The following is a 56211-nucleotide window of genomic DNA, read 5'->3' on the forward strand; positions in this document are numbered from 1 at the left end:
CCCTTCGTCCAGGCGGCCTACGAGATGCTGTGCGCCCTGGAAGGGCCAGTCCCCGGCGACATGCCGGGTGACCGTGTCCGCGAACTCCTGGGCAGAGGGCGAGAAGACCGACCACTGCCGGGCGGCCCAGTCGACCTCCAGTGACGGGATGCGGGCAGGAGTACGACTACTGGTTCCTGTACTCCTGCCACGCGCTGGCCTGGGCCGTCGAGCAGTACGACACCGCGCTCGTGCCCGTCGGCTGACCCCGCGGGGGCCGGTCGCTGCTACAGCCCGGCTCCGGGCTCGTCCACGGCCACGGTCCGCAGGGGCCGGTGACCCTGGTCGTCGAGCTGGGCGAGTTCGCGTTCGTAGTCGACGGTGATGGAGCCGTAGTAGTTGACCGCCGAGCTGCGGGCCGGGGAGATGTGCGCCAGGACCTCGGCGTCCACCTCACGGCCGGCGCCACGCAGCTCGTCCACGGCCAGGCCCAAGTACACCGTGTGCCAGCACACGACCGCGTTCGTCACGATGGTCAGACACCACGCCTGCGCGTTCTGCTGGTCGGGCTGGCGCCGGGTGACTTTGCCCTCGCGGGCGTAGTGGAGCTGGCGACGCAGGGCGTGGAGGGACTCGCCCTTGTTCAGCTGCCGGGCGATCTTGCGGCGGTACACCGGATCAGACAGATATTTCGCGGCGTAGATCGTTCTCCGGATCGCCCCGTACTCCCTGAGCGCGGCCGCCAGGGCGTTCTGCCGGGAGGACGCGGAGAGCTTGCCGACGATCAGGGAGGCGGTGGCGTGCCCGTACTTGAGCGATCCGGCGAGCCGCAGCAGGTCGTCCCAGTGGTCGGCGACCAGGTCGAGGTTGGCCTTCTTCGTCAGCAGCGGCCCCGCGGTGGGGAACTTCTCTTCGTAGTCGGTCTTCGCGCCCATCCGGTGCAGGGTGATCTTGCCGAGGTCGCGGATGCGCGGTGAGAGCTGCTTGCCCACCAGGTCGAACAGGGCGAAGTTGACCAGGGTCACCCCGTGCGTGTCGGTGGCGTGCTCGGTGATCGGCAGGTCGGTGGCGTTGCCAAGGATCTCGTCCAGCACGTAGTGCGCTTCGCGGTGCGTGGCCACGATGACCTTCGTGCCGAACGTGGAGTGCTGGTCGGAGACGTGCGTGTAGGTGGAGATCCCCTCGTTGACGAAGTACTTGTTCAAATGGCGCGCGGTGATCGACTTGCCCCGGGTGGGAAACCGCTGACCGTCCGAGGACGACAGGGTTCCCGAGCCGAACATCGCGGTCATGGGCAGCTTGTGGTGGTAGTTGACCAGGCAGATGTTCGCCTCGCGCAGCGTGTCCTCGCGGATGTACCACTCCGCGGTCCACGCCAGCACGTCGTAGGGAATGCCGCAGGAGGAGGCCATACCGTGCAGCCCCATATTCGTGGACAGCCCGATCAGGCAGGCGATCAGATTCCGTTTCAGCTGCGGCGAGCGGGCCTGCTTGCCGCCGGCGTGGGTGAAGCAGTCCAGGAAGCCGGTGTGCCGGTCCATCTCCACCAGCAGCGAGGCGATCGGCACGTTCGGCAGCATCCGCTCCAGCTCGCCGTGCAGCTCCTCGGCCTCGCTGGGGATGTCCTCCGCGGTGAGCGGCGAGATCACCAGTTCGCCCGCGTCGTTGAGACGGACCGGCCCGTCCCCGCTCGTGAGGGTGTCCTCCAGGTCGGTGAGGGCCTCATCCAGTTCCTCCATCACCAGCGGCAACGCCTCGGAGGCGTCGGGGCTCTTGCCGACCAGACGGCAGAACTCCGCCCGGTGCCCCTCCCACTGGGCGGGCTTGAACAGGTAGGCGGCCGGGTTGTCGTACCGGCGCGAGCCGGGCACGAAGACGTCCCCCGAGCGCAGCCCGTCGCGCAGCGCGAGCAGCACGCACAGCTCCCAGTAGTGCCGGTAGGCCCTCGCGTCCCCCTTCGCCGCCGCCTCATCGAGGTAGCCCTGCCAGCGGGCCGGGACGAACAGTGTCGGCGCCTTGTCCGGGACGTTGCGGGCACCGGTGGCGTTCAGCTCCCGCAGGATCTCCAGCGCCACGACCAGCGGCTGTGCCTCGGTGCCGCCCTTGAACCGCACCGCCTCCAGCACCTTCGGGGCGAACTGGCGGATGTAGGTGTAGGAACCTTCCAGCAGCCGCAGATGCCCGTGGTCGCGCGGGAGCCGCATCGTGGCCCCGGCGTTGGCGGCGATCAGCCGGGACATGCCGATCTTCCCCCGCAGCAGCGTGCCCACCGCCTCGTCCTGGATCCCGGCATCGGCCAGCACGGGCAGGATCTCGTCCAGCAGCGCGAGCCGGTCCTCGGAGAGCTTGGCCCGCTCGGCGAGCTCGTCGCGCAGCTTGATCCGGGCCCGGGACTCCGAGCCCGACAGCGTCTGGTCGAAAAGCTGCACGACGCAGTCCAGGACATCGACTGCGGACTGGGCCACCAGCGTGAGCAGGATCGGGTAGCGCCGGTTCGGCTCGCGCCGCACCAGCGCCTGCGCGGTCAGACGCCGCCCGACCTGGGCCAGGAAACGGCGCCGCTCGGCGGGCAGCGCGGACAGATCCAGGGTGTGCGCCTGAAGGCCGCGCAGGAACAACAGCTTCTCCACCTCGCCGCCCACGCTGTTGGGCGACGCCTGCACCGGCCCGGTACCCAACCAATGCAGCCGCGAGGAACGCAGCTTCGCATCGAAGACCAGCAGCCCGTCCAGAGAGCCGGCGAGCTCGCCGGTCAACAGGTGGGCCACACGGGCGTGGGTCTCCGCTTCGGCGGTGGTACGGGCGGTGGCGACCTTCTCCAGCAGCAAGACCACACCGGGCCGGATCACCTTCGCCGAGCGCAGGTACTCGCAGCCCAGGCGGAACAACAAGCTCGGTGAATCGTGCTCCATGGCGCGGGCCAGCAAGAACTCGTCCAGCTCCTTGTACTCGATGGCCTTCGCCTGCTTCCACCCCAGATACTCTGCGATCTCCCGCAGATGGCCGGTACGGGTCTGCTCCCGCTCGCCGTAGCCCCCCAGATCAGCCACGGCAAGCCCCAGCTGGCGGGCCAGACGGCCGACCGCCGCGGGCGGCCCGGCGGGCACGTCGTCGGGGACGAAGCCAAGCCAGGGCAGAGTGGACAGCTGCACGGCGGCGCCGAGCACGTTCTGAGCGCGGCGGAACTTCCGCAGGAACGCCTCGTCGGCCGGGGTGAGGGTGAAATAGCGGATCAGCTCGTCCTTACCGATCGCCGGGAAGGACCGTAAGCTTTCCAACTCCTCATCCGAGAACACCCGCGTGGCCATCGGCCCCTCCACCCCACTCGATCAACACCGACGGGCACCACCCGTACCCGGTCGGCCGATGCAGGCAGACGAAAACCCCCGAACTTGCCTCGGCAGTACGGGGGTTGGGCTGCTCTGCCACGCCCCTGAGAAGCGCGGGTCTCTAATCCCGGAGGTTCGCCATGGTCGGGTCGGCCTTGATCTGCTTCGCGCCCCGCACCGCGCCAAGCACCCCGGCCGGTAGCTCATCCGGCCACTCCTCGGGCTCGACCATCGTCTGCCGGCCGACCGTGAGCACGTACATCAGCAGCCCCTTGGCGACCTGCTGCTGAAGCGCCTCGCGCATCCCGCCCTCGCGCGGCGCGATGCCCGCGGCCTCCCGTACCGCCCGCTCGCAGTCCCGGGCCAGATACGGATGCGCAGGAGCGGACAGCGCCATCATTAAGTTCATCGCCTCGTGCGCGAGCCCGTCGCAGATCCGGTTCCACGTCTCGCGGTCGTAGCCGCCCTCCTTGTAGTAGTCGATCGCGAGGGTGACCCCCTCCACCAGCTCCTTCACCTTCGGGCCGATCTCGCCCAGGAGCTTCTGGACCTGCTCGTCACTCAGGTCGTTCAACGGCGACTCGTCGTCACTCAGCATGGCCGCGACGCTACCGACCCACCCATGGTCACCACGCCGATTCCCGAAGATCAGCCCAGATCAGAGGCTGCCGCACGGCTTAGCGTTGTCTTTTCGGCGAGAACTACCTCGACCCCAAGTCGGCGGGCATGGACCTCCACTTGATGCCGTTGTCGACCAGATAGCGGATGCCGTCGATGATCTCCCGCCGGGGATGGGCCTCGGGGTGTCCGCCGGTCGGTTTCTGGCATGCCGGAACCGGCAACAGCGGCTCGATCAGGCGCCATTCGGCATCGGTGATATCGGAGGGGTAGCGGGGTTCGCGCATCAGGTGGTGGGGCCCGGCCCGGGTGGAGAGCGTTGCGGACGCGTGGACCGGACCCCGGTCTCCTGATTCTGCGGTGAGCGTCTTGGCCGCGACGACGTCAGCGTGGTGGCCGGGCGGCCATCGCGAGGTTCGACTCGATCGCCTTCATCTGATCGCTGAGGTAGCCGGCCCATGTGCTTTTGGGGAACAGGACCAGGTGCGGGCCGATCGTGCCCGTGATCATCCGGCGGAACTGAGTGAGCTTCTCGCTGAGCCAGGCCCGCTCCCATTCCTCCAGCTCGGCCTCGCTCGCGCAGAAGTGGTAGCCCAGGTCACGCCCCCAGATGACGGGTGGCCAGCCGCGTTCGGCGCACAGGTCGCGCAGCGTGGCCAGTCCCCGTCTGGTCTGCCAGCGGCTGAGTTCGCACGCACCCATCAGCTGGCCCAGGACCATGCCGGCGGGCGCGACCTCGAACAGGGCGGTGCGGATCAGGTCGGCGTGGCGCTCCGCTGCCGGGGAGCGCTTGGCCACGGTTACTCGCCCCGCAGGATGCGGGCGAGTTCCTCGTCCATGTCGACCTCGCCGGTTTCCGCGGCGGTTTCGATCCAGTCCAGGACGGCCGGCAGCGGGCGACGTTCTGCGCCAGTACGGCCCGCTCGTCGCCGCTCAGGTGCCGGTCGCGCAGCTGGGGAACCGTCTTCCCGGAGGCGGAAACGAACCGGTGGCAGGCGCCGACCAGGTCCAGGAACTCCTCGGTCCGCTCAATCTTCCTCACCGCCCGACCCACCGGTGTCTCCCTGCGGAAGGCGTCCGCCTGCTGCTGGGAACGGTCGGTCTGCGCCCGGTTCACCGCGTGCCGGGCGGTGGCATCGGCGACCACCCTGGCCGCGACCTCCGGCCGGCGCAGCACGTCCGAGGCGACCTGCGCCGCGACCTGGTCGTCCTCGATGAGGTCATGGACGACTTCCGTCTTGTGCTGCGTGGCTTCCGCAACACACGGCGGTTGGGAGGCGCCGGAGACCTCGGTGTCGGCGTGGACGTCACCGCGCGTGACCCCGACGGCCGGCTCGTGATCTTGCAATGTAAGCAGTATCAGAACCCGGTCGGCTCAGGGCACGTGCAGAAATTCAACGGGACGGCACGCCTCCACCACGGAGCCGACGTCCCCATCATGATCGGCCTCAACGGCTTCACCCAGCCTGCCATCGACTTCGCCACGCACCACGACCTCATCCTCATGGGCCGCCCCGAACTGAAGAGATGGGCCCACGGCCAACACCTGTACGACGTCCTGGGCATCCCCAGCACGACCCAGTGAGCCCAGCTCGCCCCCACCCCGCTACCGGGCCGGCACTCATGCCTCTCGGCGTGGCGGGTGGGGCTGCTCCCCCTCCAGCGTGGGCAGTACCGCGATGCCCTTGCGGCCAAGCCTCTTCTTCAGGGTGAGGTTCTCGGCGTAGAGGTTCGCCGTCACCGTGGCGAGAGCGTCGAGCTTGCCTTGGGTCTCGGCGGACTGCGCCCTCGCCTCCCGCAGCTTCTTCCTGAGGTCGGCGATGGTCTCGTCGCGCTGAACCTCACCGGGCGTACGCAGGATGGGGCGGGCGACCTGCGCGTCCCACTCGGCGAGGATGTCTTCGGCGCGGTGCACGGTCGCGTGGCTCACCTGGGCCTCGCGGGCGAGATTCTCCTTGGTGAGGGCGCCGTCGGTGTGCACGGGCTCGCCGGCCAGCAGCCGGGCCATGGCCGCCCTCAGCTTGTCGGCGGACGCTGCGGATACCGGCATCAGGCGCGGCCTTCCTCTTCGAGTGCGCGGGTGATGCGCTGGACGTCGGCAAGTCGGACGAAGACCGCCTCTCGCCTCGGCGGTGACAGCCGCGGGTCCTTGGACCGGACGGTCAGGTCGTCCTCCTCGGAGACCCAGTACGGGGCGTGGGCGCGGGTGATGGTCGAGTTGCGGCAGCGGGACGGCTGGCAGGCGCCGAGCAGTGGGGCCAGTCCGCGCTGGTCTTCGGGGAGCTCGTCTTGGCACTCGGCCTGCGGGGCGTCGAACATGCAGTGGTTGATGGTGCCCAGGTGCAGGTTATGGAACTCGTCGGCGAGCAGGGCCTCTTCGACCCGCGCGTCGGCGATCTGCGCCCGGAGCTGGGGGTTGTTGTTGATGGTGTCGATGACCTTGTCGAGGCCGGCGTGGAGGCGGGCGGCGCCGGGGCCGACCGCGACGCGTTCGCCCTGACGGCGCCCGCGGAGCAGGTCCACGAGCTTGCGGGCGGCGGCCTGCTGCAGTTCGGTGTCGAATTCCTTGGCCCAGCTCGCGTCCATCTGTGCGTACGCCTGGGTGGTGCGGTTGGCCAGTGCCCGGCGTGCGGCGTGCTTGAGCTGCAGGCCGAGCGCGACCTCGGAGTCCGGTTCGCGTCCGGCGAGCTGTGACATGGTCTTGCGGAACATGTGCGAGCGGACGTGCGAGGGCGGGATCTTGGCCAGGCCGTGCCGGTGGGCGATGGTGTTGATGCCGTTGATGAAGAAGTCGATCTCGGCGTCGGAAGAGATCCCGGGCTCCGTGTGGGTCTGCTTGCCGGTGGGCGGGCGCAGGGCTGCGAACAGGTGGGTGGGATGCCAGGACAGCTGCTCGAGGACCGCGAGTGCCTCGGCGACCGGTTCGATGATCCACCAGTACAGTTCCGGGCGCGTGGGGTCCAGCTTGGTCTTGCGGGAACGGACGGCCGGGGAGCCGAAGTACGTCCGTACGGCGTCGCGTTGGATCTCTTGAACCTCCGAGTCCCGCATCAGGGTCAAGGCCGCGACGAACACGTAGATCGCGGCTCTGAGCATGTGCAGTTCGAAGGCGACCTCGATGGCGCTGATCTGCGTACGCCACGGCGCTGACGTCCCGTCCGCCCGCAGGATGTGCGCGGCGTCCGGGCGCTGAACAGGGTAGGCGCGCCAGCCGGCCCACAGGTCCGAATCGACGGGAATCCCTCGCCCGTCGGCCACGGCCTGCGAGATCAGGCGGGCTCGTGCCGCCCCTGACCGGTTGCGCCGGTCAAACCGCTTCAAGTTCCGGTGCCGGTTGACGTCCGGCGGGGTGGGCCCCCAGATCATGCGGGCGGCCATCCCCCAGATCGGCTCCCCGGCCTTTCCGTGCTCGTCGGTCGCGTACACCGGCACCACGGTGCCCGGGTCAGCGAGCCACCGTCGTACGTCGTCGTCCAGCTTCTCTTGGGTGACGCCCACACTGGTGCCCGGTGCGATGTAGCGCGGCCCGGCGGGGCCCTTGCCGCGGCCCACGCCCGCCGTGACGGTCATGACGCGCCCCGCGTTGAGCGCGGCCAGAACGGTGGCCCGCCGCGTGCGGGGCCGGTCGCTCTGGTTGTCGGCGAAGATGTTCATGGTTCTGCCGTCGGTGACCATCTTGCTCAGCGCGGTCCACATCGGGGTGCCGGCCGTGACGTTGTTGTAGTCCACCTCATGGACAGGCACCGCGTTGCCCGGCGTCCTGAGCCACTTCTCCAGCAGGGCATCCGTTTCCTCAGGGCGCACCGGCCGGGCCTTGGTGGAGCGCGGCTGGTCGGCGGGGACTTCCCGCTGCTGGGCGAAGTGGTCGCGCCAGCGGAAGATGTCCGGGGCGAAGGTGTGTATGTACGTCCAGGCGCCGCGCAGCAGCGGCCACCAAGTCTCGGGCGGGATCGCGGGAGTGGCGAGAGTGTCGCGGCTGGGTGCCTCCTCGTCGTACGCCTTGGCTGCAACGGTCGAGGCAGGCTCGTCGCCCCAGGGGTCGTCGAAGGCGCTGATTCCGGTGAGGACCGGGGCGAGTTGGCGCAGACGGCGGATGGCCGTTACATGGAACGCGACGGTTTTCACGCCTTCGACCTGGGACGCCTTGTGGGCTATCTCCTCGTGCCAGTCCTCCGGGTCCCACAGCCCAAGATCGTCTGGCAGTCCCTGTTCGCGGCCCCAGTCCATGATCTTTCTGATTTCCATCATCGAGGGGCGGATGGTGGCCACGGATAGCGGGACGACGGACAGGAAGATCAGGGATTGCCGCAGGACGGGGTGGGAGGGGTTGAGGAGGGCGAAGCAGTACTCACGCAGTTGCAGGTTGATCAGCGGGTCGTCCAGCGGGAAGACGAAGCGCCACTCGCCCGGCTTCCTGCTGGCGGGGCGGCCGATGCAGTCGGCCGGCCACCGGTGGCTCTCGCCGAACCGCGGCACCACGATGTCGTCGAGGAGTTGGTAGCCGCCGTAGCTGAAGACCTTCTCGTCGTCGCGGAAGGCCGACGATGCCAGCGCCTGGGGTGCGGGACGGGCCATCATCGGTCGAACTCCGTCCTCATCCCCAGGGGGAGGTCGAGGCGCAGGCCGAGCTCGGCGATCTCGCGGCGGGCCGCGGGGAGGAGGTCGGCGCACTCCTCGAAGACCTCCGCCAGGGCCGCTGCCTGCCGCCCCCACAGCGCCTGCCAGTGGCGCGGGGTGAGGCTGGCGCGCATGTGCTCGATGTGATCGGACAGCAGCAGAAGCCGCGGGATCTGGGAGGTGAACACGACGGCGTTGCGGCACAACATGCTCATCGCGGGTGCGACATGGCAGACCTTGGCGTCGTTGCGGTGTGGCGAGGCCCAGGGGTTACGGCAGTTGACCAGCCCCATGTCCAGCTCTCCCGTCCGTAGGGCTTGGGCCTGCTCGGCATCCAGGCCGAGGTCCTCGGCGACCTCGGGCTCCTCCAGGTGCTGCTCGGCCTCGGCTGTGACGAGCACCGGCCGCGAGGGTGTGGTCATGCGGTCGAAGACCCACTTCTGAGCTCGGTTGATCGACCGGCCGGCCAGAATGTGCGCGGTCGTGCCGTGCGCGTAGTGCAGGCGGTAGACCTCCACGTGGTGGTCATCGCCCGCCAGGTCGCTCACGGTGCCGCCGAGCGCGACTGCGCGAACGACCTTCGTGGTCTTGCGCAGCCGCCTGATCTCATACGGCTCGGAGATCTTCAGCGCCTTCCCGGCAGCATCGCGCTGCTCGGCTATCCAGCCGCCGAAGCGCCGCTCGCGGTCGGTGAAGTCGGCGAACTCGGCGTCCAGGACACCCCGGCGCCGTCGTTCCACCGCGAGGAACAGCCACGGGTCGGCGTCGGGGAAGACCGTCCGGGACAGTTCGGTGGCGGCCAGCAGACGCCGGAGCAGGCCCGGAACGTCCCAGGCACCGTCCCCGGCGAACTCCGGCGCCTCCTCTTCTGGCTCCGGATCCGGGTGCAGGTCGGCACGGACACGGTGGGCACGCATTTTGCGCTGAACCAGGCGAACACCGCCATCGGTCAACCCGATGTCGGGCAGCTGGAGAAAGTGGAGTTCCTCCGGGCTCGTGTCGCTCATGCCCAGCATCAGCAGCACCCGAAAGGCCAGCAGATCCACTTCGGTCGGAAACAGAAGGCGGCCCAACTCTGCGACGAGATAGCGAAATCCGCGCTTGAGGAGAGTGCCGTCCGGCGCGGTCGGGAGCAGGGCCTTCACTGGCTCCGGCCAGCTCAGCACGTTCTGCCGGAATTGCGGCTTGAGGATCTCCACGGTCAGCAGCCAGGGGTGCGTCGCCGCCCACAGCAGGTTCGCCGGCTCGTGCCACCCGCCTTCTCGGGGATCGACCCCGTGCTCCAGCATGTCCCGGCCCCGAGCCAGGCGGGCCTCCAGCGCCCGGACCGCGTCCCGCGCCGCGTCACGCAGAGCGATCCGCTCCGCGTTCGAGAACTCGTCCAGCGGCTCGCCCTGGTACGTCGGATAGGCGGGCGGGGCCTGCGCACGCACCCGCAGCGCCTCCGGCATGCTCGTGTCCTTCAGTGCGCGCTGCTCGATCAACGTCAACAGGGAATTTGTCTTCGCGTACGGGGAGTTCGAGCGGAGCCCATGGTGCTGACGCAGGTCTTCCTCCCACGAGTGGATGACCTCGACCAGATCAACCTTGTGCCCGTCCAGGCGGGCATCCGCCGGGTCCACACCGAACGGGGGCAGATGCTTGTCGACGAACTTCGCGAAGGACCGCACCGCCTGGGCGAGGCCCGCGCCCCCGTCGGACAGAGCCATGGAACGGGTGTAGGTGATCCACTCGTCGGCCAGCTGGGCCGCCAGAGTGCTGCACTGGTATTTCGCCGGGTCCACGAAGTGGCTCGACTTGCCGCCCCCGCGCGTCCAGGTCACGGTCCGGATTCCGACGTACTCCAGGTCCCGGGTGGGCAGCGGCTTCGGGGCGCTGCTGCGTACGCGCTGCTTGCGCTCGCCGCGGCGGGGCATCAGGCGACCCTCTGTTCGGCGATCGCGGCCGCGTAATCGGCGTAGGTGGCGTTCTTGTTGTTCCACTCGGCAATCGCCTTCGCCACCAGCACGTTGGTGTCCCGCATGTACCGGAGGTAACGCAAAGTCGATTGTGGACGGCGATGCCCCAATAGGTCCTGCAGCATTAGCAGGGGGTTCCGCGAGATGTGGTCCGTCAGGTAGCCGGTGTGCCGGCCGGCGAGATACTCCTCGGCTTCCTCCTGGAGGATCAGCTTGGTCAGCAGCCGCAGCATGTACACCGCGAAGGTGTGCCGCGTGTCGTGGATCCGGACCTCGCGCGGCATGACAATGTCGACCTTGTCCTCCTCGCTCAGCCGCACGGCGCGCAGATGCGCGGCGCCGAATATCTGCTCCCAGCGCTGCCGAGTCGGCATCCGTCCGCCGCGGCCGACAAACATCGCCATCGGCTCCAGCCCGTGGTCGCCCTCGAAGACCGCACGACGGCGCTTGTCCGCGTTCATGCTCTCGACCCGGAAAGTGCGGCGCCGACCATCGAGCATCCCACTCACCTTCATCCGCCGCAGGTCGATGTCATCGACGATGAACAGCTCCTCGCGGCGCCTCCACAGAGCCTTCGCCGCCGCCCGCACCTGCGCCGCACGCTCGGTACGCCGGTACATGTCCAGCTCCCGCAGCGTCGGATCCTGGATCACCACCCCGCGAGGCAGACCGTATTTCGCGATCGCCTGAAGCTGAACCTCCGCAGGAGAGGCGTCCCGTCGCGGCGGCCCCACCTCGATATCCAACAGGCAGTTGAACTCCTGCAGCCGCATGCCCGTCGTGATCGACAGTTCGGGTGCTGCGCTATCGCGCAGCGGCGAGCGCCCGCGGAACGTGCGATCGACTCGCCCGTCGGGCAGATAGCCACGCAGTCCGACCTGCTTGAGGAAGTTCCACTGCCGCCAGGTCAGATGCCGCACGTCCAGCTGCGTCGTGGCACCCCAGGACAGCACGTCGCGACCGTTACGACGACGGAAGTAGGGACGCTTGTCGATCAGCTTCTCGTCGTCGGCCCACCCGTAGAAGCCATTGATCATGGCCCGGCGCCGCTTCCAGGTCGCCGGCGCATCCGGCGACTCGCGATGCCCTGTGCAGTCCTCCCGATACGCCAGGAGGTCCTCCTCGATCACCAACAACAGATCGACCGGCGGGTCGAGCTCGTTCTCCAGAAAGTCGGTCAAGTCGAGGGCGTCGTACGTGTAGTCCTGCAACGACTTCGCCTTCAGCGTCTTGGCCATCTCAAGAAAGAACGAAACCAACGGCTCCGCCGGGCGCATCTGCGAGTCGAAGAAGAACGGAGTGCCCTCCTTCAACGCACCCTTCCGCGACACATACGCGAAAGCATCAAGATCCACGCCAGGCGGCGCCTCGTAGAAGCGACGCACCTTGCTGCGTGACACAAAGAAGTAGTCCACCCCGCACCACCATGATCATGAGACATCCAGAAGCGTGGAACCTAACAGCCACACCTGGGGGCTCATGTCACCCGGGGATCACACCTGAGACATCTGAACTTCCTTTGCATAATCGGGGCCGTGGCGGTTGACGGGCTCCCAGTAGGTCATGACGACCGTCGGCCGCAGGCTGGCGGCATGCTCGACCGCGCGGAGGGTGCGGTCGATGACGTTTCGGTTCTGCAGGGCGCGGCGGTACGCGGTCTGGATGACGGGGCCGTCGAGGAAGGCTGTGTGGTGTGCCAGCCCGACCTCGAACAGGCCGCACCCCGCGCGGGCAAGTGCGTCGAGGTGACGGCGTGCTTCGGTTGCCGTATGCAGGCCGGCGGGGACGAACACGCCGAGCGAGCAGCCGGGTTGGGTGAGGAGGGTGTGGAGGGGGTCGGCGGTGGCCAGGGTGGTGCCTTTCCCGGCGGAGGTGCGGTCGCCGGAGGTCAGCGGCGGCGTCCGGCCGGTGGAGTCGGGTGGTTGCGGGGGTAGCGGCGCTCCGGCCGTGGGTGTGTTGCGGTTGCTGGCCGGGCGCGGTGTCCGTGGTGGGCCGGCTGCTGAGGGCGGGAGCGACGCGGTCGAGGGTCTCGGCGACCTGCTGGGCCTGGTCGTGGGCGTGACGGAGCTGTTCAGCGACGTCGTCGGGGAGCCGGTCCCATTGGGCTCGGTACTGGTAGCCCTGGATGATCTCGGTGGCGTTGCGGAGCTGGTCGGCGAGCTGTCGCAGGATCGCGGTCCTCTGCTCTGGGCTGGTCGCGGCGTGTGTGGCCTGCAGGAGCGCATCGAGGGCGGTAGGCAGCGGGCCGGCGTCCGCGGGGAGGCCGAAGAGGTGGGCGTGCAGTGCTTGGGCGAAGACTGTGACTGGTCCGCCTCGGGAGCGGTGGCCGAATTCGGCTGCCGCCTGGGGCCGGACGCGGAAACTGACGATCACGTCGCGGGGCGCGGCGTCGGGGTGGATCTGGTCGGCGAGGGCGCGGGCGACGTCGTGCGCTGTCGGGGTATCGGAAGACGTGGTGGCTCCAAGGAGATCTGGTCAACGGGTCGCGGCGTGTGCGGTGGTCGCGGCCGGGCGGCTCGCCGGGCGGGCTGGAGTGAGCGCGGGCGGTCGAGGCCGGCCGAAGGTGGGGGCCAGGCCATGGCACCCGTCGGCGGTGAGGTGGACCCGCTCGTCGTGGAGCCAGAGTGGGCAGTGTTCGCGGGCCACGAGGCCGCGGGACTCAAGGGAGCGGATGGTGCTGATCGTGACGCGAATGTCGTCGCGGCGGACGTACGGCTTGTCGTCGGTGATCGTCACCTCGCCCCGCGCGACGGCGCGCAGTGCGGCGTCCTGAGCGGGAGAGAGCGCAGGCGGCTGATGCAGGGGACTGACGCCCCGGCGGCGCCGTTCGGTGACGAGCAGTTCGGCGGTGGTCAGTGCATCCTGGGCGCCGAGTGCGGTCAGGTCCCGTACGAGGGTGAGGCGGCTACCGGCTTCTCCCAGGGCTTGCTGGTAGGTCAAGAGCGGGCCCTCGTCCTGGACGGGGATTCCGGCGCGGGTGTCGTCGAGGATGTCCACGGCGTCCAGGAGGTGGTCGGCTGCGTCCGTGGCCGGGTGGGCGAGCTGCCGTACCCGTGCGTACACGGTGCGGATCGCGGGGCTGTGGTACATCGGCTGGGCATTGAGGGTGTCCACGATGTGCAGCGCCGAATTGGCCAGGTGCTGGGTGGAGGCGGTCTGGTGGGTGAGGGCGGTGGCAGGGCTGGAGCCGTTCAGCCGGAGCCGGGTAAGGGCGTCGTTGTGTCGGGTGAAGTCGGCGGCGAGTAGCAGGAGGTGCTCGGCTGGCGCGGTGGGGGTGGTCATCTGGGGCGGATGGTTTCGTTCGGCGGCGGTGTCAGCGGCGGCGTACGGCATGGGCGAGCTGGGCTCCGGCGTGGTGGACATGCGGGTTCACGGCGGCTCTGCGGACGGGCGTGATGAGCGCGTCGTCCAGGTGCTGCACGAGGTAGGGGATGTCGCGGAAGGCGCGCTCCACCGGTGTGGTCGTCGCGAGGTGGGTGAAGAACTGGGCGACGAGTTGCTCGGGGGTGTCCTGCGTGAAGGTGGCGTGCCAGTGGGTGTCGAATCCGTCGTACACGTGGTGCTGGAATCGCCACGGGGTCTCGTCGCCGGGGGTGTGCTGCAGGAGGCAGTGGCCGTCGGGTGTGGTGAAGGTGCCGTCGCCTGCTTGCCAGTGGTTCATGTCGGCGATCTGGGCGAGGGTGCTGGTCGTGAGCGGGATCCGGTCGGCGTGGCGGCGGTCGCCGAGCAGCTGGGGCAGGGCCTGGGTGACGGCTGCGATGGCCTCGATTGGGGTTTGCCGGCTGAACTGCACTTCCCAGTAGGGCTCGTGGTGGGCGATGGTCCACCATCTGCCGGCTGGGTGGCTGGGGCTGAAGGTGAGGAAGAGGCTGCCGTCGGGGCTGTCGATGGCGATGTGTCCGGTCGCGGCGTCGCGCTGTGAGGGCCAGCTGAAGAGGTGGATCAGGGGGCCGAGCGCGTCGGTGAGCCGGTCGAGGCCGGCTCCGGCGAGGTGCCGGGGGGAGACGAGCACGCGGTCCTCGGGCGCGAAGTGCGTCACCGGCGCGCTCGCTGCACCGCGGGAGGCTTGGCGGCGGCTACCGCAGTGGTTGCCGGAGCGGCTGCGGGGCGTGGTTTGGCCAGGGCCTGCTGTCCTTGTTCGGTGACGGTGATCTTCTGTCCGTGGAACAGAGAGGTGCTGGTGTCCGCAGCGACGAGTCCGCGTTTGGCCAGGGCACGGAAGGTGGCGATGGAGACGCGGGTGCCGTCGTGGGTGGCGACGCGGGTCACGCCCAGCCCTCGCTGCGAACTCTCGTACAGCTTCCCTTCACCGAGGCTGAGGGCCTTGAGGGCGTCGTATTGGGCATCGGTGAGTGCGGGGCCGGTCGTCCGCTGCACGGGCGTCGCTTGATCTTGTGCGGTGGCGAGGTCGCGGGTGATGCCGGTGGTGACGTAGTGGCACCCGATCGCGCTCAGGTCGAGCTGGTGGGCGGCATCGGCGAGGTGACCGGTCATACGCGGTATGGCCTCGGCGTGGCGAGCGGTGCGCACCGCCTCGTCGTCTGCCGGGTAGCCGGGGAACGGCGCGCCTTCGTACGGGTTGGCGTACAGCGCGCTGGCGAGGTCGTTGCCGGCCAGGGAGGAAGCGACCACGATTGAGGACAGGCACTCCAGGCTGGCGCGGCTGCCGGCGATGTCGGCGTACGCGCTGCCGTCGAGCGCGCCCAGGCGTACGAGGGTGGTGGCCGTCAGGTCCTGGGCCTTGAGCAGGAGCGGGCTGATCTGGCGTAGCGCGTCGGTGCCGGGGGTGTAGGAGAGGTCCCGGACGCGTGCGTGCAGGGCCTCGAACTCGCGTGCCAGATTACGGAGTTGTTGTGCCTGTTCTGCCAGGTTGAGCGAGGGCATGGGGTGGTGTGGCTCCGGAGGATCGGGTCAGCGGCTGCGCCGCTTGGGCTGGGGCATGGGGGGCGGCACGGGGGCGGATCCGGTGCGGGGTCGCGCTGGTGGAATGTCCTGCACGGTCGCGATTCCGAGATCGATGCGCACGTTGAGGCCGTGGGCGAAGAGATGGGCCTCGGTGCGGACCACGGCGCCCAGTGCGTCGCGTTCAGCGAGCCCGGCGGGCAGCTCGTGCTGCTGGGGTGTGCCGGTGGAGGTGAAGCTCTGCTGAGTGAGGATGGCCTCTGCCTCGTCCGTGGTGACGCTCGCGGTGACGTGGCCGTCGGTGAAGCTGATGGTTACTTCGTCCTGGGCCGTTGCGCTCGCAGCGTGCTGACGTGTGGTCCAGGCGAGGTCGACGAGGTCATGCGTGTGGGCCATGAGCCCGTACGCCGCGACGCCGGCGCGTTCGTGGGCGTCCTCGGCGGTCTCCGGCGGCAGGAGGTAGAGGGTGCGGCCCTGGTGCTCGCGAGCGGTGAATCCCGCCCCGGTCAGAATGCGGCCGGCGTTGGGGATCGGCCGGTTGAGGGCGACGAAGGTCCAGCCGTCGCGGGTCGAGCCGATGAAGACATCGTGGTGGTCGGTAAGTGCCATGCTGCTTTCGGTGGATAGGTGGGTCAGGCGGCTGTGCCGTAATCGCTCTGCTGGGGGGAGTGCTTGGCCACTGCGCGGGCGGTGATCGCCTTCGATGCTCGCGCGGAGGCCGCGGACAGCTGCTCGGCGCCGGGTTCGAGGTACCAGGGGCGCAGGTCGAGCATGGCGGCGCGCATGCCGGTTGCGAAGCAGAGCGCTGTGCCCTTGGGGAGGGCGCGGATGGCGTCGGGGGGCAGGATCCGCTCCTGTCGCATGCTGACCGAGGTCGACTTGCCGGACTCCGAGTGTGAGGTAGACGTGGTCTCCACGTCGTGGTCGCCGATCAGACGGGACAGCTTGTCCGCGAAATCGGGATCATCGATACCGGAGCCGATGACCTTCACCGTCGAGGCGGACCACATGGCGTCCATGCCGGCGTCCCCCCAGACTTTCTGGCCCTGGCGGTAGCTCTGCAGGATCGTGATCGGGATGATGCCGCGGCTGCCGAGGTGGGAGTACAGGTCCGGAAGGTCGGAAATTTTGCAGACGTTGGCGGCCTCGTCGAGGATCGCGAGCATCGGTGGGTCGAGTCGGCCCCCGGCGCGTTCGGCCTGGGCGGTCGCGGCGCGCATCACCGAGTCCGCGCATGCCGCGATCAGCGCGGAGGCTCCGCCGTCCTTGCTCAGGAGGAAGAGTGTGTCGGTGGAGGTGACGAACTCGGCGGGTTTGAACTCGCGCACGTCCTTCTGCGGGGTGACCCACGCGGCGATCTCGGAGTTGAGCAGGGCCGCGGCGTACTGGCGGGCGGTCTCGTAGATGCCGTCGCGCGTCTCCGGCGGTCCCTCGACGGTTCCCTTGAGCTGGGCGGCGACGGCGGCGAAGTCGTGGTCTCGGAGGATGTCGAGCGGGGTGCGGTCGGCCGGGAAGGCGAGCCACTGCATGATGTCGGTGATCGGCCTTTCGTCGAGGGCTGCGGCCAGGAGCAACTGGGACAGGATGTTGCTGCCGGCCTTGGACCAGAAGTCGCCCTGTTGGGAGGCGTCCACGGAGGCGGCGAGGAAGTGGCCGGCCAGCCGGTTCGCCCCGTCCAGGGTGGTCGCGCTGGCGAGGGGGTTCCACCACATCTCACGGGCAGCGTGGGCGATCTGCTGCGGGTCCATGGTCCACACCTGCCCCACCTCCGCGCGGGCGTCGTAGGCGGTGGTGAAGGCATCGCCGGCGGCCTTGTTCGAGGTCAGCAGGACCGGGCCGGGTGCTCCGAGGATGGAGGGGATGGCGAGCGAGGTGGTTTTGCCGGAGCGGGGGGCCATGATCGCGACGGCGACGTCCTCGAATCCCATCCGTACCTCGTGACGGCTGCCTTGGAGGTTGCCGAGCAGGATGCCGGTGTCCTTCGCGTCGATGTGCTTGGCGTCCTTCAGGCTCGGGCGCAGGGAACGGGCCTTGTCGGTGATCGCCTTGGCCATCAGCGGCTCGATGTCCCGGGCCTTGGCCATGTCGGTGATCTTCTTCTTCCGGCCGCCGTTGCGGTTCTTGTGCCGGGCCCACAGGACGCCCGCTGCTGCCCCGAGAGCCAGGAGGAGGAGAACGGGAACGATGCGGACACCGATCAGCAGGGACGTTTCCCCTGCTTCAGGCCACAGCTGGTCGGGGTGGAGCAGGGCGGCGGTCGGCTGGTACGGCGCCCAGGTGGTTCCGGTCAGGTAGGCGGTGATGTTGCCGGAGAGCCAGGCGAGGTGGGACAGGGGGACGACGATGGCGAGCACGCCGAGGAGGAGTCGCAGGACGAGGTCGTACCCGTCGGTGGAGCTGTTGGAGGAGGGTGGCAAAGGGCTACGTGCTTCCGGGCGGGGACGAAAGGAGTCAGCGGCTGCGGTTGTTCTTGGCCGGTGGCCGTTGCAGGGGGCTCGGACTCGGCGGGGGGCCGGCGCGGCGGGCGGCGAGGGCGTGGACGCGTTCTTCCAGGGCCGAGGCGACCTGCACGGCGGGCACCTCCCGGCGTGTGCGGGTGACGACATTCGGGTTGCGGGTCGGGAGACTGCGCAAGCTGTCGGTGCGCGGCACGGGGCTCGCATCGGTGAGCGCGGCGGTGAACGCGGCGATCAGGTGCGGCGGGGTGTGCTCGCCGAAGCGGGCCTGCCACACAGGCCGGTCCGGGCCGAGCGTGGCGGTGACGAACCAGGCGCCTGGTTCCTGCGCGCTCCCCGAGCGCTGGACGTACGCGGTGCCGTCGGGCGAGGCGAGGCCGTTGTCCCCGGTGGCGGGCAACCAGGCGATCTGCTGGAGCGGTTCGTACGGATCGGATGGTGCGGTCGCCGCCGTGGCCGGGTCGGTGAGGGCGTCGGTGACGGCGGCGATGAGTTCGACCGGGGTGCGGGCACCGAAGCTGGCGTACCAGGCGGGCCGGTTGGGCTCGGGGGCGTGGTGGAGGGTCCACCACTGTCCGTCGGGGTCGGGCTCCAGGCGCAGGAGGGCCTTCTGGTCGGGGCTGGAGAGGATGACGCGCGGCATGAGCGGGTCGTGGCCGTGGCTCCAGTGGCAGGCGCGGTGGAGGGGGACGGGTGATCCAGGCGGGATCGCCGCCGCCGGCCAAGTGGCGGGGTGCGATGAAGTCGACCTCGACGGTCTCGGGACTCGGGGGCATGTTCACCTCCGTACCGAGGTCCGTCGCCCGGGTGCTGGGGCCGTGGTCGGTGGCGGGGCCAGGGACGAGGGGGCGCTCAGGGCGGCGGAGTTGATCTCGCGTAGTGCCTGGCCGTGGGAGGCCCAGTCGTCGAGGTAGCTCCACGATTCGGCGTGATGCTCGGCGACGGCGTCATCGAACGCCGGGGTACCGGGCTGGGCGCTGGCGGGAAGGCTGTCGCGGGTCGCCAGCCACTGCTCGTGCAGCTCGTCGAGCCGGTCGAGCGCGGCCTGCAGGACGCCCAACTGGTAGACCCAACGGTTCTGCACCGCGGTGGTGGGGAGGTTCCTGAGCTGCACGTCGGCCGTGGCCAGCAGGTGGCGGGCGCCGGCGCGGATGTTCTCGAATGCTTCGGCGGTGTCGGCGTCTCGCTGGCTTGCACGCAGTCCGTAGGCGTGGTCGTCGTACGGCCAGCCGTCGAGGTCGGTGTGCTCGTCGGAGTAGACGTCCCAGGCGTCGAGGATCTTCTTGCCGTCGCTCAGGTAGCCGTCGAGGTGGCGGAGGAACTCGCGGTGGGTGGTGTGATCGGCGGAGATGGGGAGGGGTCCTGTCGGTTCAGCGGCGGGCGGCCGGCTGGGCGGTGCCGGTCGGCGCCGGGGCCGTCGCGGGTTTCGTCTGCTGCCGGCGGGCGGAGCGTGCCTGCGCGCGGAGCGACTTGATGCGGGTGGTGTGCGCGTCGAAGGTCTGCTGCGGGGTGAGTGGGCTGGGCCGTTGCACGACGCTGTGGTGGGCGGTGCGGTCGAACATGGCGCGTTGCAGCGGTTCCGGGTCGGCGAGCGCGGTGACGAAGGCGGTCACGAGGTGCTCGGGCGTGTTGCCGTCGAACCAGGCGTGCCAGATCCGGGGGCCCGCAGCGGAGGGTCCGGGGTGGTCCCGGACCTCTACGTGCCAGGACACACGGTCTGGCTCGCGCCACGGCACAGTACCGTCGCCCTTCTCCGGCCGGCGCTCCACCCTGCACCCCGGTGGATCGGAGACGGCGGCCCCGCGGCCGTCGATGAGCCAACCGGCTGCTTCCAGCACGGGCAGGGGGTTGGTCGGCTCCGCGGGCGAAGGAGCGACGAGGGCGTCGGTGAGGCCGGCGAGGACCTCGGCAGGGACGAGTTCACCGAACTCGGCATACCAGCCGCGCTCGGTGTCGGTGGGCTCGGCCCGCAGCCGCCACCACGCGGAGGTGGCGGACTGCGGGTCGAACTGGAGGCGGTGCCGGAGATCGGGGCTGCGCAGGATGATCTCGGCACTGAGCGGGTCGGAGGTGGGTTTCCATCCGGCGGCAGCGAGGCCGTGGGTGATGTGGCGGGCGTCGCCGGATCCGGCGAGGTGGCGTGGGCTGGTGTCGAACGGGATCTGCCAGGCGTGCTTGTCGGCGAAGGCGGCGAGCTGCCGTTCGCTCAGCGGCACCAGCAGCACCCCGGCTCTGTCTCGGCGGCGCTGGCGTAAAGGACGCGGAGGTCGTCCAGGGCGTAGTGGAGGGTGTGCTGGTCGGCCTGTTCCCACGCGGCGGTGCGCAGTTCCGTGATCAGAAGGTCGACTTCTGGACTGCGCAGCGTGTCCGGGTGGTCCTGTACGGCGCGGGCGAGGGCGCGCAGGGTGTCGGCGAGCTGGACGGGCAGGCCCGTGTACTCGTCGAGCAGAGGTTCGACGAGGGTGAGCGCCTCTTCGGGGTCGGGGCTCTCGCGCAGGTAGTCGGTGAGGCGGGACAGGGTCTCGGTCGCGGTGCGGATGGTGTCCGGGGTGAGTGCGGGCATCAGGCTCCTCGGTTGGTGGGCGTGGGGGGTCAGCGGCGGGTTCGGGCGCCACCGGCGTTGGCGTGGGGGCGGGCCGTGGTGTGGGGCCGGCTGCTTCGGGCGGCGTTGCGAGCCCAGGTGGCGGTGCGGGCGGCGGTGATCCGGGCCTGTTGCCAGGCGCTGAGCTGGGAGGGCAGGACGGACACGGACGTGGTGCGGATCTGTGCGCTCTGTGGAACACGTCCGAGCGGGCGCATCACGGGTTCGGGGCTGGCGAGCGCGGTTGAGAAGGCTTGCACGAGGTGCATCGGGGTGCTGGGTGCGAACTGGGCTGTCCAGCCGTTGCCTTGCTTGTCCTTCGCTCCGGACCACCACATCGCCTCGCCGTCGGGGCCCTGGTGGTACTGCATCCAGGCGCTGCCGTCGGGGCTGGTCGCGGTCACGTGCTCGGTGTTGGGCGGACGGTGCCATCCCTGGTCCCGCAGAGGTGCCCAGACGTTGGGGGCGTGCGCGGAGCGGGGCCGGGTGAGGGCGTCGGTGAGACCGGCGACGATCTCCACCGGCGTTTGCCGACCGAGGACTGCCCGCCATTGATCTTGGTGGCCGCTCGCGGCGCCGTGGATTGTCCACCCGCCGGGCAGTACGAAGGGGTCGTAGGTGATACGGACCGCGCGGTCCGGGCTTTCCATGGCGAGAGGACCGCCCGCCTTGGACTTGTCCCGCCATCCGGAGGCGCGCAGGAATTCGGAGACGTGCCGGACGTCGCCGCCGCCGGCGAGGGCGCGGGGCTCGACGAGGTAGTGCTGCTGAGCCTGCTCGCCCGCTCCCCAGCCCTGCCACTGTTTCCTCTTCACCGGTGCCGCCGGACGACGAGCGGAGCAGGGGCTGGCGGCTTCGCGCTGGTGGTGGCGGGCTGCGCGGCGACGCGCCCGAGAGTGGCGCGGTGTTCGTCCAGGTCCCCGCCGATGGCGTCGAGTTCGTTCGAGGCGCGGCCGAGGGCGAGCCACACCTCGGGCGGCAGCGTGCCGCGTTCGGCTTGGTCCTTGGCGAACGCGCTGCCGGTGGCCACAAGGTGGGTGACGCCGCCCAGGAGACCGTCATCGGGGTCGAGGACGCGGGCGATGACCTGTGTGGCGTGGTGTGGAGGCAGTTGGGTGAGGTGCTCGGCGAGTTGGCGGAGCTGGCGGGTGATCTCGTCGGCCAGCCTCACCGGGTACGGGGTGGGGTGGGACATGCTCCTCCAGGTCGGGGGTGGTCAGTGGTGGTGGCGGTGTCCGGTCCGCTGTGATTCGGCGAGCACGGTCTCCGGGCGTGCGCCGGCCAGCGGGGAGGTGCGGTCGGGCCCGGTGGGGATGCAGGCACGCAGGTAGCGGCGGAACAGGGCCGTTGCGAGGCGGGGCTTGAGGCGGTGGGTGATCGGTGGGGGTGTGCGGGGTGCTACGGGTTTCTCCGATGGGTCTGTCGGTGCGGGGTGGGCGCTACGGCCGGGGGCCGGAGCCGCCCGGTGGGCGCTACGGGATACGCCAGGATGGAGCGGGGCGCGAGGAAGAGGCCGGCGCCGGGTGCTGTGCGGCGGGGCGGGGCTTGTGAGCGCGGATCTCGCGCACGGTCTGCTGGTAGGCGGCCTCGTCGAAGACTTCGGGTGCGCAGTTGACCTCGTAGCCGGCCAGGAGGAGGGCGGGGATGGCGCGCGTCGCCAGGCGCTTCTGTTCGTCGGCGTCGAGATGTTCGGGCACCACATGCCAGATGTAGACGGGGCCGGCGGTGCGGACCTCCTGGCGTTCCAGGCCGAGCTGGTCGAGCAGGTCGTGGAGCTTGCCGGGAGCGCCGGTGGCGGTGTCGGCGTGGATGGTGGTGGTCAGGGCCTTGACGTAGATCTCGACGTCGGTGCCGTACTCGTCGGCCAGATTGGCCATGGAGGTCTCTCCAGTTCAGCGGCGTCGGGGCGCCACGGCGACCGACTGCTGCGCGGGACTCGGCAGCGCCGTGGTGGGTGTCGACCGCTCCGGCGCGCGCGGCGTGATTGCGGGCAAGGAGGATGAGGCGGGAGGCGCGCGACAGTGCGTCCGCCGTGTCCCCGAGCCGGGAGACCGGTTCGGGTTCTTCGCCGACGGCGCACAGACGGTGGGACCATGCGGTCCAGGAGTCCCCGCGGGGGCCGGGAGCGGTGAGGAAGCCACCGGTTCGCTGGAGGATGTCCGCCGCCCGCTCGGTCCCGCCGACTAGCCCGGTGCGGGGGTCTTTGGTGATGGTGACGTACTCCAGCACCAGGAAGTCGGGCTCCCCTTGCTTCATCGAACCCTGGCGGCCGGTGTACGTGTGGCGGCCGGGGCCGGCGGCATGGCGGCGGTGGGGGCGGTCCGAGCTGCGGGGTGCTGGAGCGCCGTGCCGATGCCGAGCGCGTCGAGCTGCGGGCCTATCTCGCGCAGGGCGCGAGCCTGGGCCCTGGTGTCGTCTGCGCCGAGGCGGTAGATACCGGTCTGCGGATCCTGGATGAAGCCGTGAGCCACCAGGACGGCGCCGGCCGTGTCGTCGACGGGCGCGGCGGCGACGCTGCCGTCCTGCTGCCAGGTCAGGACGACCCGATCCGGCTGGGACGGCTGGATGCCGCCCAGGGCATTGTGGCGGACCTGGGCGAGCGCGCTGTCGTAGCGGGCGAGCAGGTCGCCGGCGACCTGCTCGGCGCTCAGGAACGGGTCGTCCGCGAGCGCAATGCCGTTGGGCTCGGGTACTGCGCGGTATGCCTCGTCGGGCAGTGCGCGCGGGGCGACGGCGGCAATGAGGAATCCGTTGCGTTCGTCGTGCCGGTTAAGGACGACGAGCTGGGCTCCGTCCGGGCGGCTCAGGACGGCTGCCTGCTGGAGTGGGTGCTCAGCGAGGGAGGCGGTGACGAGGTCCAGGTCCCAGATGCGGTCCGCCAGTTCGGCGAGGTCGTCCTTGTTCTCGGGCGGGTGGTAGGAACTGGACCAGGTGCCCGGGAGTTCGCCGGCGAGGACGTCGGCGTACGAGGCGAGGCGCTCGGAGTTGTCGTAATCGTGCATGGTGTCCTTGGGCGAGGTGAGGTCAGCGGCGCAGCCCGGCGGCCACCGGGGGCGGCGGGGCCGGCAGCGTGCGCGGCGGGGGCGGGCAGGCGCACACGGCGGAGCGCTCGCGTTCGGTGGCGGGGACCTCTTCGGCGCAGGTGCTGCGGCCGGGATGCGGGGCGTGCCGGTCGGCGAGGGCGTTGCGGGTGGCGGAGAGGTCGGTGCGGATGGCGTGCAGGTGCTCGTCGGCGAGGTAACGCAGCCGTCGGGCGATGTACGGGTCGGCCGCCTCGCCGAGCCCGTCATGGAACTCAGCAACAGCGGTGAGGATTTCGCCCAGGGCGGTGAGGATGCCGTCGTGGGTGGCGGTCAGCTCGGTGAGGGCATCGGCCGCCTCATCGGTGGTGGTGGCTTCGCGGATCCGCTCGGCGAAGTGGGCCACGGAGGCACCCAGCGGCAGGTAACTGGCCGGGCGGGAGCCGGAGTCGAAGTCCTCGTCGCAGTCCACGTGGTATCCGGCGGATCGCAGCCGGGCGACGGCTTCGGTGGCGAGGCGGGTTTCCTCGTCCTGGGCGAGGCCGGTGGGGGCGCGGTGGTAGGTCTCGTGGACGCGGACGACGGCGACTAAACCGGCGCGCTGCAGGACGCTGTGCGCCTCAGGGTCTCCGCCGCGGGCGAGGAGTTCGTCGGAGTGCGGATCGCGGCGGATGTCCAGGAGGCGGTCGGCGAGGGGCAAAGAGACGTTTCTCCTACGGCGATCGGTATGCGGCGCGGTGGGCAGCGGGCGGTGCGGCGGCTACGCGGGGGTGGAACGCGGCACTCAGGTGGGCTGCCGTGTCGTCCAGGTCTTGCTGGACGGCGTACAGACGGCGGGCGATCAGTTCCAGGCGATGCGCCGTGTCGGCGCCGGCGGCTCTGGGCTGGCGGGCGACCTGGTGGGCGGTGTGCTCGACGAGTCCGCGCACTGTGGCCAGTGGTCCGGTCTGCTCGTCGGCGAGCTGCGAGATGATGGCCGCGAGCTGGGCCATCGCTGTGGGAGCGGGCCGTGCGACGGCCTGCGGCCTTGGAGTGCTTCGTACGGGGATCAGGCGCAGGTCTTGCTCGATGCGGCGGGATTCGGCCGAGAGGCGCCGCAGGACATCACCAGGCTGCGTGTGCCAGGAGCCGTCGAGGCGGATCAGGTTGGCGATCAGGTCGAGGCGTCCGGGCTGGGCTTGGACGGCGATCCACCGGCAGCCGTACTCCTCGCCGGGGACTTCGATGTCGGCGGCACGGGCGAGCCGGTGGGCGGCTTCGGCCCATTCGGGGCCGGTCAGCTCACGGTCGTCGGGGTGGAGCCGGATGTCGAGGTGGAAGATCGCCCGCCGGTCGTCGTTCGGGCTGGCGGTGAACGGGTGCTCCAGGTACGGGTCTTCGAGGTGTTCGGCCCACTGGACGGACGTCCAGATCTTCTGCTCGTCGTCCAGGGTGTAGTAGTCGAGGCCCGGCCAGTGGGCGACGACCGTGTACTCCGTCAGTCCCTCGTCCGGCGACACCGGGCGCCCCAGCGCCTCGGTGAGCGGGTCGTGCGGGGTGTGGGTCCGCTCGTTGAGACGGGGAATCACCGGCCGCCCCGGGCATCGGCGATGTGCACCAGCTGGTTGAGGGCGGTGGTGGTGTACCAGCCGCAGTCGATCAGCTCGTTGCGGCCGATGTACTTCGGCAGGAGGGCATCCTCCATGGCCCGCAGGTGGACCAGGCAGTCCGGGCAGCGACGCGAGAGGTGCACGAGGTAGCGGGGGTGGGCGGTGATGTACGACTGTGCGCCGCCGGTCGCATCGCGCAGCCGCCATCCGTCCTCGTCGGTCGGGGTGTGCCAGGACGGGGCGACCACACGCATGGCGTCTCCCCACAGTTCTCCGCCGGCGACACCCTTCAGGACGACGACCGTGTCGCCTGCCTGAAAGTGGGCGTGGGTGATGTCCCGGTCGGGGGTGAACGGGTCGGGCGTCGGAGCGAACACCGGAGTGGGTGGGGGCAGGGACATGCGATTCCTTCCACGCGAGGCGGGCGGCGTTGGGAGGAACAATGGTCCGGAGGATCGCCGGTTTGGCTAACCGGCGATCACCGGCTATGTTCCGCCTCCGTCAGCGGAACGGGTTCTCCGTCCCGCGGTCGTCCTCGCCTGCGGCGTCGAGCAGTTCGAGCAGGTCGGTGCCCTCAGCGTCCCGCTGGTCGATCCACCACCCGGCGAGGGTGATCGAGCGGGCCTGCTCCTCCAGCTCCGCCCAGTCCGCCTCGTCCCAGGCACCTTCGACGACCAGGGCGGTGTGGGCGGCGGTCATCAGCTGGTGGCGGGAGCGCTCACCCCAGTCCAGGGCCTTCTCCGGGCCCTCCAGCGGCGGCATCTCGAACTTGGCGGCCCACTCGGCAGCGGCCTGCTGCTCCTCAGCGCGCTTGGCGGCGAGCCACTGCTCCTTGGACTCGGTGCCGGCGTCGCGCGATGCCTTCCAGCAGTCGGTGCAGTCCCGGCCACTGAGCCAGCGGGCGAACCCAGCACGCTTGTCGGCGGGACGGTTCGCGAGGTCGTGATCCACGCTGTGCCCACAGGTGTGGACAACGTTCCAGGTCGTGCGGACAGCCATGGATGAATCTCCTTGATATCGGTTGCAAACGGGGGAGTTGAGGGGGCCGGGCCCCTTCAGGGGCGTGCGCCGTGGGCCGGCCGCAGGCGTCTGCCGCGCCCGCTCGGAGAAGGGCCGGGGCCGGCGAGGAGTAGGAAGGCCAGGGCGAAGGCTGCTCCGGTGGCGGGCAGCGCGGCGCTGGCGAGGGGGTGGTCGGCGAGACGGCCGGCGAGGGCGGTGCCGGCGGCCTGGCCGGCGCCGATCGACAGGATCAGCCACGCGTACGCCTCGCTGGTGCGACCCGTGGGGGTGAGGGCGTCGGTGGTCACGTAGGCGCAGGCGACCACGACGGTGAGGAACGCGCCGGGCAAGACGACCGCGACGGTGGCGGCGTACGGGCTCGGGAGGGCGAGAAGCGGCAGCCACCCCACCAGGAACGCGCCCGCTCCGAGCAGGAGTTGGTGCGTGGGCGACCCAGGCCAGGTGCGGCGCCCGTAAACGAGTCCGCCGAGGAAGCTACCGGTCGAGAAGGCTGCGGGCAGCAACCCGGACAGCATGTCCGTGCCATGCGTCTCGGCCATGGCGACGGCCCAGACGTTCAGGGCGCCGATCGCGAAGCCGATGCCGGCGAGGGAGGTGAACAGCAACACCAGCTCGGGGGAGACCAGCCGCCGCGCCGGTGTGTCGTCGGCGGTCCTCGGCGCGGGATGCCAGCGGCGCGACGGCGGCGCGGTCGCGACGACGGCGGTGCCGGCCAGGCCGAGGACGGCGGTGGCCGCGAGCGCGAGGGAGGGAGTGTGGGCGGAGGCGAGCGCGGCGGCGAGCAGGGGCCCGACGATGTACAACAGGCCCTGCGTGCCGGTATCCAGGGCGAGCGCGGCGTGCCGCAGCCGCTGGTCGGGCAGCAGACTCGGCCACAGGGCTCGCGTGCCGGCTTCGAGGGCCGGCGTGCTCAAGCCGGCCGCGACGACGATCACCGTGGCGAGCGCCGGCCCGCCGTGCGGTCCGGCCACCGGAAGGGTCAGCAGCAGGCTGGAGTTGAGCAGGGCGGTGGGGACGTGTACGGCGGTCTGGCCGTAGCGGTCCATGAGGCGTCCCTTGACCGGCTGCGCCAGCGCGGAGACCAGCCCGTACAGGGCGCTGAGCAGTCCGCCGAAGGCGATGCTGCCGCCGTTCGCGGTGATCCACAGCAGGATTGCGATGGGAGCCATGCCGTTGGGGAGACGGCCGATGAGGGTGCCGCCGAGGAGGCGAGCGACGTACGGGTTCCCCAGCACCGCGCGGTAGGTGATGCGCGGTGCCGGGGCCGCCGAGGGAGCGGTCAGGGACAACTGGAACTTTCGGTCAGGGAACGGGCGGGGCAGTGCTCTACCGGTGGTGCGCGGACGCCGAGGGGCGGGACGGCGGGGCCGGGGGTGTGGTGCCGAGGGCGGGGCGAGGCCGGATCCGCGGCTTGGGGGTGCGGTGTGGCGGCAGGACGGCGACGGTCGCTCCGAGGTCCTCCGCCGCCTCGTGCACCTCGCGGGTCAGGAAGCCCAACTGCCGGCCGAGAGCATCGAGCCGGGCGGCAACCTGCTTGCCCTGCACGCTTTCCAGGGCCTTCGCGAACTGCGCGGCTGTTTCGAGGAGCTCCTGAAGGCGGATCATTGGCCCCGCATTGTGACCGTGCTGGGTGGCGGTCAGCAGGGCTTCGGAGACGTCGCCTGCAGCATGGGCCTCGATGACGTCCTGGAGCAGTTCCTGCAGGGACACCTCGGGCGCGGGTTCCGGGCGGTTGAACCGGGAGACGTCCGGCCGCAGCACTCCGGGCGGGACCGCTCGCGGCAGCGCCTGCACGGCCGCGTACTCGTTGGCGTAGTGCCCGATCACCTGCCAGGCCGGCCCACCCGGGTCGCCGGCCAGGGCGATCACGGTCGAGGTGTCGTCCTCGACCAGGTAGGCGAGCGTGATCGGCCGGCCGTCGGCGGCGTACCACGACTCGATCAGATCCAGCTCACCTCCACGCTGCGCAGAGTGCGCCATCTCGGTCCACATCTGCCGTTCCTCGCCGGTCATCTCCGGCTCGGGCTGGTGGTGCTGGTCGGCGAGGTCGGTGGCGATGTAGCTGTGATCCGCCCAGACGGCGAGGTGCGGCCACACGGCCGTGTGCTGCTCGCGCTCTGCGGCCGAGCCGGGGTCGGCGGGCCGGTCGAGGACGCGGACGATCTCGGCGTGGGAGGCAGCGAGGCCGTCGAGCAGGGCCCGCCACGCGGGGATATGCCGGGCGGGCGGCAGCTTGTCGAGAGCGCGACGGGCTGTGTCCAGCAGTTTGTCGGCATGCCGAGCGAGATACGCGACGTATGCCTCGACGGCGGCCTGGTTGCGCCGGGCATGGGCGGCGGCAGCGGCATCGTGGTGGACGGTTCGTCCGTAGCGGTCCTGCGTGGTGTCGAGCGCCATCTCGGTCTCGCGGTCGATGATGGCCATCCGAAGCCTGAAGTCGCGGGCCCGGGATACGAGGTCGGTCGCCGCGGTCGCCGCGGTCGCTGGGGTGTCGGGGATCGGTTCCTCCTAGTGGTCGGTGTCAGCGGTGTCGGCCCGCACTGGTCACGGCTGTCGGTGGCGGAGGCGCCACGGCGATCGCGACACTCGCGGGCGGGCTGGTGGTCGGCGGGTGGGCGACGGCGCGGACCAGTTCGATCAGTAGCGGGCCGTCGCCGAGCCAGACGGCCATGGCGTTGCCGGCTGCCGTGGCACTCGTGTCCTCGCCGGTTGTGGCTGCGGCGAGGCTGGCCTCGACGCGGCTCAGGAGGGCCGTTTGGCCGGCGGTGAGGGGTGGGTGTTCGGCGCGGCGCAGGATGTCGATGAAGGCTGATGCGTGCGTCTGGAACCGGTCGAGTGCGGCGTCCAGGCCGGTACCGGTGCCGGTGCCGGGCTCGAGGTTTTGGACCCAGTGCAGGTCTTCGTCGACTTCTTCCAGCCGTGACAGGAGCACAGCGCGTTCGTACTGGGGCAGGAGCCGGACGCCGATGCTGGCAGCGAGGCCGGGTGCGGTCGTGGCATTGACGCAACCAGGGGCCGGCGCTGTGGCGTTGAGGTGGTCGGGGCTCGGGAGGAGGGCCCCAGCCAGATACTGGCCGTCCCATGGGCGTTGGACCAGCAGCAGCTCGGTACCGGCGCCGTCGCGGAGTATCGCGGCACAGGGCACGCGGTAGTCCTGCATCGTGGACAGCAGGGGTCCGGCGTCCCACAGCCAGGATGCGAAGTCGTCCTGTTCCGATTTCTGAGGGAATCGCTCGATGGTGGCCTCCCAGCTGCCGGGCAGGCGGGCGGCAACGGCGGATGCGATGTCCCCGAGGAACGGGTGCGGGCTGGTGACGACCGCGATGTGGAGGTCCGCAGCGGCCTGTTGGAGGCTGTTCAGCGAGGCTCGTGCCGTGCCGGGCTCGCTCAGTGAGAGGCGGTGCAGGCCGTCGTTGCCCTGGGCGAAGCCCGACAGGGCCAGGGCGGTTTCGGCCCACTGGTAGCCGTCTCCGCCGGCCAGGCCGACGATCGTGTCCTGCCCGCTGAGGTGGAGCGTGACGGTGGTGGAAGAAGTCAGGGCACAGTCTCCGTGAGCGGGGCGGTCAGTGGCGGGGGCGGCGGGCCGCGGTGAATGGCGGTGGCTGGGCGGTCATCGCCGTCCTGGTGAGGCGGCTGGTCGTCGTCGGCACTGCATCGGAGGGAGGCGTGCGCAGCGACGGGTCGAGGTCGACGCGGTAGCGCGCGGCGGACAGCATCTCGGCGGCCCAGGTCGCGTGCTCGTTCTCCCACACCTCGCCCATGTCGAACGGCAGGCGGATCCAGTGCCCTCGCAGGGACGGCTCGAAGAGGAAGCCCGCACGTCGCAGGACGTCTGCGGCGAAGGAGTCGAAGGCGCCGTCGACCTCGACCTCGCCGCCCCGGCCCCGGGTGATGCGGATCGGGTCGCTGTCAGCTCTCACCGGCTCCGCCCCGTCCCCGACGCCGTCAGGTGGACGGTCGGTGCGTAGGCGGGCTTCGGCGGGATCGGCCGCGCGACTGGCCGTGAGGTGGTGAGTGCCGGACCGCGCTGCGGTGAACGGGCGGCGGCGGCCTGCGCGAGGCGGCTGCGGCGCTCCATCAGCCCATTCGGCAGGGACGGGCGCGGCGGGCTGGGCGCCTCTGCGGGGTCGAGGGCGACGTCGGCGTGCACGGTGTAGCCCTTTTGGCGCAGGTCGTGGACGGCCTGGCGGGTGCGGCGCGGACCGTCGCGCTCGGGCTCGGTGAGCCGGAAGAGCCCCGGTTGGTCGGGGACGGGCTCGAACTGCTCCCGCACGAGGAACCAGTGGGCGAGATGCGCGGGCATGGAGGAGGTGAAGGCGGCGACGAAGCCGTGCTGCTCGTGGGTGCCGAAGGCGAAGTGGGTGCCAGGATCCAAAGGGAGGTGTCTCCTTACGGTTGTGGTGCCGCAGGTCAGCGGCGGGGGGCTGGGCGGCCCGGCGGGAGAGCGCGGGGCGGCGCCGAGACGCCCAGGGCGGGGCGCTGGTGCGGTGTCGCCGCCCGGGCCTGGCGCAGGAACGGTTCGCCGTGGGCGAGCCAGGTTTCGACGGCCGGCCACGTCCGCGTGTTGCGCTCCGGGCGGCTGAGCGGAGTGCCGCAGGCCAGCCCCTCGCGCACGGTCTCGGCGTCACCGAGGGCTCCGGCCAGCCGAGCGAGAGCACCGGTGTCCTCGGGCCACGGGGTCGCGGCGGGACGGCACCGGTCGAGCAGCGCGGGAGCGTGATCCAGGACGGTGCGGAACTCGCGCCAGATGCTGTCCAGGAACTGCTCGGTCGCGGCGCCGAGCGCGTCGATGCCGAGCGGACTGGCGTCGCTGTACCGGCCGGAGGCCACCATCCCGGTCCAAACATCGTGCTCGGTGCGGATGCGGTCGAGCGCGTCGGCCACGGCCGCGGTCCGGCGGGCATGGACGGCCCGGTCGTACGCGGGCAGGAACCACTCGGTGATCGCCTTCGCCGCCTGGCCGGGGAAGGGCGGCAGGACGATGCTCGTCGGGGCGTGGGGGTCGCCGTAGCCCTCTTCGAGGGACTCAGGAGCGAAGGCACCGAGCAAGTAGTCGAGTTGGTGGCCGGGGCGTTCGACGAGCAGCAGGGTCGTGCCTGACGTGTTGGTGAGGGTGGCGGCGTACGGGATGCGTGCGCTCTGCACGGCGCGGCCGAGTTCGTCGCTGTCCCACAGCCAGGGCACGAGGTCCTCCTGCCACACGGGGTGGGAGTAGATCTCGACCTGTGTTTCCCACTGCCCGGGCAGCAGGCGGGCGATGTCGCGAGCGGCGTCGCCGATGAAGCGCCGGCTACTGGTGGACACGCTCGTGCGGTGCCGCTCGGCGCAGCGGATCAGTTCGGCCACCGTGGCGCGGGAGGCATCCGGGTCTTCGGCCGCAAGGGCGTAGACGCCGGCGGCGCCACGGCGGAAGCCGGACTCCTCCAACGCGGTGTGTGCCCAGGGGTATTGCTCGCCAGCGGCGATGGCGACGATGCCAGCATCTCGGCTGTAGGCGAGGATGATCTGCGCCTTAGCCACGGGCGCGGGCCTCGTGTAGGGAGCGCGACTTCATGAGCACTGGCTCCTGCGGAATCACCGGATTCCGCGCCTGGTGGGCAGCGCGCGTGCTCGGTGATCATGAGCAGAATCGCCCGCCAGGCTCTGAGCGGTAGTCACTGCGGGTAGCGGGCTCCGCTTCTTGGGCGGCAAGCAGGATGTGTTTTCCACGTTCTCCTCTGGAAGCTGGGGGGAGGGGGTGAGCTTCAATGGTCTCGACGATCGCCGGTTACCCAAACCGGTGATTGTCGGCTATGTTGCGGCGGCCGGCTCGGCCCAGGGCGTCAGGCGCGATCAGACCGGCCGCTCGTGGTCGAGGCGCTGTAGCAGTAGCTGCGCTTCGTCCAGCAGGGCCTGGCCGCGTGCCGTCGGGGCGACCGGCCGTTTGCGGTGGTTGAAGATCGCGAAGCCCGCGGCCGTCTCCAGCTTCTTCAGACGCCCGTTGAGGGAGGTTCGGGGGATGCCGAGCGTGAGGGCCGCCGCGCGGCGCGTGCGATACCCGGGAAGCAGCAGGGCAGTCCGTAGTTCTTCCAGTGCGCCCACGCGCGTGCTGATCCGTTCCATGTCCGGCGACAGCGGCACACCGAGGTCGGCGAAGGGACTCGGCTGCCACGCCGGAGGCGCACTGTGGCCAGCCGCATGGCGGGGGATGCCCCACGCGTCGAGGAGCTGTGAGACGTTCGTGTCGGGGGCGGCCAGTTCGCGGGCGATGTCGGCCACCGTTCTGCCCTTGTCGTGGTACTCGGTGCGCAGCCACGTCGGATCGACCGATCGTTTCAGTTCGCCCGGTGCGCGGCGGGGCCGCAGCGGGATGTTTGCTTGCTTCAGCGCGGTCCTGACGATCGAGGTGGTGCATCCGGCGAGTTCGGCGATCTGCAGCTGCTGCAGGCCCTGCCGCTGGTAGAGGTCGCGCAGCTGGTCGGGTACCAAGTAGCCCTGGCGCGGTGGGCGGGGGTAGTTGCCCTTGTTGTGCGGGCGGGTCTGCGCGCTCAGGCGGCGGTTCTCCATCAGCAGGCGCAGTTGGTGCACCGTGAGACCGAGGGTCTGGGCGACGTCACGGGCGGTGGAGTTGGGGGTCAGCAGGGCGCGGACGCGCTCGGTGGGGGTGCCGACGGGCGGTTGGGGCAGAGCGATGTTGTCGAGCCAGTGTGCTGGCGGCTCCCACGTCGCCGGCTCGTCGGTGATGTGGTGGGCGGCGAGGTTGCGGTGCGCCTGCTCGTCGAGGAAGGCGAGGATCTCCGGGTGCGTCCGGTAGGCGAAGCGGTGTGTCCAGGCGGGTGCGTGGTTGCCGAGCTGCGGGTCGGCCCCGAGCAGTAGCCGCCGCAGCTGCCAGCGCAGCCGGTAGAGGTGGACTTGTTGGAACTGCCGGGTGCCCAGGCTCTTGCAGATGCGCCAGTGGGCGTTCTCGTCGAGGAGCAACGGACTCGTCTCGTCGGCGAATAGGGCTCGGCGGCGTGCGTAGTCGATCGGCACCTCGTGCGTGTCGAGCACGCGCGCGTAGGTGGGACAGCGTGCTGCAGATGTGATCGATGTCGACGAAGGCCAGCAGGGCCTCCAGGTTGCTGCGGAAGTGCGGATTGCCCATGATCCGGGCGGCCTGGCGGTGTCCGGCCGGGCCGCCGGGAATGAGCATGAGGCTTGCGCAGGCGCGTCGGAGGCCGGCGATCCTCGGTTGGTGCGGGCTCTTGGGCGGCAGCAGCCGCAGCGTCCAGGACGGCCAGAGCATGCCGGGCGTCTTGGACGCCCGCACGGTGATGTCGGTCTCGCTCAGGTAGGGCTCGGCGGGCTCGGCGGTCGCTGTGCCGTAGCGCAGCCGGGCCTTGAGCGTGAGCTGGCTGTCGGAGGCGGCGAGGATGCGCTTGATCACGCGGGGGCCTGCGGACTTCCAGTTGGGCAAGTACCGCGTGGGGTGTTCGCGCAGCTCACCCACTTCGCGGTCCGGCGCGAGGCAGATCCACGCGAACACGTCCTCGCGCAGCGGATGCTCGGGGTCGGTGGCGATGGCGGCCAGGGTGGTCCCGATGGCAACGTTGCGCGCGTCGTGGATCTCCATCGCCGCGGCGCCGGCGAGAAGCTCGCCGCCGCAGGCCGTGATGATGTCGCGTGCGATGGGTGGCACGACTTCGGGCCGGGTGCCGATGTTGCGTAGCGCTCGTCGTCCCAGGTGTGACAGTTCGCCGGCCCGTTCGCGCGCGGCAGCACTGCGATGCTCCGCGATGACGTGCGCGTTGACGCTGGCCTGCGACAGCAGGACCGCACCGCCTTCGGCGAGAGAGACGGCGGGGGCTTCGGTCAGGGGGTAGCCGCAGCGGGTGCCGCGGCCGTCGCGCTCGGTCAGGGAACGGCAGGCTTGTGGCCGGGACAGCATGCGGTGGTTGCCGCCGCTGAGTACGGGCGGGTGCTTGCCGCAGCGTGGGCACCGTTCGAGGAGCAGGAGCCGGTGGCGGGTGCAGGCGAAGGTCCAGCCCAGGCGCCAGTGCAGCTGCCACCGGCCCCCGTTATCGGCCAGGCAGGCGGGGCAGTAGCGCGAGGTGGTGCCGTAGAACCGCCAGTTGGCGGGCGCTGTCAGCCGGCGGGTCTGCCCGGTGATCCGCACGAGGGAACCGTCGAACGCCTCCAGTGTCATTGCCCTCAGCTGCTCGGCCCCGACGCCGGTGCGCCGCTCCAGCAGCTCCAGCTCGCCCTCGGTCAGGCGGCGGACCATCCTGCGCACGGACGTGTGCGGCAATCCCAGGTAGTCGGCGAAGTCAACGGTATGCGTTCGCAGGCGGTGCGCGTAGCGCTCGCACCAGCTGTCCAGGGCCTCCCCCGGGGAGGGCAGTACCCCGATGGGGATGCGCTCGTCGGTCCAGCCCGTCATGCCGACTTCCTCCGGCGTCGTGGATCCTGGTTGGGCCGCGTGGTCTTGAGACCGGCCTTGATCTCGGCCTCCAGTTCCTTGCGGGCCTCCTCGGCCGCGGCGTCGTTCTTCACCTGGTTCATCAGCTCCTCGTCCAGGCGCTCGTGGCCACCTCGGATCGCGCGCAGGCAGCCGCGGTTGATTAGCGACATGAGCGACGCGAAGTGCCCGGTGGAGCGGGCGAAGAGGTAGTCCGAGAGGTCCTCGGCGAGCATGCCGGGGTACTTCTCGGCCAGGACGAGCTTCTGCTCGATCGTCTTGAGCAGTTGGTGCCACTGCAGGCGGCCCTCCTCGTCATCGACCTGGAAGGGCAGCAACGTCAGCGCCGTGGTACGGCGCCCGAACTGCGCGAGCGGGCTCTCCCTCGGTGAGAAGCCCTCATGGAGGATGCCGCGCTCCTGGACGCCGACGCCCACGTAGATCAGGGTGACGGGGAAGACGTTGGAGAGGTACTTGAGCTGGTTGGCCATGCGGACCGAGTTCGACGTCGAGCCGGCCAGGAAGTGGATGTCGTCGATGATCACGGCGACCGTCTTCATCGACAAGACCGCGTCCACGGCCCGCTCGGCCAGCGTGTCTGCGTCTCCCTTGACGGGCAGGCCGTAGAACCGGCAGATCGCCGCGTTCAGGCCGCGGATCTGCGTGTTGCCGCTGAGCGCGATGTAGATGACCGGCACCCGGCGGGCGCCGCCCGGCGTGGTCTCTCCGCGCAGGTTGACCTGCCGCCTGAACAGGTCGCAGCCGTACGCGCGCACCGCCGTGCTCTTGCCCAGCCCCGGGTGGGCGTCCACCAGGGCGACCGGTTTGGTCTTGTTGCCGTCCTGCCGGTTCGACTCGATGATCTCGCGCAAGTCCTCGTGGAGTGCAAGCAGTTGAGGGGTGTCGATGGGACCGATGTTGGCGTGCCAGACCTCCCGGTTGTCGTTGTGTACCGAGAGCGCCCGCGGCGAAAGGTCGGCGAGCTGGGACCGGCTCAGGTGCTCGGGCCGGATCCGGTCGGGTCCGTGGACCTCCTGCAGCCATCCGGGCAGCCGGGTCGGGCTGTACTGGCGGTCGTCGCCTTCGAACGGCTCGGCGTCGGCGGCACCGCCTGCCGTGCTCAACGGCTCTCCCAGATGTCGGCGTAGTAGTCGTCCTCGTCGATCGCGGCGCCGTTCTCCTCGCCCGGGAAGACGGCTTCCAGCTCATCGTCCTCGTCATCGTCCCCGCCCGGCACCTCGGCCACCCCTTGGATGACCCGCAGGTCCGGGTCCTCCGTCTCGCTCCGATCGGCCCCCGGCCCGCCGGCGGCTGCCACTTTCCGCAGGGACGGGAGGGAGGCGACGACGTCGGTGTCGCCGGGCGCTTCGTCGTCTCCGACCATGCGCAGTCGCTCCTGGGACAGCCGCACCGCCATGCGTCGCTCGGTGCGATCTCGCGTCAGCCCCGCACCCCAGCGCTCCAGCAGTTCGACCAGTGCGCGCTTGGTGTCCGGGAACCGGTCCTTCTGCCTCGCGAGCCGACGGGCATACCCCAGCGCCTCACGGCTCACCGGCATACCCAGAGCAGCGGCATGCTCCCAGTTCAGGACGTGCCAGCCCCGTGTCTGCGGGTCCTGGAAGTACGCCTTGGTGACGTCGCCGGAGTCGATGGCGATCGGCCACTTCCCCGCGTCCACGCCCCGGTAGGGGCTGGGCTGGTTGCGGTGGCCATCCAGCCCGTCCCCGTTGTAGCGCAGGCCGTCAATGTCCACGCCGTAGTGGTGGACCGGGACGCGGAACTCTTCGAGGAAGTCCAGGGCGAGGTGCGGCCGGAGAGGAATCCGCAGTGGGCCGGCGCGGGTGACGCCGTGCTCGAACATCTCCAGCGGGCTCAGCTTCAGTCCCGGCACCTCCGGGATGCACAGCCCGCGGTGGCGGCGCCGGTGATACACCGTGGTGATCCAATCCCGGATGACCGCTTCGAGCTCGTCGAGGAAGAAGAACGCCTCGTCCTCGACCTTCTCGCCGCGGCTGTGCACGTCGGAGCCCTTGTAGCCGGGCAGCGCGGCCAACAGGCCCTGGTTCAGGGTCCGAAACCATCGCTCGACCGGCTTGTCGGTCGGGGTCTTGGGACGGGCGGGCTGCAGCGAGATCCGCAGCTTCGCGCAGACGCTCTTGATGTGGTTCGACAGATAGACCTCTTGCCGTGGTCGAAGATGATCGTTTCCGTGGCCACCGTCGGCAGAAGCGGCTGACCATCCCGGTCCACGACCTTCTCCGCGTCGACCACCACGGTGGACGGCACCCCGGCATACGGCAGAGTCTCCCCGTCGTCCGTGCGGGCCTGGCGCGGACGCACGGTCTCGTACAACACCCCGGCGACGTCGACGGACTTCGTCGAGACCGGCGTCAGCCGCAGGCCCACGATGCACCGGCTGTAGAGGTCCATGGCGACCGTGAGCTCGCACCGGACCCACCGGCAGGTCAGTGGCTCCATCGCGAAGACGTCCAGACTGTTGGTGTCCAGGACCACGTACTCGCCGGGCCGGGTGGCGCGCAGGCGGCCGTACGTGCCCTGCGGGGCGTCCGCGATCGACCGCTTGCCCTTGGTGCTGCCCTCGAACGCGTTGGTCCCCTTGGCCAGTTGCCGCAGCAGTTCGTAGCCCATCGTGCTCGCCGGCAGCGGCACCGCACCCTTCCCGTGCTCCTTGACCAGCCGCTCCTCGATCTCGGTGAGGACCAGCCCGCGCACCGGACGGCTCGCCTTGACGTGCGCCTTCAAGACTTCCTCGGCCATCTCCACCCAGCGGGGGTCCGCCCTCTCCACCACGCTGCGTACGGGGCGGTCGATCACAAGCCCGGCCGGGCCGGCCTTCTTGAAGGCCGCGGTCCACCGGCGGATCGTGGTGAGCCCGACGCCGAGCTCGGCGGCCTTGACGGCGTAGCGGTGCAGCAGCGGCGTTCCCGGCGTGAAGTCCGCACGCGGCTCGCCGTCCAGCGCCAAGGCCGGGTCGCCGAGTCGGTATCCGGTCAGGACCTCCTGGAGGTGCTGGACCTTGACGGTCAGCTCGTCGTCCTCCTCACGTGCCAGGCCGCTCAGCAGGGCAGCGGAAGCCGTCGTCTCTGCCGGGGCCGGCGCCAGGATCTCGGTCGTGGGATGGGTGAGCAATACGGAGATGTCGACCTGCCGCAGCTTCGGCGGACCGGCCACCGCGGACTGGCGCAGGAGAATACGCCGTCCTTCGATCTCCGCGACGGTGAACTGCTCACCGTCGAAGGCGATCGGCAGCCCCGTCCGCAGCGTCGTCGTCCACTGATTCATCCGTGCCTCCGCAGTACGCATTCGCCTGACAGCGGCTGGGCCAAGAGGTCGGTGGTCAGCCGCCCCGACCACAGCAGGGCCATCAGCGCCGGACGGGCTTCTTCGGGCTCGCGGTCTCCGGCCAGGCGTCGCTCGGCGAGCGCCAACTCCTCGCCGTCGACGACCTCCTGCCAAGCACGTTCGACGTCGTCGACGGGTACGACACCGGGGTGGCGATAGGCGGCCAGGAACCGGACGTTCTCCAGCAGGGCCGGCTCGGCGCCCGACCAAATCTCGTACTCCCAGCCATGGCGCTCGATGAGATGCCTCGGCCAGGCCAGCGCCTGCGCGACCTTGGGGTCCTTGAGGCGCGAGGCCGGCTTGACGTTGACGACGCGCACCGTCCCGGACCCCCTCACCAGAAGGAAGTCCGGAACGTGGCTGCGGACCTTGCCGTCGATCCGCGCCACCATGCGCAAGGGCTGGGCGTAGATGCCGCACACCGACGGGTCGAAGTCAGCGAGCAGCAGGCGGGCCAACTCCAGCCGGCTCTCGTAGACGACCTGGCCGCCCGTCGTCGCCGAGGCGTAGTCGCCCGAGTAGTGCGCCATGCCGTGCACCGAACGAACCCGGCGCCACGGGTCCGACTCGTCGAAGTCCCTCAAACGCAGCAGGTTGAAGGGGACTTCGCGAGTCGACCCGTCGGTGTACCGAATCGACGCCGTAGGGGTGTTGCGCTTGCTACGGCTCTTTCTCGGGTGCTGTGCGGCCATACTGAAACGGTGCGAAAAAAGCGCGCCGCCCAAACCGGAGGATCGTTAACAGTCGACAACTGACCGCTACTGAGCGTTACCGTTGTCCATGATCATGCGGAAGTGTCCATACGGTGTCCATGGTCACGCGGAAATGTCCACGGCAACACCAGTGCGTTAGGGCTGTGACCTGCGGTGCAACCCGTCCGGGGAGGGGCGTCGGGACCGAGAAGCGAGTCCGTTCTCCATGTACGTGATCTCTGCGTGGACGGTGTAGTGCCGGGCGCTCTGGGGGTGTTTACCGGCGTTGGGGCCGTACTTGCTGGTCGGGTTCTTTAAACTGCGTGCCTTGACGCGGCGACGTCGGCGGGCGGGCCAGAGGCCGGCGGCGCCGATCGCGCCGACCAGGTCGACGTTCCCGGTGGTGAGGCCGTGTCCGGTGACCACGGGGTCGGCGGCGGTCTGGAGCAGGACAGCGAAGCTGAGGCGGTCCATGTCCAGGTCGGGCCGGTGGGCGACGGCGTCCGAGGCGGCTCGGATGAGGGCCTGGTAGGTGGTGAGCATGGCCCAGACCTCCTGATCGATGCCGTCGATGCTGTGGGAGCGCAGGACCCGGCCGTCCAGCAGGCTTGCCTTGATCGAGAAATAGGTGGTCTCCACCTGCCACCTTTCGTGGTAAAGATCCACCAACTCGGCGGCGGGGTAACGCTGATGGTCCAACAGGCTGGTGATCAGGCGCCACTGCTCACGACGCACGGTGCCGTCGTCCAGGGTGACGGTGATCCATGCCTCCACCACCCGCACCGACAGGGACGAGTAGCCCCGGCCGGCCTGGTAGGGGCCGCTCAGCCGGGAGAGGTAGGAACCGTCGGGCAGCCGGCGCACGACGGTGGGGCAGCGCGAAGCACCGGAGCGCACCAGGAACTGCGCTCCGGTATCCCGCACCCTTTCCAGCAGGTCGCGGGCGTCGAAGCCGGCATCGGCCAGCAGCAGCGCCGTGTCGTCCAGGACGTGCAACAGCCGAGCGGCATAGGTGGTCTCGCCATCGCTCTCGGGGCCGAAGGCCGCGGCGAGCAGGGCCCGGGTGCCGCACTCGACGATCACCAGCAGCCGCAGCAGCGGGTAGCCGAACTCCATCTTCTCCCCGGCCCGCTTGGGATAGCGCCAGAGAACCTGCTCGTCTTCGGGGACGTGCAGTCTGGTGCCGTCGATCGCGAGGGTCCGCAGGCCCCGGTAGTACACACCGGGCCGGGCCTTCTGTCCGACCGGCCCGGCCAATATCTCGAACAACACCTTCAACGGGCGGGCCCCCAGACGGCGCCGGGCCCGCGAGAGCGAGGAGACGGCCGGACGCGTGATGCCCGCGGCGGGCAGGTGCACGGTCAACTTGCCCCACACCGCCCGGTAGGAGCACTGCTCGAACAGCGCCAGCGCGAGGACGAAGTAGACCACCACCCGGGCTGGCAGCAGGCGTATCCGCTTCTCCCGCGCTCCGGTCTCGACGAGGACGGCGTCCACGAGGTCGACGTCCACGATCTGGGTCAGCTCACCGAGATGCCCCGGCGCATAGATCCCCGACGCCGTACCCATGGACGGCGTGATGGCAGACTGATCCTGCAACGGGACTCCCGACGATCTTCGAGCTTGGTCGCAAGACGATCTATCAGGAGTCGGTAGTCCGTTAGATCTTGTTTTGTGGGGGTAGGTGTTGGCTGCTGGGGGAAGGGGGCGGCGATGTCGAGGCTGGTGTCGTGTCCGCCGGCGCCGGGGCCGTTGGAGGGCTTCGCGGCGGAGTTCGATGGTCTGTTCACGCACCTCGCGCAGCGGCGGAAGTTTCGGGAGTATCTGGCGGGGCTGCTGGCGCCGCGGGAGCGGAGCAAGACGCTGACGTGTCTGGCCGGGGCGGAGCCGGTTGTCGGCAGCAAGGACGCGGCGGTGCAGCGGCTGCAGTACTTCCTGTCGGAGTCGTGCTGGGAGCCGGATGCGGTCAACGGGCGGCGCCTGGAACTGCTGTTGGCCAATCCGGCGCTGGCGCCGCACGCCGGCGGGGTGCTGGTCATCGATGACAGCGGGGACCGCAAGGACGGCACCGCCACCGCGTTCACCGGCCCGCAGTACCTCGGCCGCATCGGCAAGACCGACAACGGGATCGTCACCGTGACCGCGGTGTGGGCCGACGAGCGGGTCTACTACCCGGTGCACGCCGAGCCGTACTGTCCCGCCCGGCGGCTGCCGCAGGGCACGCGGGACCCGGCGTTTCACACCAAGTGGTGGATCGCCGCCGACCTGGCCGTGCGTGCCGCCGAGGACGGCTTCGGCTTCCGGGCGGTGACCGGTGACTGCGCCTACGGCGACACCGACAACTTCCGCGCCGCGCTGCGCGAGGCCGATCTGCCGTTCGTGCTGGCCGTCCGCCCCAGGCGCGGGACCTGGGCCCGCGAGAGTGACGCGCACACCCCCGTCGAGGCGGCCCGGCGCCTGGCCTGGGGCGGCCCCGCCGCGCCGGGCGGGTGGACACCGGTGACCCGGTGCTTCCGCGATGGTTCCACCCGTGTGTGGTGGGCCGCCGACGCGGTGCTGGGCGGCTGGGGCCCCGACAGTCCCACCCGGCTGGTCGTGGCCACCGCCGACCCGGGCACCCTGCCCCAGAAGGCGACCTGGTATCTGGTCACCAACCTGCCCCGCCCCGGCGGCCCCCGCGATCCGGCCCGCGGCGCCGGCCAGGAACACCGCGCCGCGAGCCTGCCCGAACTGGTCCGCATCTACGGGCTGCGGCACTGGATCGAGCAGTCCTACAAGCAGGTCAAGGACGAACTCGGGTGGGCCGACTTCCAGGTCCGCTCCGCGCTCGCGATCCGCCGCCACCAGGCCCTGGTCCACTGCGCCTTCACCTTCTGCTGGGAGCAGTGGTTCACCCCGCCCGGGCCCTCGGATGCCACCGCACCGGAGACCGGCCCCGTCCGCCGGCCAGAGAGGGGGACCAGCCACGTCCCACCAGCCCCAACCTCCCTGCTGGCTCAGGGCCCTGCGCGCGGTCCGCTCCTGGCTCACCCCCGCCCTCACGCTGCGGCGCTGGTGGAACACCTGGTCCACCAAGCCCCCACCTCCTGAACTGCAGCACCTCATCGACACCGTCACCGCAGGCCAGGGCATCTATCTCTACACCCCACCTTGATCCGACGGACTACCGGTATCAGTGCACACAGGTAACGCGCACCCAGCGCACAATGCATGACGCGCATCAGGGGCTGGTCCCCGCGGCCGGGCTCGGGGTAGAGAAGGAAGGCCCGCACGGAACCGGGCGGTCGGGGATTCACGTGCGGGCCGCGCTCATGGGGTCGGGGTCGTCAGACTCCCGTCAGGGTGTACGTACTCGTGCCGTCCTGCCTGCCGCTGGAGTACTGGCGGATCAACTCTCCGTCCGCGTACCGGTCGTGGCCCATCATGGAGCCGGTGTACTTGTTCTGCAGACCGATCTTCGAGCTGCCGGGTACGTCGCGGTAGATGTAGAACCGCTGGAGGTCGTCCTCCCCGCAGGTGGCCGTCGTCAGGTAGGCCTGTTCCTGGTTGGCTATGTTCGCCGGGATGGTGGCGCATCCGCCGTTGCCCCAGTTCCACAGGGTCGCCTCGAGGACTCCGTTGTTCTCCGTGACGTTGCACAGGCGCCAGTTGTCCAGGTGGGCGCTGGTGAAGTTGGATTTGCGCAGGCGGATGCCGTCGTTGGCCAGGAGCGGTGCGCTCCAGTTCAGGGGCTTGCCGGGGACGTCGATCTTGTAGGCGCCGGGTTGGCAGTTCAGGGCGGCCCGGGTGGCGGGCTTGGCGGGCTGGGTGGCCTTCGTGCTCTGGGCGGCTGTGGCGGCGTTGTTGGCGTCGTGCTTGGCCTGGTCAGCCTTGGGCGAGGAGACGGGCCCGGCCGGGTGTTTCGCGGTGGCGGCGGGGGAGCCGCAGTCGAGGAGGTCCTGTGCCTTGCGCATGATGCTGGTGGCGGGGACGGTGTCCTCGCAGCGGACCGCGCCTTCTTCGAGAGTGGTGTAGGTGGTGTAGCTGCCGCTCTCGGGCCCATCGACCCACTTGGTGGCGTAGGTACCGTTGCCGGTGTCGACGCGGTTGCAGTTCAGGCTGCCGTACTGGCCTGTGACCTTGCGGGTCCCCTCGTACAGGGCGTAGTAGCCGGGTCGGCGGAAGTCCCAGGAGATCGACTTGGACTCGCTGCTGGTGGTGCTGGAGGCTATCTGCACGTTCAGGCCCAGGCTCCCGCCCACCTGGCCGAGCAGTTCGACCTGGAAGCTGCCCTGGATGTTGGCGGAGAGGCCGACCTGGACCGTGACCACGGTCTGTGTACTGGTCTCGATCGTCTGGGAGCCTGTTGACCCCTCGGTGACGTACCAGCCCTTGAAATGCGTGATCGTCGGAACGACCTGCGTGGACTTGATGTACGGGTAGCGCTTGCCGAGGTCAGCTGGCGTACAGGAATCTCCGAGCTTGGGCTGGCCGGCCGCCAGAGCGGCCGGCTTGGCCGCGGCCGGAACCGCTGGAGCGGCCGTCGCCGTCGTGGCGGCGAGCGCGGAGGCAGCGACCGCGGTGAGGACTGTCAGTCCTCTTCTCCAGAGGCCGGGTGATCGTGAATGACGCATCGTGCTCATCCCCCTTGGACCGGTCTCCGCGTGGGGCACGCGGGAGTCCCGGCCGGTGGTGTGGTCGGTGTGACGGTGAGTGGTTATTGATCAGGGTGAACTTAGCGTCGGCAGCGGTGGGGTGACGATGACGGAATCAGCCAGTTCCGGGTGCAACTCATGGCCCTTTATGGACTGTTCGGCGGCCTTGACTTGCCCAGTTTCATCAGAATTTCATGGGCGTAGAGATAATTCGCCAACACCATTGTGCCAATGGGCTGTTTGGTCGTGAATCTGCTGCCGTCAACCCCGACGACGGGCGACTTCCCTTGCAGTCCCTCGTCGTGTGCCGGTGCGTCCGACCGCCGCCGAACAGTCACGGTATTCGGCCAACTTCCGTAGTCCGAAACCGTGTTCCTTCAGTGGGTCACGGCGGCCTGGGTATTTGCGCGCTTGCCCGAACAGCTCTATGAACGACGGAAGCAGACCCTCACCAGCACGGTGAAGGGAATCCATCGGAGGCGGTGCGCCTGCACTCTGGGAGTTTCGTCGGAGCCAGAGGCAGGCATTTCGATCGAGGAGACCATGTCAGGGTAAATCGGCCGGCCCTCGCCGCGCGATATCACCGATGCCGCATCCCTCCCCGGACAAAGTCGCCTGCCCCAGGAGGGGCAGACCCGTCCATGGCCCATCTGTTCGGCGCAGAGGAATCACCTTGTGACCGGCGATCAGATGCGCTTGCAGGGCCGACTGTGGGTGCGAGCACCAGAGTCGGCCAGCGTTTGAGTAAACCATCGCGTAGCGGCACGGTACGACAATCCCGCCTGCCGCCATGCCGAACGACCCGTAGCTGATGGCCCGCTGCGCCCAACGTCGGCCGGCAACGTCCGCATGAGCCCCGAGGGCTTCCAGTACGCACTTCGAGACCGTACCCACCGGAAAACGCGGAGAAGAGGATGAACATGTCCATACCAGGTTCACGTCGCCACCGCGGCAGGCGAAACCGAAAGCCGAACAGGCTGCGCCGCGCCCTGTCACGGGCGACGGTGGCCGCGACGGCCGTCGCTGTCGCGTTCAGTGGCGGCACAGCGACGGCCGCCCCCGCGCCCACACATCCCGCCGACCGCGCAAGCACCGTCACGGAAGGCCCGACGAACCACACCATCACGTCCAAGATGACCACAGTGCGGGTGACGGAACTGGTCACCAGAACCCCGGACCGCGCGGGCAACGTCACCGTGCGGCTGGTCAACGGGAAGACCATTCCCATCCCCGCGGCCAACAAGGACCTTGTGATGCGCCGCACCGCCCAGCAGGCCAAGGCCCTCCCCAAGGACACCGGCGACATCACATGCGGCATCGCCTGGATCAAGCTCAAGGAGAAGTCAAACAAGCACCCGGTCGCCATTGAGACCGGGTTTCTTCTGGACAAAGTGGAAGCTATCGACTTCACCTGGTTCGCCACCATCAAGGGGCCGGACTACTCCTACGAGTACACCACTCGCGGCACCCCCGTTTACGGCGACAGCTGGGAAGGCGACTATCAGAGCGATAAGGATCAGGCCGAGGGAACCTACACGGCCATGGTCGACCGATCCAACATCGTGCTGACGAACGGCGCAGTCTGCACCAATGTGGGGACAGCAAAGGACACGCGGCGCCTCACTAAGCCGAAGGCCGCATGCCTGAAAATGATGCAGGCCAATTCCCGCGACGGGTGGATCCTCAACAGCACCCAACCGGTCAAGCACCGCAACAAGACCGACCCGAGCAGCCCGGCCGGGACCCGGGCAGCCGGGGCGCAGGCCTGCCTGCGGAAGAATCTCGGCGACGGCAGCCCGGCTTCGCATCCTAAGGAAGACATCACCGGCTGGCGCGACGCAGAGCAGTTCGTCGCCACGCACTCGCCCGGAACCTCGATCTCCCGGTGTCACCTGATCGCCAACATCCTCGGCGGGAAAGGGCAGATAGAGGACGGCGGTCAGAACAACCTCGTCCCCTGCTGGCAGGTGGGGATGAACACCGGAACACCCAGCATGCGGACCTACGAGAAAGCGGTGAAGGACGCAGTTGAGGCGGCCACCATGGGGCCGGATGATGCGGTCTACTACCAGGTGACACCCCTCTACAAGGACAGCGACAGCACGATCCCCACGGGTGTCACCATGAGCGCCGCGGTTCAGCGGGCGGACGGAACGCAGAGTCTGCTGCCCATCACCGGCGTTACCAACACCAAGGGGACCACCGGGCAGCTCAACCTCGGAAACTGATGCCAACCAGCTAGTGCCTACGGGAGCCAGTATGAGTCGCACCACCCCGCCGCGGCCGTTCGACGTCACCGCGCTCTTCCCTCAACTGGCCCCGCTGGCACGCACGGCGACCCGGCTGCACCCCCGCCCCGGATCGCCGTCGGTGCACGACAGCTCCGTCGGCGGGCCACTGCTGTGGCCCGCCGACAAGCCGTGGCCGCACTGCGAAGGGCCGCACGAGGGGCACGGTGCGGGCACAGGCCCCTCGCCGCAGGACGTGCGGCTGCTGCGCCGTCACCGGGCGGCACTGGAAGCGCGGCGGCACCGCGATCCCCAAGGCCCCTGGGCCACGCCTGAAGAACTGGCGACCGACAGCCGCCTCCAGGCCGCCCGCCCGTGGCCCCAGGGTCCAATCGCCATGCTGCCCGTGGCACAGCTGTACGCGCGTGACGTTCCTCAACTCCGCACGCTCGGGCCGTCCGAGGCCGATCTCCTCCAGGTCCTCTGGTGTCCCTTCGACCACCCGGCGAACCCCAGGCCCCTACTGCTCTGGCGGACCGCCTCCGAGGTCACCGATATCCTCGGCGCCCCTCCCGAGCCCTCCGCCATCCAGTTCTCCGACTACCTGCCCGAACCCTGCCTGTTCGCACCGGAGCAGGTCACCGAATACCCGAACTTCCTGGAGCTGAGCAAGGAGCTGCAGGAGCAGCTTCGCGACCAGAACAGGTGGCAGGCGGCCGGATCAGCGGTGGACAGCTCCTACGAAGCCGCCCCGGAGGAGTTCTACCAGAACCACCTCTCGGTCTCCCCCGGCTGGAAGGTCGGGGGCTGGAGCAACTGGGGCCTCACCGACCCCCTGCCCCGGCGCTGCCCCGAGTGCGACACTGAGATGGACCCGTTGCTGACGATCGCCTCGACCGAATGGGACGGTGGCAGCGAAAACTGGGCCCCCGTCGAGAACCAGACTGGCGACCAACCACCCCTACCTCAGGGAACTCCCCCGGCGAACTTCACCAGGGTCGTCCTAGCCGGGGGCTATGGCATGCAATTTCACATCTGCCCGGCATCCCCAGACCACCCGCACATTGAACTGATTCAGTGAGCCTCTTTCATTCTGAATATCCGCAGTTCAGCAGTGTGTGGACGAGATCAGGGAGTGTCAGCGGCGGGCGGTGGCGAGGAAACCCAGGAGGTGCGCGCAGGCGCGGGCCAGTTCGCGCAGTGCGGGCACGTGCCCGGCCGGTACGTGGGCGGGACCGGTGGCCAGTGTGTGGCGGGCATGGTCGTAGGACGCCTTGTGCCGGTCCCGTTTCAGGCTGGCGTGATCCATTGCGTTGAGCAGCGGATGAGCCTCGAACAACAAGAGGGCGAGGTGCCCGTGCAGCAGACGTGCAGCAGCAGACCCTGAACGCCGGCCGTTCAGATCGGCGTGTTCGCCGCTTACGCCACCAGCCGCGGTCACGCGCTGGTCGACCGCGAGCTCTACCTGCCCAAAGAGCTCGTAACACGATCACGAGTGGGTCTTCTTGAGGCGTCGCCAGCAGATGAGGCTGCAGGCCAATGAGACGAAGGCGTCATGGAGTTCGGGTCTGCGTTCCCAGCGGACGGCCAGGCGTTTGAAGTGGTGGAGCAGGGCGAAGGTCTGTTCCACGACGTAGCGGATTTTGCCCATGCCCTGGATGTTCGGGGCTCCCTTGCGGGAGATGACGGGCAGGATCTTGCGCTTGCGGAGTGCGTCCCGGTTCGGGTTCGAGTCGTAGCCCTTGTCACCCAGCAGGGCTTCGGGGCGTCGTCGCGGCCGGCCGGGTCGACCGGCGACGGGCGGGATGCCATCGACGAGGGCGAGGGTCTGGGTGACGTCGTTGACGTTCGCTGCGGTGGTGATGACCTTGAGCGGGGTGCCGCGGCCGTCACAGATCAGGTGGTGCTTGCTGCCCGCCTTCCGCCGGTCGACCGGCGACGGACCGGTTTTGGCACCCCCGTTTTCGCGCGGATGTGGGAGCCGTCCACGCACGCACGTGACCAGTCGAGTTCGCCGGCCGCGTGCAGTTCTGCCAGCAGAATCCGGTGCAGCTGGTCGAAGACTCCTGCCTTCTGCCAGCGGTCCAGACGCCGCCAGCAGGTCTGCCCGGAGCCGAACCCCAGCTCCGGTGGCAGGAGTTGCCAGGCGATGTCGTTGTAGAGGACGTACAGGATGCCCTGCAGACACCGCCGGTCCGCCACCGGACGCGGCCCCGGCCCCTTCATCGGCCAGGACGGCAACAACGGCTCGATCAGCGCCCACAAGTCGTCGTCCACGATCCACGGTCGAGTACCCACACCACGCGAACGACCGAAAAATCATACCGGTCACGCTCTGCCAGGGCACTTCAACAAGATCGTGTTACGAGCTCATACGGAAACGGTGCGAAAAACGCGCCGCCCAAAACTGGAGGATCGTTAACAGTTAACAACTGACCGCCACCGAGCGTTACCGTTGTCCATGATCACGCGGAAGTGTCCAAACGGTGCTCATGATCACGCGGAAATGTCCACGGAATCGCGGAACCTAGACGAGGATCTAGGGACCGCATCTTCGTGAGTACTGGCTCCTGCGGCGATGGCGTTTTCCGCATGGGATGAGCACTACTGGCGGGGGCGGATCATGAGCAGAACGTCCCAGCGGGCTGCCTTCGGTGGTCGCTCTGCGTGATTCGTGCCGTCTTCGTCCTGCCGCCAGTAGGGCAGCCAAATGGCGCGGGTGGTTCGTTGTGAACGAGTTCTCCATCGGTGTTGTTAGGGCCGGGGGTGCACCAAGGATCGGGGCGGATCCCCGGTCTCGATAGCGCGAGTGTCTCCAGTACTGCCCGCCGGGGCATCGAGGTCAATACCTCATGGATTGCGAGGCGAGAACGGCTGCCAGGTCTGGGGCGCCGAAGAACTTGCTGTTTGCCTCGGCGAACACAGTTAGGGGTACTGCGTAGGAGCTGTAGGCGCGTCCTGCGACCGGATTGAGGCTGGCCAAGCCGAACATATCTCGGTGCTTTTCGAGGATCGCGAGGGCTTCTTTCGCGAATGTGCGGGGATCTGGTTGATGTTTGCCGAGTCGCGCCTTTGCTGCCTTGACGGATCCGTTGACCTCTGGCCAGATTTGCCACAATGGCAGCCAACCAGGCTGCAGCAGGTCGTCGATGATGTCGGCGGCTCGTCGGCGCCGCTCCAACCATCTACGCGGTGTGGGATTCTCAAGCAGGTTGACCGCTTGGCAGATTTGGGTCTCGGAGCATTCCTTGTCAAGAATTACTTCCGCATCGAACCAGGCGCATGCGGCGAGCGCAAAAAGCGTCCTACCATTTTCAGAAAGAGACGTATGTACGATGCGACGGACTTCTGGACATCGGTCGAATAAGAATTCCATGATACTCAGCCCTGTTTCGGTGGGGCTGTTCAGGTCGAAATCTACAAATGCTGCAGTCCAGTCGGAATTGATTCCCGCCTCCACCTCATGCTTGCAAGTGTAGATGTCGCACGGGAGCTCGAGGACTGCTGCCAGTCCTCGAGCGAGCGTGGTGCGATGATCGTCGACGATCAATACGCGGGTCAAGATCCCTCCTGGGGAAGTTCCTCTCGTACGGCTGTACGCCAGGTGGCTGTTACTACCTTGCCGTCTGATGTCGAATCCCATGCCAGCGATCCATGTCGGTTGGCGAGGTGTCGTGCAACTCTCTCCAGACCCCCGGCGGGCCTTTGCCATGATCCAGGTTGAAAGGGCGGCCCGTCGTCGTGGATATCCGCGATGTAGAGATCGCCTTCAAGTCGCAGTTGGATGCTGATTTCGGCGGCGCCGTACTTTGCCGCGTTGAGCGCGAGTTCATGCAACACGAACCTAGCGGTCTCCTTGTCTTGATCGGCGAAGGGCTTCTGCGGTGGATCGAAGACGATGGGCACCGCATACTGCCCGCTTACCTGGTCGAGCTGCCCCAGAAGCAGGCCGGGCCAGTCGGAACGGCTGGTGGGATCCCGATCCATGTAGAGGGTCTCCCGCATGGCGCCGTCCACCTGAATTAGCGCGTACCAAAGCTCTGGATCCTGCTCTTTGTGTCGTTCGAGCTGCCTCCTGAGGGCTGTCATCTGGCCGCCGACCGTGGTGTGGGCTGCATCGGTGATGTCCCTGCGCCCTTCTTGACGTTGTGCCGCGCTATAGGGAGCGACCCAAGTCAGAAGCCGGTCAGTCTCCCTGATACGCCACTGAACAAGCAGGACTGCGCCGCAGACAAGGGCGACAACTCCTCGCTGCCCCGAGTCCCAGGAAGCTGGCATCACCTCCGCAGCCATGATGGCGGCCGCTCCTGCTGCGACTGCACTCCTGAGCCGCAACGCCAGTCCGGGCAGGCGGGCATCAGGGTTGAACCACGTCGTGTCCACGAAGATCGCCGAGGTAACGCTTGCCAGGTATCCAGCGGCACCCACCAGTGCCAAGAGGCGCGGATACCAAAGGTCACCCATCGCCCAAGCGGGCAGCAGCGGAAGGAGAAGCGCGCTAGCCGTCTCGATAATGCCGGAGGCGTTGGCGCTGAAGTCGCCCTTCGTGCCTTTCCCCGAGCGCAATGCCACGCGGGCGAGCCACTCGCCGGGCGGATCCTCCCGCCCCTCGTACAAGCCGTTGGCCAGGGACATGTACACGCCCAGGAAGGCGAGGCCCAGGATAATCCATCCCCACCAGGCGGAGGTCGTCAGAGCGTAAGCCACCACCAATGCCACTGCGGCACAGGAACGGGTTACTGCCGCACGGATCGTGTAGTCGGATTGCCGCGCTGAGGTGATCCAGTACGCGGCCGGGGACTGAGGGGACTTAGTCATGCCAACACCCTTGCTCCTCCGCCCCGCGGTGACGCGCACTTTTGTGCAAGTGTCGTACCGGCAAGGTGCTGTTCTTATCTGCAAGGACCGCACTCAGCGGACCCGACCGGAGGAGAACACATGCGATCGAGCAAGGAACAGCGGCCCGCCGAGTACGGCCGCAGGGTCTGGCGATGGATCTCGGCAACGCTGCTGGCGCTGGCCATGGCCCTGGGCGGGATCTCCGTCGCTGCGCCTGCGCAGGCGGCTGGGGGTGTGTACCACGGAATTAACGTGAACGCCGCCTGTGCCCAGACCTGGAATGATCCCTACCAGGCGGCATATGTGGTGAACCTGTGGAGTCCGTACTCCTGGGTGTGCGCGCACCAGAGGGTCGGCTACCCCTACGAGTTCTGGTACGAGGGCGGTGTCGACTTCCAGGCGTGGTGCAGTCGCCACTACCCGGGAAGTGCGGCGGTCATCGCGGGCTCGTGGTACAGCAAGTACCCGGCCTTCCAGTGGAGTTGCCGCGCGGACCACGAAATCAGCTACCGATAGGGCAGACGCGGCCTTACTTCTGGGTGGGTGCGCCACCGCCGCTGCGGTGGCGCACCCACCCGCTGATGTGGTGCGGCGGCAGGTAAGTTCCGCCGACCTCTCGTAGACGACCTGACCGCCCGTCGTCGCCGAGGCATACTCGCCCGAGTAGTGCGCCATGCCGTGTACGGAACGGACCCGCCGCCACGGGTCCGACTCGTCGAAGTCCCTCAAGCGCAGCAAGTTGAAGGGGACTTCGCGAGTCGACCCGCCGGTATACCGAATCGACGCCGTAGGAGTGTTGTGCTTGCTGCGGCTCTCTCTCGGGCGCTGTGCGGCCATACCGGAACGGTACGAAGTAAGCGCGCCGCCCGAACCGGAAGATCGTTAACAGCCGGCAATTGACAACTACTGAACGTTACCGTTGTCCATGATCACGCGGTAATGTCCAAACGGTGCTCATGATCACGCGGAAATGCTCGCGAAACCGCGGAACCTACACCTCGCGCGTGCGCAGGGCGGAGCGCAGGCTGAGTCCGTAGCCGTGCGCGTGCTCGCGGGCCGCTGCCTCCAGCTGGTCGTACGACGTCTGCTGCGTCATCTGCCCCGGGTGCTTGCGGTACCTGTACACCGGCAGGCCCAGCAGGATCCCAGGGGCTAGAACCGCAACGCCGACGGCCGCCATGTAGTCCTCCCCCTGGACGAGTCCGCCCATCGGGGCGGCGCGCACGAGCTCGGTGCGGGCGAGGATCGTGGTCGGCCCGATCGGGATCGTGTCCTGCGGCCGTGCCCAGTAGTCCATGACGTGCCCGGCCTCGTGCCGACCGGGCGGCGTCGGGCAGCGCCACAGACGGGTCGAGCCGTCGGGGTGCAGATCCTCACTCCACCCTGCGCACCAGCCCACCCCGGTCGATTCCAGGACGGTCAGCCGTGCCGCCATGGCGTCATCGGTGAACTCGTCATCGTCGTCCGCCCAGTTCACGTACGGGGTGCGGACCTGGGTGAGAGCGAGGTTGCGGGCGCAGGCGGCGCCGACCGGGCGGGGCAGCGCGAGGGTGCGGATGCGCGGGTCGGCCGCGAGAGGGGCGGGCAGGCGCGCGGGGGCGGCGCCATCGAGGGCGATTACAGCCTCCCACGGCACGGACTGCCGTGTGAGGCTGGCGTGCATGGCGGTCAGGTAGTCGAGGCGGTCCTCGCGCAGGCGGGTGGCGATAACGACCGTGGTCAGGGGCGTGGGCAGGGAAATCTCCGAAAAGCGCGGATGAGGAGGGTCAGCGGCGGACGGCCGTGGGGGGATTGACCGCAGCTGTGACGGGAGCGGTCCGGGGCGAACGTGCGGCGGATGAGGCGGTGGCGAACGGGGCCTTCGCGGGGGCGGGCCAGTGAGCCGGGTGGTTGCTGAATCCGGAGCGGGGGTCGGTGTCCCAGGCGACGACAGGACCGGCATCGGCGTGGAGCACGCTGATCACTTCGATCCCGTGGGGGCGCAGAACGTAGCCCCACTGCAGGTCCTGGTCGGCGGCGGTCTTCTCGGTGACCGTCATGCGGCCCGGCGGGGAGCCGTCGGGGGTGACCAGGTGGTCCAGGGTGCTGCTGGGCCACTGCTCTCCGCCGGTCAGGGCGGTGACGATCTCGGGCGGGGCACCGTCGAGTAGGTCGCTGCCCAGCTCGTCCCACCCAACGGCGACGCCGTCCACAAGATGCCTCGCCATGACCTCGATGTCTTGCCCGAACCGGTGCTGGTAGGCGGCCAGGAGCATGGGCAGCTTCTCGCTCGGCTGGCCGTCGAGATGGACGTGTATGCCGGTGTAGCCGGTCTCGGTGGGGCGGGCGATGAAGGAACGGGTCGACAGGAGGAGCCTCCAAAAGGGCGGGAGGTTACCGGCCGGGTGTCGGGCCGGAGGGAGGGGCGGGCTGCGCCGGGGGAAGGCTGGACGACGCCTGTGTCTGGCCTGACGGTGGGAGCTTCGGTGGTGGCGCGGGGTCGTACACGGCGCGCAGGGTCATCAGGTCGGCCTGATCCGCGATGGCCAGCACGGACAGACTGCGGCTGGCCGCTTCCATCAGCAGCCTGGGCGGTGACCCCTTCGCTGCGCCGCGGATCTGACCGCGCCACTGGGCGGCGGCGAAGAAGTAGTCACTCACGGCACGCAGGACGGGTTCGGCGGCGTCCAGAAGGCGCTGGGTGACGGCGCTGAACTCGGCAGGCGTCTCGGCCGCGGCGAGTGCGGCGAGATACGGGGCCAGGTCCCCGCTCGGCAGGGGCTCGGCCGGCAGCGGATGCTCGGCCAGGAAGGGCTCGGCGTCCCGCTTCGCCCACCGGAGCAGGTCACCGCGGGTGGCGATGCCGTAGTGGGCGGCGGCGATCTGGTCGGCATCGCGGCCGACGTTGTCGTACAGCTCGAAGTCGGGGTTCTGGGGCACGGGTCCTTCTAAACGGAGGTGCTGGGGCCGGCGGCCTCGGCGTCGGTGCGGCGGCAGCCGTAGCCGAGCAGGCTCGATGGATCCGGCGTGCTGGGGACGGCGGCGATGTCCGAGCAGGTGAACGTGTAGGTGAAGGCGGGGCTCGGGGTGGTGCCGAGCCAGGCTCGGTCGTGCTTCTCCGGCACGATCCCCAGTCCCGGGGCGGTCACGGCGTCGTGCTGGCTGTGGGTGTGCGAGAAGATCACGAGTGCGCCCTTGGTGGTCTTCAGCGCGTACGTGTCGGTGAACTGCGGGGCGACGGAGGCGAAGCGTGTGGTGCCGCGTGGGCCGAATTTCCCGGTCGTCTCGTCGTGGACCTTGATCTGCCGCCGGGAGGTCTCGGTCGAGGTGAAGACCTTCTTCCCGGTCATCTCGCCGCCGGTGGCGAAGTTGTCGGTCACGGCCGAGTGGAGCACGCCGACCGGTGCGGCGAGAGAATTCGAGGCGGCGTCGACCGCGGTGGCGTACCCGTCCTTGTCGAGCACGATCTGCGGGAGCTGCTTTGGATCGTCGATGTCGACGGTGGCGACCATCTCCCACTGCTTCGACTTCGTATTCTCCGCCAGGACCAAGACGCGGGCGTACTGCTGCTGGCTGCCGGCCTTAGTGACGGCGGCGAACCACCGCTGCTGGCCGTCCTTGAGGCGCGGGATGTAGAGGTCGGTGGCCGAGAGGTCGTACGACCACGGTCGGTACGGCTCGCGATCGGCTTTTGGCAGGGCCTCGTCCTGCTTGATGTCGGCCAGCGACATCGCGTACCGGGGGCCGCCCTCGACGGTGTCGAGGAGGGCGCGGTCCTGGTTCATGTGCGCGAGGTTGTTGTTTGAGTAGTGGGTGATGGCGTCGCTTGCCTGCGCCGGGCTGAGCGCAGGGGTCGGCGTCGACGCGGCGGTGGTGTTGGGTGCCGTCTTCTTAGCGGAGGTGTCGCTGTCGTCGTTGGTGCAGGCGGTCGCGGCCAGGGCGACGGTGAGAGCCGCGGCGATCAGGGGCAGGGTGCGCCGGGCAGGACGGACGGGCACTCCTCGTGCTGGGGGAAAGGGCAGCGGTGGGCGGTGTCAGGACGGCCGACCCCGGCGATCGACCAATGGCTGAAAGGACTTGGGTACGTCGCTGGCTAGGCGGGGTGCCGGGGGCCGCAGTCCGTGCTGGTCACGATCCGAGGAGGCCAGCCTGATCGTCGTGGTCTTCGGCCCAGCCGAAGACCACGCGCTCCAGGTCTTCGAGGTAGAGGACATCGGTATGGGCGCGGAAGGCGTCGAGGCGTTCGTCCGTGTAGTCCTGGACCTCGTTGTCCGCCAGGTCGACGCGCACCCGGTTTTTCCTCGACAGCCGGCGCCACTCGAGCAGGTCGGAGTCGGTGGCGCGGGCCATCCATATCCAGATTCCGTTGCCCAGCTTGATGACGTCCTGGGGGTGAAAGAGGCCGTTGGTTCGCCTGCGGCGTGGGTTGCGGTGTTCGCCGAACCCGGTGACAAGGCTCTGGGCGAGTTTGTCCAGGGCTGCGGCCTTGATGTGCGGGTCGAGGTCCTCGCGTGTGAGTTGTTCGCGCACCGCATCGGTGAGATGGCGCTTGTGGAATCGGCCGGCGGTGTCGGTGAGAGCTACAGCGGTCTTCTCGACGATGTGCTGCAGGCGGAGGTCAGCGGTGGTCGTCACGGCAGGTCACGCTCCTGCCAGACCTGGTCCATCTCGGCCAGCGCCGTCATGGCGTGCGCGATGGTCTCGCGGGTGATGGGCGTGCCGCTGGCGTACGCGGGGTCGTACCGGCTGAACGTGCGCGTACCGCGGGCCTGGGCGAGCGGCGGGACTACCTCGTCCAGCAGTCGGGTGGCCACCCGACGCTGCCGCTTGTCCTCTTCGACGCGCTCGGTGCGCTCTGCCCACGCGCCTGCCAGCGTCAGGTCGCCCTCGATGACCCGGTCTGCCAGTTCGGGGTCCTCCTCACGCAGACGGGCGAGCTGGACCTCCGCGGAGTTGGCCTTGGCCTTGTTCTCCTGGGCGACCGCGTACGCCTCGTTGAGTCCCATGGCCCCGGTGATGACCGGGTCCACGAGGTCGGGTGCGTGCTGCAGGACGGTGTTTGCGCGCCCCATGACGGCCAGGGCGACTCCGAGTTGTTCCTTTAGGGAACGCGCGGTCTGTTCCCTCGGGGAACGGCCGTCTTGTTCCCTGAGGGAACAAGCCTTGACGGTGATCATCGCGGCCTGTCCCTTGGTCAGGCTGCGGCGGCGGAGGTTGACGGACAGGATGTAGACGTCCGGGGTGTCGCCCTCGTAGGTGATGAAGGCTGTTTCGATGCCAGCACGTTCGCAGGCGATGAGTCGGCCGCGTCCGTCGAGGATGCGTCCTTGACGGTCGAGGACGATGGGCTGCAGAAGCCCGTTCTCCTGGATGTCGTGGGTGAGGGCGGTCAGGTCGTCCTCGTCGAGCAGGGGGAGGAGCGAGGCGGTCGGGTGGGATTCGATGGGGCGTCTCCTGGGGGTGATGGAGGGGTTGGAGTGGCTGGTGTGCCCGGAGGGTTGGATGGGAGAGGGTTTCAGTGCATGCGGGCGTCGGTGTCGAACAGCGCCAGCTCGTGCGCATGCAAAAGATGTTGAACGATGAATGATCGCCCGGCTACCTTCCACAGGCCGCGTCCCCGGTTGAGGTGGGCGATGGCTTCGGTTTCGACGGAGGTCAGACCCAGCAGGGAAGCCGCGGCGTGGAGCTGGTCGGTTTCCTGCCGGTAGATGATGCGGGTGGAGCAGTCGGCCAGGAGTCCCTCGGCGAGGGCGCGGCCCTGGGATCCGGCGTCGCCTGCGGTGAGCAGGTCGCTGAGCCGGTGGATGACCATGAGGTTGGCGATGCCGAGGCCACGGGAGAGTTTCCACTGGGCTTGCATGCGCTGGAGGAGACCGGGGTGGCGCATCAGGCGCCATGCCTCGTCATAGACGATCCACCGCCGGCCGCCGCGCGGGTCAGTGAGAGCGGACTCCATCCACGCCGACGCGCACGTCATAGCGAGGACGAGGG

General features: G+C 69.2%; 55 protein-coding genes and 4 pseudogenes (1 of these 59 only partly in view). 7 read left to right on the plus strand and 52 right to left on the minus strand.

Annotated features, from left to right (window positions below; translation table 11 throughout):
* Positions 1 to 266: 266 nt before the first annotated feature.
* The 5 genes and pseudogenes from J7I98_RS25475 to J7I98_RS42950 all read right to left on the minus strand — a co-directional run bounded on the left by J7I98_RS25475 (position 267) and on the right by J7I98_RS42950 (position 5142).
* The gene (locus J7I98_RS25475) at positions 267 to 3287 is read right to left on the minus strand and encodes a Tn3 family transposase (protein ID WP_214926185.1); all 3021 of its coding nucleotides are present in this window, start codon (positions 3285 to 3287) and stop codon (positions 267 to 269) included.
* Positions 3288 to 3429: 142 nt separating this feature from the next.
* Positions 3430 to 3906: a hypothetical protein gene (locus J7I98_RS25480; protein ID WP_214926189.1), complete on the minus strand. Its 477-nt coding sequence runs from the start codon at positions 3904 to 3906 to the stop codon at positions 3430 to 3432.
* A 118-nt stretch (positions 3907 to 4024) separates the two neighbouring features.
* A pseudogene (locus tag J7I98_RS25485) lies at positions 4025 to 4213 on the minus strand (transposase); the annotation flags it as partial.
* A gap of 97 nt (positions 4214 to 4310) precedes the next feature.
* Positions 4311 to 4724, minus strand: coding sequence for a RacP protein (locus tag J7I98_RS25490; protein ID WP_214926193.1), 414 nt, complete (start codon positions 4722 to 4724; stop codon positions 4311 to 4313).
* A 2-nt stretch (positions 4725 to 4726) separates the two neighbouring features.
* Positions 4727 to 5142, minus strand: a pseudogene (locus J7I98_RS42950) (DUF6192 family protein).
* A gap of 6 nt (positions 5143 to 5148) precedes the next feature.
* Here J7I98_RS42950 and J7I98_RS42955 point away from each other — a divergent pair.
* Positions 5149 to 5511, plus strand: a complete 363-nt coding sequence (locus tag J7I98_RS42955; RefSeq protein ID WP_251021183.1) for a restriction endonuclease — start codon at positions 5149 to 5151, stop codon at positions 5509 to 5511.
* 36 nt (positions 5512 to 5547) lie between these two features.
* On the opposite strand, the gene J7I98_RS25500 is transcribed toward J7I98_RS42955, so the two are convergent.
* The 17 genes and pseudogenes from J7I98_RS25500 to J7I98_RS25580 form a co-directional block, all read right to left on the minus strand.
* Entirely contained in the window at positions 5548 to 5976 is a 429-nt protein-coding gene (locus J7I98_RS25500; RefSeq protein ID WP_214926196.1) for a hypothetical protein, read from the minus strand.
* Complete coding sequence (locus J7I98_RS25505) at positions 5976 to 8504, minus strand: hypothetical protein (RefSeq protein ID WP_214926199.1); 2529 nt, start codon at positions 8502 to 8504, stop codon at positions 5976 to 5978. The genes J7I98_RS25500 and J7I98_RS25505 overlap by 1 nt, the downstream gene beginning before the upstream one ends.
* Entirely contained in the window at positions 8501 to 10459 is a 1959-nt protein-coding gene (locus J7I98_RS25510; RefSeq protein ID WP_214926202.1) for a hypothetical protein, read from the minus strand. The genes J7I98_RS25505 and J7I98_RS25510 overlap by 4 nt, the downstream gene beginning before the upstream one ends.
* Entirely contained in the window at positions 10459 to 11916 is a 1458-nt protein-coding gene (locus tag J7I98_RS25515) for a recombinase XerD (protein WP_214926206.1), read from the minus strand. The genes J7I98_RS25510 and J7I98_RS25515 overlap by 1 nt, the downstream gene beginning before the upstream one ends.
* A gap of 78 nt (positions 11917 to 11994) precedes the next feature.
* Positions 11995 to 12294: a tryptophan synthase subunit alpha gene (locus J7I98_RS42635; protein ID WP_214926214.1), complete on the minus strand. Its 300-nt coding sequence runs from the start codon at positions 12292 to 12294 to the stop codon at positions 11995 to 11997.
* Between the two features lie 682 nt (positions 12295 to 12976).
* Positions 12977 to 13864 carry a hypothetical protein gene (locus tag J7I98_RS25525; RefSeq protein WP_251021169.1) on the minus strand — a complete coding sequence of 296 codons (888 nt, stop codon included), beginning with the start codon at positions 13862 to 13864 and terminating at the stop codon, positions 12977 to 12979.
* The gene (locus J7I98_RS25530) at positions 13815 to 14540 is read right to left on the minus strand and encodes a DUF317 domain-containing protein (RefSeq protein WP_214926217.1); all 726 of its coding nucleotides are present in this window, start codon (positions 14538 to 14540) and stop codon (positions 13815 to 13817) included. Before J7I98_RS25530 ends, J7I98_RS25525 begins: the two co-directional genes overlap by 50 nt.
* Positions 14537 to 15385 carry a hypothetical protein gene (locus J7I98_RS25535; protein ID WP_251021170.1) on the minus strand — a complete coding sequence of 283 codons (849 nt, stop codon included), beginning with the start codon at positions 15383 to 15385 and terminating at the stop codon, positions 14537 to 14539. Before J7I98_RS25535 ends, J7I98_RS25530 begins: the two co-directional genes overlap by 4 nt.
* 27 nt (positions 15386 to 15412) lie before the next feature.
* Complete coding sequence (locus J7I98_RS25540) at positions 15413 to 16012, minus strand: hypothetical protein (RefSeq protein WP_214926220.1); 600 nt, start codon at positions 16010 to 16012, stop codon at positions 15413 to 15415.
* Positions 16013 to 16035: 23 nt separating this feature from the next.
* Positions 16036 to 17820, minus strand: coding sequence for a type IV secretory system conjugative DNA transfer family protein (locus J7I98_RS25545; protein WP_214926230.1), 1785 nt, complete (start codon positions 17818 to 17820; stop codon positions 16036 to 16038).
* A 34-nt stretch (positions 17821 to 17854) separates the two neighbouring features.
* Positions 17855 to 18635, minus strand: a pseudogene (locus J7I98_RS25550) (DUF317 domain-containing protein).
* 2 nt (positions 18636 to 18637) lie between these two features.
* Positions 18638 to 18973 (minus strand): hypothetical protein, encoded by a 336-nt coding sequence (locus tag J7I98_RS41305; protein ID WP_308377930.1) that lies wholly within the window; start codon positions 18971 to 18973, stop codon positions 18638 to 18640.
* 256 nt (positions 18974 to 19229) lie between these two features.
* Positions 19230 to 20075 carry a DUF317 domain-containing protein gene (locus J7I98_RS25560; protein ID WP_214926233.1) on the minus strand — a complete coding sequence of 282 codons (846 nt, stop codon included), beginning with the start codon at positions 20073 to 20075 and terminating at the stop codon, positions 19230 to 19232.
* Positions 20066 to 20422 carry a hypothetical protein gene (locus tag J7I98_RS25565; protein WP_214926236.1) on the minus strand — a complete coding sequence of 119 codons (357 nt, stop codon included), beginning with the start codon at positions 20420 to 20422 and terminating at the stop codon, positions 20066 to 20068. Before J7I98_RS25565 ends, J7I98_RS25560 begins: the two co-directional genes overlap by 10 nt.
* 29 nt (positions 20423 to 20451) lie before the next feature.
* Entirely contained in the window at positions 20452 to 21255 is an 804-nt protein-coding gene (locus tag J7I98_RS25570) for a DUF317 domain-containing protein (RefSeq protein ID WP_214926239.1), read from the minus strand.
* On the minus strand, positions 21252 to 21635 hold the full coding sequence (locus J7I98_RS25575) for a hypothetical protein (RefSeq protein WP_214926242.1): 384 nt from the start codon (positions 21633 to 21635) through the stop codon (positions 21252 to 21254). The genes J7I98_RS25570 and J7I98_RS25575 overlap by 4 nt, the downstream gene beginning before the upstream one ends.
* A gap of 277 nt (positions 21636 to 21912) precedes the next feature.
* Positions 21913 to 22317 (minus strand): hypothetical protein, encoded by a 405-nt coding sequence (locus J7I98_RS25580; protein ID WP_214926245.1) that lies wholly within the window; start codon positions 22315 to 22317, stop codon positions 21913 to 21915.
* Between J7I98_RS25580 and J7I98_RS25585 the strand changes: the two genes are divergently transcribed.
* Positions 22316 to 22627, plus strand: a complete 312-nt coding sequence (locus J7I98_RS25585; RefSeq protein ID WP_214926250.1) for a hypothetical protein — start codon at positions 22316 to 22318, stop codon at positions 22625 to 22627. The genes J7I98_RS25580 and J7I98_RS25585 overlap by 2 nt on opposite strands.
* Positions 22628 to 22692: 65 nt before the next feature.
* Here the strand turns inward: J7I98_RS25585 and J7I98_RS25590 are convergent, their stop codons facing one another.
* From J7I98_RS25590 to J7I98_RS41310, 12 genes are all read right to left on the minus strand, one after another.
* On the minus strand, positions 22693 to 23442 hold the full coding sequence (locus J7I98_RS25590) for a hypothetical protein (RefSeq protein WP_214926252.1): 750 nt from the start codon (positions 23440 to 23442) through the stop codon (positions 22693 to 22695).
* Positions 23443 to 23464: 22 nt separating this feature from the next.
* Positions 23465 to 24160 (minus strand): hypothetical protein, encoded by a 696-nt coding sequence (locus J7I98_RS25595; protein ID WP_214926255.1) that lies wholly within the window; start codon positions 24158 to 24160, stop codon positions 23465 to 23467.
* Between the two features lie 13 nt (positions 24161 to 24173).
* On the minus strand, positions 24174 to 25028 hold the full coding sequence (locus J7I98_RS25600; protein ID WP_214926258.1) for a relaxase/mobilization nuclease: 855 nt from the start codon (positions 25026 to 25028) through the stop codon (positions 24174 to 24176).
* Positions 25025 to 25450 carry a hypothetical protein gene (locus J7I98_RS25605; RefSeq protein ID WP_214926267.1) on the minus strand — a complete coding sequence of 142 codons (426 nt, stop codon included), beginning with the start codon at positions 25448 to 25450 and terminating at the stop codon, positions 25025 to 25027. Before J7I98_RS25605 ends, J7I98_RS25600 begins: the two co-directional genes overlap by 4 nt.
* Positions 25451 to 25550: 100 nt before the next feature.
* Positions 25551 to 26048, minus strand: a complete 498-nt coding sequence (locus tag J7I98_RS25610) for a hypothetical protein (protein WP_214926270.1) — start codon at positions 26046 to 26048, stop codon at positions 25551 to 25553.
* A gap of 56 nt (positions 26049 to 26104) precedes the next feature.
* The gene (locus tag J7I98_RS25615) at positions 26105 to 27358 is read right to left on the minus strand and encodes an MFS transporter (RefSeq protein ID WP_214926273.1); all 1254 of its coding nucleotides are present in this window, start codon (positions 27356 to 27358) and stop codon (positions 26105 to 26107) included.
* Positions 27359 to 27395: 37 nt separating this feature from the next.
* A complete protein-coding gene (locus J7I98_RS25620; protein ID WP_214926274.1) occupies positions 27396 to 28493 on the minus strand; it encodes a hypothetical protein in 1098 nt (365 codons plus the stop codon).
* A gap of 97 nt (positions 28494 to 28590) precedes the next feature.
* Complete coding sequence (locus J7I98_RS25625) at positions 28591 to 29229, minus strand: hypothetical protein (RefSeq protein WP_214926276.1); 639 nt, start codon at positions 29227 to 29229, stop codon at positions 28591 to 28593.
* Between the two features lie 403 nt (positions 29230 to 29632).
* The gene (locus J7I98_RS25630) at positions 29633 to 29989 is read right to left on the minus strand and encodes a hypothetical protein (protein ID WP_214926278.1); all 357 of its coding nucleotides are present in this window, start codon (positions 29987 to 29989) and stop codon (positions 29633 to 29635) included.
* Positions 29986 to 30444 carry a hypothetical protein gene (locus J7I98_RS25635; protein ID WP_214926280.1) on the minus strand — a complete coding sequence of 153 codons (459 nt, stop codon included), beginning with the start codon at positions 30442 to 30444 and terminating at the stop codon, positions 29986 to 29988. Before J7I98_RS25635 ends, J7I98_RS25630 begins: the two co-directional genes overlap by 4 nt.
* A 35-nt stretch (positions 30445 to 30479) precedes the next feature.
* Positions 30480 to 31589 carry a hypothetical protein gene (locus tag J7I98_RS25640; protein WP_214926283.1) on the minus strand — a complete coding sequence of 370 codons (1110 nt, stop codon included), beginning with the start codon at positions 31587 to 31589 and terminating at the stop codon, positions 30480 to 30482.
* Positions 31590 to 31901: 312 nt separating this feature from the next.
* Positions 31902 to 33098, minus strand: coding sequence for a hypothetical protein (locus J7I98_RS41310; protein ID WP_251021171.1), 1197 nt, complete (start codon positions 33096 to 33098; stop codon positions 31902 to 31904).
* Between the two features lie 31 nt (positions 33099 to 33129).
* On the opposite strand from J7I98_RS41310, the gene J7I98_RS41315 reads away from it, so the two are divergent.
* The gene (locus J7I98_RS41315; RefSeq protein WP_251021172.1) at positions 33130 to 33756 is read left to right on the plus strand and encodes a hypothetical protein; all 627 of its coding nucleotides are present in this window, start codon (positions 33130 to 33132) and stop codon (positions 33754 to 33756) included.
* Between the two features lie 291 nt (positions 33757 to 34047).
* On the opposite strand, the pseudogene J7I98_RS42960 reads toward J7I98_RS41315, so the two are convergent.
* From J7I98_RS42960 to J7I98_RS25670, 6 genes and pseudogenes are all read right to left on the minus strand, one after another.
* Positions 34048 to 34467 (minus strand): annotated as a pseudogene (locus J7I98_RS42960) (TniQ family protein); the annotation flags it as partial.
* Positions 34464 to 35609 carry an AAA family ATPase gene (locus tag J7I98_RS25655; RefSeq protein ID WP_214926292.1) on the minus strand — a complete coding sequence of 382 codons (1146 nt, stop codon included), beginning with the start codon at positions 35607 to 35609 and terminating at the stop codon, positions 34464 to 34466. The pseudogene J7I98_RS42960 and the gene J7I98_RS25655, both read right to left, overlap by 4 nt.
* A complete protein-coding gene (locus tag J7I98_RS41320) occupies positions 35606 to 36538 on the minus strand; it encodes a hypothetical protein (protein WP_251021173.1) in 933 nt (310 codons plus the stop codon). Before J7I98_RS41320 ends, J7I98_RS25655 begins: the two co-directional genes overlap by 4 nt.
* An 11-nt stretch (positions 36539 to 36549) precedes the next feature.
* Positions 36550 to 37788: a hypothetical protein gene (locus tag J7I98_RS41325; RefSeq protein ID WP_251021174.1), complete on the minus strand. Its 1239-nt coding sequence runs from the start codon at positions 37786 to 37788 to the stop codon at positions 36550 to 36552.
* On the minus strand, positions 37785 to 38540 hold the full coding sequence (locus J7I98_RS25665) for a TnsA-like heteromeric transposase endonuclease subunit (protein WP_214926301.1): 756 nt from the start codon (positions 38538 to 38540) through the stop codon (positions 37785 to 37787). Before J7I98_RS25665 ends, J7I98_RS41325 begins: the two co-directional genes overlap by 4 nt.
* 156 nt (positions 38541 to 38696) lie before the next feature.
* Positions 38697 to 40139, minus strand: a complete 1443-nt coding sequence (locus J7I98_RS25670) for an IS4 family transposase (protein ID WP_214926304.1) — start codon at positions 40137 to 40139, stop codon at positions 38697 to 38699.
* Between the two features lie 114 nt (positions 40140 to 40253).
* On the opposite strand from J7I98_RS25670, the gene J7I98_RS25675 reads away from it, so the two are divergent.
* Complete coding sequence (locus J7I98_RS25675) at positions 40254 to 41630, plus strand: IS701 family transposase (RefSeq protein ID WP_251021175.1); 1377 nt, start codon at positions 40254 to 40256, stop codon at positions 41628 to 41630.
* 236 nt (positions 41631 to 41866) lie between these two features.
* On the opposite strand, the gene J7I98_RS25680 is transcribed toward J7I98_RS25675, so the two are convergent.
* Positions 41867 to 43153: a hypothetical protein gene (locus J7I98_RS25680; RefSeq protein ID WP_214926314.1), complete on the minus strand. Its 1287-nt coding sequence runs from the start codon at positions 43151 to 43153 to the stop codon at positions 41867 to 41869.
* A 935-nt stretch (positions 43154 to 44088) separates the two neighbouring features.
* Here J7I98_RS25680 and J7I98_RS25685 point away from each other — a divergent pair.
* Positions 44089 to 45402: a DNA/RNA non-specific endonuclease gene (locus tag J7I98_RS25685; protein WP_251021176.1), complete on the plus strand. Its 1314-nt coding sequence runs from the start codon at positions 44089 to 44091 to the stop codon at positions 45400 to 45402.
* A 31-nt stretch (positions 45403 to 45433) separates the two neighbouring features.
* A complete protein-coding gene (locus J7I98_RS25690; protein ID WP_214926321.1) occupies positions 45434 to 46483 on the plus strand; it encodes a hypothetical protein in 1050 nt (349 codons plus the stop codon).
* Positions 46484 to 46540: 57 nt separating this feature from the next.
* Here the strand turns inward: J7I98_RS25690 and J7I98_RS25695 are convergent, their stop codons facing one another.
* From J7I98_RS25695 to J7I98_RS25710, 4 genes are all read right to left on the minus strand, one after another.
* Positions 46541 to 46843: a DUF6415 family natural product biosynthesis protein gene (locus J7I98_RS25695; protein ID WP_374225169.1), complete on the minus strand. Its 303-nt coding sequence runs from the start codon at positions 46841 to 46843 to the stop codon at positions 46541 to 46543.
* Between the two features lie 48 nt (positions 46844 to 46891).
* Positions 46892 to 47682 (minus strand): IS5 family transposase gene (locus J7I98_RS25700; RefSeq protein WP_374225172.1). Its coding sequence is split into 2 segments (ribosomal slippage): positions 46892 to 47367 and positions 47367 to 47682, totalling 792 coding nucleotides; the frame shifts between segments, so codons are not numbered across the junction.
* Positions 47683 to 48244: 562 nt separating this feature from the next.
* Entirely contained in the window at positions 48245 to 48964 is a 720-nt protein-coding gene (locus J7I98_RS25705; RefSeq protein ID WP_214926336.1) for a hypothetical protein, read from the minus strand.
* On the minus strand, positions 48961 to 50220 hold the full coding sequence (locus tag J7I98_RS25710; protein ID WP_214926338.1) for a hypothetical protein: 1260 nt from the start codon (positions 50218 to 50220) through the stop codon (positions 48961 to 48963). The genes J7I98_RS25705 and J7I98_RS25710 overlap by 4 nt, the downstream gene beginning before the upstream one ends.
* A 120-nt stretch (positions 50221 to 50340) precedes the next feature.
* Here J7I98_RS25710 and J7I98_RS25715 point away from each other — a divergent pair, with 120 nt between their 5' ends.
* On the plus strand, positions 50341 to 50757 hold the full coding sequence (locus J7I98_RS25715) for a hypothetical protein (RefSeq protein WP_214926341.1): 417 nt from the start codon (positions 50341 to 50343) through the stop codon (positions 50755 to 50757).
* 475 nt (positions 50758 to 51232) lie between these two features.
* Here the strand turns inward: J7I98_RS25715 and J7I98_RS25720 are convergent, their stop codons facing one another.
* The 7 genes from J7I98_RS25720 to J7I98_RS25750 form a co-directional block, all read right to left on the minus strand.
* Positions 51233 to 51964, minus strand: coding sequence for a glycosyltransferase (locus J7I98_RS25720; protein ID WP_214926501.1), 732 nt, complete (start codon positions 51962 to 51964; stop codon positions 51233 to 51235).
* A 43-nt stretch (positions 51965 to 52007) separates the two neighbouring features.
* Positions 52008 to 52496, minus strand: a complete 489-nt coding sequence (locus J7I98_RS25725) for a hypothetical protein (protein WP_251021178.1) — start codon at positions 52494 to 52496, stop codon at positions 52008 to 52010.
* Positions 52497 to 52614: 118 nt separating this feature from the next.
* Positions 52615 to 53160, minus strand: a complete 546-nt coding sequence (locus tag J7I98_RS41335) for a hypothetical protein (RefSeq protein WP_308377933.1) — start codon at positions 53158 to 53160, stop codon at positions 52615 to 52617.
* An 8-nt stretch (positions 53161 to 53168) separates the two neighbouring features.
* Positions 53169 to 54218 carry a hypothetical protein gene (locus tag J7I98_RS25735; RefSeq protein ID WP_214926343.1) on the minus strand — a complete coding sequence of 350 codons (1050 nt, stop codon included), beginning with the start codon at positions 54216 to 54218 and terminating at the stop codon, positions 53169 to 53171.
* A gap of 130 nt (positions 54219 to 54348) precedes the next feature.
* The gene (locus J7I98_RS25740) at positions 54349 to 54855 is read right to left on the minus strand and encodes a hypothetical protein (RefSeq protein ID WP_214926346.1); all 507 of its coding nucleotides are present in this window, start codon (positions 54853 to 54855) and stop codon (positions 54349 to 54351) included.
* The gene (locus tag J7I98_RS25745; protein ID WP_308377934.1) at positions 54852 to 55826 is read right to left on the minus strand and encodes a ParB/RepB/Spo0J family partition protein; all 975 of its coding nucleotides are present in this window, start codon (positions 55824 to 55826) and stop codon (positions 54852 to 54854) included. Before J7I98_RS25745 ends, J7I98_RS25740 begins: the two co-directional genes overlap by 4 nt.
* Positions 55736 to 56211 carry the final stretch of a VirB4 family type IV secretion system protein gene (locus J7I98_RS25750; RefSeq protein WP_214926349.1) on the minus strand. It continues 1039 nt past the right edge of the window, so only the last 476 of its 1515 coding nucleotides appear in the window; the start codon falls outside the window, past its right edge; its stop codon occupies positions 55736 to 55738. Before J7I98_RS25750 ends, J7I98_RS25745 begins: the two co-directional genes overlap by 91 nt.

This window comes from Streptomyces sp. ISL-98, assembly GCF_018614055.1.
GTDB classification, from domain to species: domain Bacteria; phylum Actinomycetota; class Actinomycetes; order Streptomycetales; family Streptomycetaceae; genus Streptomyces; species Streptomyces spiramyceticus.

What these genes read in the sequence shown, in the direction of transcription:
- J7I98_RS25475 (WP_214926185.1), bottom strand. Translation starts at nt 3,287, where the DNA reads ATGGCCACGCGGGTGTTCTCGGATGAGGAGTTGGAAAGCTTACGGTCC.
- J7I98_RS25480 (WP_214926189.1), bottom strand. Translation starts at nt 3,906, where the DNA reads ATGCTGAGTGACGACGAGTCGCCGTTGAACGACCTGAGTGACGAGCAG.
- J7I98_RS42955 (WP_251021183.1), top strand. Translation starts at nt 5,149, where the DNA reads ATGGACGACTTCCGTCTTGTGCTGCGTGGCTTCCGCAACACACGGCGG.
- J7I98_RS25500 (WP_214926196.1), bottom strand. Translation starts at nt 5,976, where the DNA reads ATGCCGGTATCCGCAGCGTCCGCCGACAAGCTGAGGGCGGCCATGGCC.
- J7I98_RS25505 (WP_214926199.1), bottom strand. Translation starts at nt 8,504, where the DNA reads ATGATGGCCCGTCCCGCACCCCAGGCGCTGGCATCGTCGGCCTTCCGC.
- J7I98_RS25510 (WP_214926202.1), bottom strand. Translation starts at nt 10,459, where the DNA reads ATGCCCCGCCGCGGCGAGCGCAAGCAGCGCGTACGCAGCAGCGCCCCG.
- J7I98_RS25525 (WP_251021169.1), bottom strand. Translation starts at nt 13,864, where the DNA reads ATGTCCACCACGCCGGAGCCCAGCTCGCCCATGCCGTACGCCGCCGCT.
- J7I98_RS25535 (WP_251021170.1), bottom strand. Translation starts at nt 15,385, where the DNA reads ATGCCCTCGCTCAACCTGGCAGAACAGGCACAACAACTCCGTAATCTG.
- J7I98_RS25540 (WP_214926220.1), bottom strand. Translation starts at nt 16,012, where the DNA reads ATGGCACTTACCGACCACCACGATGTCTTCATCGGCTCGACCCGCGAC.
- J7I98_RS25565 (WP_214926236.1), bottom strand. Translation starts at nt 20,422, where the DNA reads ATGCCCGCACTCACCCCGGACACCATCCGCACCGCGACCGAGACCCTG.
- J7I98_RS25575 (WP_214926242.1), bottom strand. Translation starts at nt 21,635, where the DNA reads ATGTCCCACCCCACCCCGTACCCGGTGAGGCTGGCCGACGAGATCACC.
- J7I98_RS25585 (WP_214926250.1), top strand. Translation starts at nt 22,316, where the DNA reads ATGGAGGTCTCTCCAGTTCAGCGGCGTCGGGGCGCCACGGCGACCGAC.
- J7I98_RS25580 (WP_214926245.1), bottom strand. Translation starts at nt 22,317, where the DNA reads ATGGCCAATCTGGCCGACGAGTACGGCACCGACGTCGAGATCTACGTC.
- J7I98_RS25590 (WP_214926252.1), bottom strand. Translation starts at nt 23,442, where the DNA reads ATGCACGATTACGACAACTCCGAGCGCCTCGCCTCGTACGCCGACGTC.
- J7I98_RS25605 (WP_214926267.1), bottom strand. Translation starts at nt 25,450, where the DNA reads ATGTCCCTGCCCCCACCCACTCCGGTGTTCGCTCCGACGCCCGACCCG.
- J7I98_RS25610 (WP_214926270.1), bottom strand. Translation starts at nt 26,048, where the DNA reads ATGGCTGTCCGCACGACCTGGAACGTTGTCCACACCTGTGGGCACAGC.
- J7I98_RS25620 (WP_214926274.1), bottom strand. Translation starts at nt 28,493, where the DNA reads ATGGCCATCATCGACCGCGAGACCGAGATGGCGCTCGACACCACGCAG.
- J7I98_RS25625 (WP_214926276.1), bottom strand. Translation starts at nt 29,229, where the DNA reads ATGCAGGACTACCGCGTGCCCTGTGCCGCGATACTCCGCGACGGCGCC.
- J7I98_RS41325 (WP_251021174.1), bottom strand. Translation starts at nt 37,788, where the DNA reads ATGAATCAGTGGACGACGACGCTGCGGACGGGGCTGCCGATCGCCTTC.
- J7I98_RS25665 (WP_214926301.1), bottom strand. Translation starts at nt 38,540, where the DNA reads ATGGCCGCACAGCACCCGAGAAAGAGCCGTAGCAAGCGCAACACCCCT.
- J7I98_RS25675 (WP_251021175.1), top strand. Translation starts at nt 40,254, where the DNA reads ATGTCGAGGCTGGTGTCGTGTCCGCCGGCGCCGGGGCCGTTGGAGGGC.
- J7I98_RS25680 (WP_214926314.1), bottom strand. Translation starts at nt 43,153, where the DNA reads ATGCGTCATTCACGATCACCCGGCCTCTGGAGAAGAGGACTGACAGTC.
- J7I98_RS25685 (WP_251021176.1), top strand. Translation starts at nt 44,089, where the DNA reads ATGAACATGTCCATACCAGGTTCACGTCGCCACCGCGGCAGGCGAAAC.
- J7I98_RS25690 (WP_214926321.1), top strand. Translation starts at nt 45,434, where the DNA reads ATGAGTCGCACCACCCCGCCGCGGCCGTTCGACGTCACCGCGCTCTTC.
- J7I98_RS25710 (WP_214926338.1), bottom strand. Translation starts at nt 50,220, where the DNA reads ATGACTAAGTCCCCTCAGTCCCCGGCCGCGTACTGGATCACCTCAGCG.
- J7I98_RS25715 (WP_214926341.1), top strand. Translation starts at nt 50,341, where the DNA reads ATGCGATCGAGCAAGGAACAGCGGCCCGCCGAGTACGGCCGCAGGGTC.
- J7I98_RS25725 (WP_251021178.1), bottom strand. Translation starts at nt 52,496, where the DNA reads ATGCTCCTGGCCGCCTACCAGCACCGGTTCGGGCAAGACATCGAGGTC.